The 57,671-nt window shown below is 42.5% G+C and carries 58 protein-coding genes (1 of these 58 running past the window's edge); 53 read left to right on the top strand and 5 right to left on the bottom strand.

What is annotated here, in order from left to right:
• From AAEZ00_RS04125 to flgA, 3 genes are all read right to left on the bottom strand, one after another.
• On the bottom strand, nt 1–470 hold the 5' portion of the coding sequence (locus AAEZ00_RS04125; RefSeq protein ID WP_351075303.1) for a flagella synthesis protein FlgN. It extends 16 nt beyond the left edge of the window; the window shows 470 of its 486 coding nt (coding positions 1–470); its start codon is at nt 468–470; its stop codon lies beyond the left edge, outside the window.
• A 101-nt stretch (nt 471–571) separates the two neighbouring features.
• Entirely contained in the window at nt 572–901 is a 330-nt protein-coding gene (gene flgM / locus AAEZ00_RS04120) for a flagellar biosynthesis anti-sigma factor FlgM (protein ID WP_124011949.1), read from the bottom strand.
• Between the two features lie 74 nt (nt 902–975).
• Nucleotides 976–1,683 carry a flagellar basal body P-ring formation chaperone FlgA gene (gene flgA / locus AAEZ00_RS04115; RefSeq protein ID WP_124011948.1) on the bottom strand — a complete coding sequence of 236 codons (708 nt, stop codon included), beginning with the start codon at nt 1,681–1,683 and terminating at the stop codon, nt 976–978.
• Between the two features lie 598 nt (nt 1,684–2,281).
• Between flgA and AAEZ00_RS04110 the strand changes: the two genes are divergently transcribed.
• The 50 genes from AAEZ00_RS04110 (at nt 2,282) to AAEZ00_RS03865 (ending at nt 52,113) form a co-directional block, all read left to right on the top strand.
• Entirely contained in the window at nt 2,282–3,202 is a 921-nt protein-coding gene (locus tag AAEZ00_RS04110; protein WP_101032358.1) for a chemotaxis protein CheV, read from the top strand.
• Between the two features lie 60 nt (nt 3,203–3,262).
• Nucleotides 3,263–4,096, top strand: coding sequence for a CheR family methyltransferase (locus tag AAEZ00_RS04105; protein WP_124011947.1), 834 nt, complete (start codon nt 3,263–3,265; stop codon nt 4,094–4,096).
• Nucleotides 4,097–4,232: 136 nt separating this feature from the next.
• Nucleotides 4,233–4,631, top strand: a complete 399-nt coding sequence (flgB, locus tag AAEZ00_RS04100) for a flagellar basal body rod protein FlgB (RefSeq protein WP_101032356.1) — start codon at nt 4,233–4,235, stop codon at nt 4,629–4,631.
• Between the two features lie 2 nt (nt 4,632–4,633).
• Nucleotides 4,634–5,050 carry a flagellar basal body rod protein FlgC gene (flgC, locus tag AAEZ00_RS04095; RefSeq protein WP_101032355.1) on the top strand — a complete coding sequence of 139 codons (417 nt, stop codon included), beginning with the start codon at nt 4,634–4,636 and terminating at the stop codon, nt 5,048–5,050.
• Between the two features lie 23 nt (nt 5,051–5,073).
• Nucleotides 5,074–5,859 (top strand): flagellar hook assembly protein FlgD, encoded by a 786-nt coding sequence (gene flgD / locus AAEZ00_RS04090; RefSeq protein WP_351075297.1) that lies wholly within the window; start codon nt 5,074–5,076, stop codon nt 5,857–5,859.
• Between the two features lie 60 nt (nt 5,860–5,919).
• Complete coding sequence (gene flgE, locus AAEZ00_RS04085) at nt 5,920–7,293, top strand: flagellar hook protein FlgE (RefSeq protein WP_351088371.1); 1,374 nt, start codon at nt 5,920–5,922, stop codon at nt 7,291–7,293.
• Nucleotides 7,294–7,558: 265 nt separating this feature from the next.
• Entirely contained in the window at nt 7,559–8,299 is a 741-nt protein-coding gene (gene flgF / locus AAEZ00_RS04080) for a flagellar basal-body rod protein FlgF (protein WP_351088370.1), read from the top strand.
• A gap of 15 nt (nt 8,300–8,314) precedes the next feature.
• Complete coding sequence (gene flgG, locus AAEZ00_RS04075; protein ID WP_101032351.1) at nt 8,315–9,103, top strand: flagellar basal-body rod protein FlgG; 789 nt, start codon at nt 8,315–8,317, stop codon at nt 9,101–9,103.
• 9 nt (nt 9,104–9,112) lie between these two features.
• Complete coding sequence (gene flgH, locus AAEZ00_RS04070; RefSeq protein WP_124011942.1) at nt 9,113–9,787, top strand: flagellar basal body L-ring protein FlgH; 675 nt, start codon at nt 9,113–9,115, stop codon at nt 9,785–9,787.
• 10 nt (nt 9,788–9,797) lie between these two features.
• A complete protein-coding gene (locus AAEZ00_RS04065) occupies nt 9,798–10,904 on the top strand; it encodes a flagellar basal body P-ring protein FlgI (protein ID WP_351075292.1) in 1,107 nt (368 codons plus the stop codon).
• 17 nt (nt 10,905–10,921) lie between these two features.
• Nucleotides 10,922–12,106: a flagellar assembly peptidoglycan hydrolase FlgJ gene (gene flgJ / locus AAEZ00_RS04060; RefSeq protein WP_351088369.1), complete on the top strand. Its 1,185-nt coding sequence runs from the start codon at nt 10,922–10,924 to the stop codon at nt 12,104–12,106.
• The gene (gene flgK, locus AAEZ00_RS04055; RefSeq protein WP_351088368.1) at nt 12,106–14,019 is read left to right on the top strand and encodes a flagellar hook-associated protein FlgK; all 1,914 of its coding nucleotides are present in this window, start codon (nt 12,106–12,108) and stop codon (nt 14,017–14,019) included. The genes flgJ and flgK overlap by 1 nt, the downstream gene beginning before the upstream one ends.
• A gap of 10 nt (nt 14,020–14,029) precedes the next feature.
• Complete coding sequence (gene flgL / locus AAEZ00_RS04050) at nt 14,030–15,232, top strand: flagellar hook-associated protein FlgL (RefSeq protein WP_351088367.1); 1,203 nt, start codon at nt 14,030–14,032, stop codon at nt 15,230–15,232.
• A 79-nt stretch (nt 15,233–15,311) separates the two neighbouring features.
• The gene (locus AAEZ00_RS04045) at nt 15,312–16,139 is read left to right on the top strand and encodes a flagellin N-terminal helical domain-containing protein (protein WP_351088366.1); all 828 of its coding nucleotides are present in this window, start codon (nt 15,312–15,314) and stop codon (nt 16,137–16,139) included.
• 222 nt (nt 16,140–16,361) lie between these two features.
• Nucleotides 16,362–17,186, top strand: coding sequence for a flagellin N-terminal helical domain-containing protein (locus tag AAEZ00_RS04040; RefSeq protein WP_351088365.1), 825 nt, complete (start codon nt 16,362–16,364; stop codon nt 17,184–17,186).
• A 127-nt stretch (nt 17,187–17,313) separates the two neighbouring features.
• Complete coding sequence (locus AAEZ00_RS04035; RefSeq protein WP_351088364.1) at nt 17,314–17,724, top strand: flagellar protein FlaG; 411 nt, start codon at nt 17,314–17,316, stop codon at nt 17,722–17,724.
• A 68-nt stretch (nt 17,725–17,792) separates the two neighbouring features.
• Complete coding sequence (gene fliD, locus AAEZ00_RS04030; protein WP_351088363.1) at nt 17,793–19,157, top strand: flagellar filament capping protein FliD; 1,365 nt, start codon at nt 17,793–17,795, stop codon at nt 19,155–19,157.
• Nucleotides 19,158–19,171: 14 nt separating this feature from the next.
• Nucleotides 19,172–19,498: a flagella biosynthesis chaperone for FliD, FliT gene (locus AAEZ00_RS04025; protein ID WP_351088362.1), complete on the top strand. Its 327-nt coding sequence runs from the start codon at nt 19,172–19,174 to the stop codon at nt 19,496–19,498.
• A gap of 6 nt (nt 19,499–19,504) precedes the next feature.
• Nucleotides 19,505–19,909, top strand: coding sequence for a flagellar export chaperone FliS (fliS, locus tag AAEZ00_RS04020; protein WP_351088361.1), 405 nt, complete (start codon nt 19,505–19,507; stop codon nt 19,907–19,909).
• Nucleotides 19,910–20,391: 482 nt separating this feature from the next.
• The gene (locus AAEZ00_RS04015; RefSeq protein ID WP_351088360.1) at nt 20,392–21,822 is read left to right on the top strand and encodes a sigma-54 dependent transcriptional regulator; all 1,431 of its coding nucleotides are present in this window, start codon (nt 20,392–20,394) and stop codon (nt 21,820–21,822) included.
• A 297-nt stretch (nt 21,823–22,119) separates the two neighbouring features.
• Nucleotides 22,120–23,337: a sensor histidine kinase gene (locus AAEZ00_RS04010; RefSeq protein WP_351088359.1), complete on the top strand. Its 1,218-nt coding sequence runs from the start codon at nt 22,120–22,122 to the stop codon at nt 23,335–23,337.
• The gene (locus AAEZ00_RS04005; RefSeq protein ID WP_351088358.1) at nt 23,330–24,679 is read left to right on the top strand and encodes a sigma-54-dependent transcriptional regulator; all 1,350 of its coding nucleotides are present in this window, start codon (nt 23,330–23,332) and stop codon (nt 24,677–24,679) included. The genes AAEZ00_RS04010 and AAEZ00_RS04005 overlap by 8 nt, the downstream gene beginning before the upstream one ends.
• Before the next feature lie 274 nt (nt 24,680–24,953).
• Nucleotides 24,954–25,295 carry a flagellar hook-basal body complex protein FliE gene (fliE, locus tag AAEZ00_RS04000; RefSeq protein ID WP_101032337.1) on the top strand — a complete coding sequence of 114 codons (342 nt, stop codon included), beginning with the start codon at nt 24,954–24,956 and terminating at the stop codon, nt 25,293–25,295.
• A 62-nt stretch (nt 25,296–25,357) separates the two neighbouring features.
• Nucleotides 25,358–27,034 carry a flagellar basal-body MS-ring/collar protein FliF gene (fliF, locus tag AAEZ00_RS03995; RefSeq protein WP_351075381.1) on the top strand — a complete coding sequence of 559 codons (1,677 nt, stop codon included), beginning with the start codon at nt 25,358–25,360 and terminating at the stop codon, nt 27,032–27,034.
• A complete protein-coding gene (gene fliG, locus AAEZ00_RS03990) occupies nt 27,027–28,082 on the top strand; it encodes a flagellar motor switch protein FliG (RefSeq protein WP_101032335.1) in 1,056 nt (351 codons plus the stop codon). The genes fliF and fliG overlap by 8 nt, the downstream gene beginning before the upstream one ends.
• Nucleotides 28,083–28,300: 218 nt before the next feature.
• Nucleotides 28,301–29,434 (top strand): flagellar assembly protein FliH, encoded by a 1,134-nt coding sequence (fliH, locus tag AAEZ00_RS03985; protein ID WP_351088357.1) that lies wholly within the window; start codon nt 28,301–28,303, stop codon nt 29,432–29,434.
• Nucleotides 29,406–30,746 carry a flagellar protein export ATPase FliI gene (gene fliI / locus AAEZ00_RS03980; protein WP_101032333.1) on the top strand — a complete coding sequence of 447 codons (1,341 nt, stop codon included), beginning with the start codon at nt 29,406–29,408 and terminating at the stop codon, nt 30,744–30,746. The genes fliH and fliI overlap by 29 nt, the downstream gene beginning before the upstream one ends.
• 5 nt (nt 30,747–30,751) lie before the next feature.
• Complete coding sequence (gene fliJ / locus AAEZ00_RS03975) at nt 30,752–31,198, top strand: flagellar export protein FliJ (protein ID WP_101032332.1); 447 nt, start codon at nt 30,752–30,754, stop codon at nt 31,196–31,198.
• Between the two features lie 556 nt (nt 31,199–31,754).
• Complete coding sequence (locus tag AAEZ00_RS03970; RefSeq protein ID WP_351079054.1) at nt 31,755–33,341, top strand: flagellar hook-length control protein FliK; 1,587 nt, start codon at nt 31,755–31,757, stop codon at nt 33,339–33,341.
• A gap of 102 nt (nt 33,342–33,443) precedes the next feature.
• A complete protein-coding gene (fliL, locus tag AAEZ00_RS03965) occupies nt 33,444–33,959 on the top strand; it encodes a flagellar basal body-associated protein FliL (RefSeq protein WP_351079052.1) in 516 nt (171 codons plus the stop codon).
• 52 nt (nt 33,960–34,011) lie between these two features.
• Nucleotides 34,012–35,040, top strand: coding sequence for a flagellar motor switch protein FliM (gene fliM / locus AAEZ00_RS03960; protein WP_101032329.1), 1,029 nt, complete (start codon nt 34,012–34,014; stop codon nt 35,038–35,040).
• A 10-nt stretch (nt 35,041–35,050) separates the two neighbouring features.
• A complete protein-coding gene (fliN, locus tag AAEZ00_RS03955; protein ID WP_101032328.1) occupies nt 35,051–35,434 on the top strand; it encodes a flagellar motor switch protein FliN in 384 nt (127 codons plus the stop codon).
• A gap of 118 nt (nt 35,435–35,552) precedes the next feature.
• A complete protein-coding gene (gene fliO, locus AAEZ00_RS03950) occupies nt 35,553–35,933 on the top strand; it encodes a flagellar biosynthetic protein FliO (RefSeq protein WP_411741710.1) in 381 nt (126 codons plus the stop codon).
• Entirely contained in the window at nt 35,933–36,694 is a 762-nt protein-coding gene (fliP, locus tag AAEZ00_RS03945) for a flagellar type III secretion system pore protein FliP (protein ID WP_164839508.1), read from the top strand. The genes fliO and fliP overlap by 1 nt, the downstream gene beginning before the upstream one ends.
• A gap of 12 nt (nt 36,695–36,706) precedes the next feature.
• Nucleotides 36,707–36,976 (top strand): flagellar biosynthesis protein FliQ, encoded by a 270-nt coding sequence (fliQ, locus tag AAEZ00_RS03940; protein ID WP_101032327.1) that lies wholly within the window; start codon nt 36,707–36,709, stop codon nt 36,974–36,976.
• A 3-nt stretch (nt 36,977–36,979) separates the two neighbouring features.
• Nucleotides 36,980–37,783, top strand: a complete 804-nt coding sequence (fliR, locus tag AAEZ00_RS03935; protein ID WP_101032326.1) for a flagellar biosynthetic protein FliR — start codon at nt 36,980–36,982, stop codon at nt 37,781–37,783.
• A 9-nt stretch (nt 37,784–37,792) separates the two neighbouring features.
• Nucleotides 37,793–38,926 carry a flagellar biosynthesis protein FlhB gene (flhB, locus tag AAEZ00_RS03930; RefSeq protein WP_101032325.1) on the top strand — a complete coding sequence of 378 codons (1,134 nt, stop codon included), beginning with the start codon at nt 37,793–37,795 and terminating at the stop codon, nt 38,924–38,926.
• A 134-nt stretch (nt 38,927–39,060) separates the two neighbouring features.
• On the top strand, nt 39,061–41,160 hold the full coding sequence (flhA, locus tag AAEZ00_RS03925) for a flagellar biosynthesis protein FlhA (protein WP_101032324.1): 2,100 nt from the start codon (nt 39,061–39,063) through the stop codon (nt 41,158–41,160).
• Nucleotides 41,161–41,189: 29 nt separating this feature from the next.
• Nucleotides 41,190–42,575 carry a flagellar biosynthesis GTPase FlhF gene (gene flhF, locus AAEZ00_RS03920; protein WP_101032323.1) on the top strand — a complete coding sequence of 462 codons (1,386 nt, stop codon included), beginning with the start codon at nt 41,190–41,192 and terminating at the stop codon, nt 42,573–42,575.
• A 4-nt stretch (nt 42,576–42,579) separates the two neighbouring features.
• Entirely contained in the window at nt 42,580–43,461 is an 882-nt protein-coding gene (locus AAEZ00_RS03915; protein ID WP_351079046.1) for a MinD/ParA family protein, read from the top strand.
• Nucleotides 43,454–44,173 (top strand): RNA polymerase sigma factor FliA, encoded by a 720-nt coding sequence (locus tag AAEZ00_RS03910; protein ID WP_101032322.1) that lies wholly within the window; start codon nt 43,454–43,456, stop codon nt 44,171–44,173. Before AAEZ00_RS03915 ends, AAEZ00_RS03910 begins: the two co-directional genes overlap by 8 nt.
• A 44-nt stretch (nt 44,174–44,217) precedes the next feature.
• Nucleotides 44,218–44,601 carry a chemotaxis response regulator CheY gene (gene cheY / locus AAEZ00_RS03905; protein ID WP_101032321.1) on the top strand — a complete coding sequence of 128 codons (384 nt, stop codon included), beginning with the start codon at nt 44,218–44,220 and terminating at the stop codon, nt 44,599–44,601.
• A 13-nt stretch (nt 44,602–44,614) separates the two neighbouring features.
• Nucleotides 44,615–45,352, top strand: coding sequence for a protein phosphatase CheZ (locus tag AAEZ00_RS03900; protein ID WP_351079042.1), 738 nt, complete (start codon nt 44,615–44,617; stop codon nt 45,350–45,352).
• 15 nt (nt 45,353–45,367) lie between these two features.
• Nucleotides 45,368–47,542, top strand: a complete 2,175-nt coding sequence (locus AAEZ00_RS03895) for a chemotaxis protein CheA (RefSeq protein WP_351079039.1) — start codon at nt 45,368–45,370, stop codon at nt 47,540–47,542.
• Between the two features lie 30 nt (nt 47,543–47,572).
• Nucleotides 47,573–48,778 (top strand): protein-glutamate methylesterase/protein-glutamine glutaminase, encoded by a 1,206-nt coding sequence (locus tag AAEZ00_RS03890; RefSeq protein ID WP_101032318.1) that lies wholly within the window; start codon nt 47,573–47,575, stop codon nt 48,776–48,778.
• Nucleotides 48,771–49,235 carry a membrane anchored protein in chemotaxis locus gene (locus tag AAEZ00_RS03885; protein WP_351079035.1) on the top strand — a complete coding sequence of 155 codons (465 nt, stop codon included), beginning with the start codon at nt 48,771–48,773 and terminating at the stop codon, nt 49,233–49,235. Before AAEZ00_RS03890 ends, AAEZ00_RS03885 begins: the two co-directional genes overlap by 8 nt.
• Nucleotides 49,236–49,280: 45 nt before the next feature.
• Nucleotides 49,281–50,075, top strand: a complete 795-nt coding sequence (locus AAEZ00_RS03880) for a ParA family protein (protein ID WP_351088356.1) — start codon at nt 49,281–49,283, stop codon at nt 50,073–50,075.
• Nucleotides 50,059–51,141 carry a chemotaxis protein CheW gene (locus tag AAEZ00_RS03875; protein ID WP_351088355.1) on the top strand — a complete coding sequence of 361 codons (1,083 nt, stop codon included), beginning with the start codon at nt 50,059–50,061 and terminating at the stop codon, nt 51,139–51,141. Before AAEZ00_RS03880 ends, AAEZ00_RS03875 begins: the two co-directional genes overlap by 17 nt.
• Nucleotides 51,142–51,143: 2 nt before the next feature.
• On the top strand, nt 51,144–51,638 hold the full coding sequence (locus tag AAEZ00_RS03870; RefSeq protein WP_351079029.1) for a chemotaxis protein CheW: 495 nt from the start codon (nt 51,144–51,146) through the stop codon (nt 51,636–51,638).
• A 76-nt stretch (nt 51,639–51,714) separates the two neighbouring features.
• Nucleotides 51,715–52,113 carry a DUF2802 domain-containing protein gene (locus AAEZ00_RS03865; RefSeq protein ID WP_351079026.1) on the top strand — a complete coding sequence of 133 codons (399 nt, stop codon included), beginning with the start codon at nt 51,715–51,717 and terminating at the stop codon, nt 52,111–52,113.
• An 89-nt stretch (nt 52,114–52,202) separates the two neighbouring features.
• On the opposite strand, the gene AAEZ00_RS03860 is transcribed toward AAEZ00_RS03865, so the two are convergent.
• Both AAEZ00_RS03860 and AAEZ00_RS03855 read right to left on the bottom strand, forming a co-directional pair.
• Complete coding sequence (locus tag AAEZ00_RS03860) at nt 52,203–53,579, bottom strand: RsmB/NOP family class I SAM-dependent RNA methyltransferase (RefSeq protein WP_351088354.1); 1,377 nt, start codon at nt 53,577–53,579, stop codon at nt 52,203–52,205.
• Nucleotides 53,580–53,903: 324 nt separating this feature from the next.
• Nucleotides 53,904–54,575 (bottom strand): DUF2461 domain-containing protein, encoded by a 672-nt coding sequence (locus AAEZ00_RS03855; RefSeq protein ID WP_502959315.1) that lies wholly within the window; start codon nt 54,573–54,575, stop codon nt 53,904–53,906.
• 454 nt (nt 54,576–55,029) lie between these two features.
• Here AAEZ00_RS03855 and AAEZ00_RS03850 point away from each other — a divergent pair, with 454 nt between their 5' ends.
• From AAEZ00_RS03850 to AAEZ00_RS03840, 3 genes are read left to right on the top strand one after another with little or no spacing between them, the layout of a single operon-like run.
• Nucleotides 55,030–55,461 (top strand): ATP-dependent zinc protease family protein, encoded by a 432-nt coding sequence (locus tag AAEZ00_RS03850; RefSeq protein WP_351079021.1) that lies wholly within the window; start codon nt 55,030–55,032, stop codon nt 55,459–55,461.
• 3 nt (nt 55,462–55,464) lie between these two features.
• Nucleotides 55,465–56,370, top strand: a complete 906-nt coding sequence (rimK, locus tag AAEZ00_RS03845) for a 30S ribosomal protein S6--L-glutamate ligase (RefSeq protein ID WP_101032310.1) — start codon at nt 55,465–55,467, stop codon at nt 56,368–56,370.
• Entirely contained in the window at nt 56,370–57,389 is a 1,020-nt protein-coding gene (locus tag AAEZ00_RS03840) for a succinylglutamate desuccinylase/aspartoacylase family protein (protein WP_351079017.1), read from the top strand. Before rimK ends, AAEZ00_RS03840 begins: the two co-directional genes overlap by 1 nt.
• The last annotated feature ends 282 nt before the right edge of the window (nt 57,390–57,671 follow it).

Raw genomic sequence — 57,671 nt, 5'->3', positions numbered from 1 at the left:
TTACCAAGTGTTGAAATGGTGGAGGTTTTGCCTTTGTCATTGTAGGTTAAACTTGATGCATTACGGCTGGCTTGCAATGCTTGGGCAAATCGATTTAGGCTGGCGATATTGTGTTCAATTAAGCTGGCATTCTGGCTATTAATGTCTTTGCATTCTGCGAGAATAGATTTGGCCTGGGCGACTTTTTGTACCAGTTCAGGAGCTGTGGTAAGCAGGGCGTGCTGGGGGTGTTGAGCCAGTTTTTCGTCAGTCGCTTTCATATTGATTAAGCACTGGGTTTTGTCTTTGGAAAGCGTCAGTAGTTTGTCGGCATCTTGGTTTGTTAATGCGGCTTTTTCTTCAACAATAAGCAGTTTCAGCTGTGCTAAGGTCTGATTTTGGGTCTCTAACAGTGCACGTAGCTCATCGTTTGGTTGTTCGCTTGGTTGTTTATTCAACTCTTTATTTAGTACTTCATTTAGCTCTGTCATAAATTACTCATTGGTTTTGTTAACTGACACTTATCTATGATGCAAGTTAGCACCTATTATCTGTGTGTCGTTAAAACAAATTAAAGAGTAACGTTTAACGGCTACTCTTTGTCAAACGATAGACTGCTTAGCTCTGCTTCAAAGCTGGCAATATTCGCAGCAAGCTTTTCTGGGTCGACTTTATAGCGTCCTTCAGAGATAGCGAGCTTAATTTCTGCGACCTTTTTTTGGTCAACTTCAGGTGTCGCTTCCATTTTTGCTTGCGCGCTCTGAAGCTGGTGAGCTTGAGCGGTGATGCTAACGGAATCGGCTTTAACCGGTGCCGCGGATTTTTGAGCCACAGCAGTATTAGATTGCTTAGCAGACTGCGTGTCACGTGCAGTGCGCATTTGGGTATTAGCCGCAGTGTTATGCTTAATGTCAATTGCCATTGGAGGCTCCAGCGTAATGTATTAGGTTCTTCAAACAGATTATCGGCACTGTTGGAAAAAACTTTAGTCCTAGTTTACATTCTTACTTCAACTTCGCCAACCCCAACCACCACCGCATCAAATTGTTTACTCGTGTTACTGTTTTTCACCCTGATGACGTCATCAAGATTGCCGTCACGCAGTGCTTCACCAAGGGTTTTTATTTGAACATTAGCGGTTCTAGCGTAGATGGAAACCGAGTCACCTTTGCACACAAAACACAGGTTATTACTCAATACAGGTGAGTCTTTTGCCACGCGACGTTTCACTCGCGAACCGATTAATGTGTGGGTATCAGAAAAAAAGTGGCCTCTTAAACTATATTGGTCAACATACATGATGTTTAAGTGATGTGGAGCAATAATTTGGTCTGGAGACAGTAGCTGGTTAGCCACCACGACAGGGTATTGTATTTCAACTCGAACAGAGAGATACATTTGCCATGGATAGTCATAGTCTGGGCTGATACAACTTAGTTTTACCATGTTATTTCGACTAATGGCTCTTTCACTGGCGAGTTCGGCATTAATCGGTGGATAGCAGCGCGGTGGACTAAGACGACCTTCAAGATTTTGTGGGGTAATTTGCACCTTAGCGTTGGCGTCGGCATCAATTTTTTTTGCGACCACCTCTTTAGCTAACGTATAAATGGCCGATAGTTTAGGTGTTACTATCTCTTCGCTAGCAAATGCTGGCAAAGAAAGCGTCATTGAGCACAAAAAACATAAAAAAAATACTTTCATAATGAAGATCCTAGCTTGTGTTGCCAGAATGCACCTATACTTTGGAGAACGAAAAATATGCGAGTAATCTCTGCATACGCAATAAGCTAAAAATGAGGTGAGGGCATGATAATAACATTTCCCTTTCGTCAAAAAAGTGTCAGTTCACTGTAAGAGTTAACTTAGTAAAAGTTAAAGCAAGTTGCATGCCCACTTTTAATTCAATAATTTGATAAGTATTTGCTAGGCTGCTGATGGTTTGCCCAGAGTGTGTCATGTTCGTCTGATGAAAACCTCAATTGGGGATAAATTGGGGGATAGTAACGGTTATCAAACGGCTCTTTGTTCGGCTATTCACCTTGTATCGATTCACAATGGGCCCGCTATTGGCGCGGCGACTAACACTATTGTTAACATGTGAGTGCACCTTTATTAGCAAAACACATGGCATGTTTGATATTGCAGACTTGAAATAAACCCGTTTTCAACGATTTATCCCCTCTCTTATCCAGGTTGAGGTTAAAATAGCTAGCAAGCGTATTATATTAAACCAAGGTTCACTATAATGTTAACCAACAATTTTATCCTTTTGAGTAACAGTTAACTACAAGGCTGTGTTATGTCGAGCATTTTAGAATCAGTAAATAAACGTACCCAGCTTGTCGGACAAAACAGATTAGAGCTGTTGCTGTTTAAGCTTAACGGTCGTCAACGCTTTGGTATTAACGTATTTAAAGTAAAAGAGGTATTACAATGTCCTCCACTGACAAGGCTACCTAAACTAAACCCCTATGTTAAAGGTGTTGCGCATATTCGTGGGGAAACAATTTCTATTATCGATTTAAGTGCTGCAACCGGTGGACGTCCACTGACATCAACTGAAAATTGCTTTGTTATCATTTCCGAATATAACCGCAGTGTTCAAGGCTTTTTGGTCAGTTCTGTTGAGCGTATCATCAATATGAATTGGGAATCTATTTTGCCGCCGCCCCAAGGTTCAGGACGTTCTTCATATTTAACGGCTGTGACTGAGATTGAAGGTGAGCTGGTTGAAATTTTGGATGTTGAAAAAATTCTTGATGAAATTTCACCTGTTAAGACCTCTATCAGTAAAGAAGTCAGTGAGACGTTAACTATCGATAAAGAACAGCATTATCATATTATGGTTATTGATGATTCTACGGTGGCACGCAAACAAATTATTCGTTCGTTAGAGTCGTTAAATCTGCAAATCGATACCGCTAAAGATGGTAAAGAAGCGTTGATCATGCTGAAAAATATTGCCGCTGAAATGGATGATGTCTCAGTTGAGATCCCGCTGATTATTTCAGATATCGAAATGCCAGAAATGGACGGTTATACTTTAACTGCTGAAATTCGTGATGATCCAAAATTAAAGAACATAAAAGTAGTTCTACACACATCATTAAGTGGTGTGTTTAACCAAGCAATGGTAGAAAAAGTAGGTGCTAACGACTTTATTGCTAAGTTTAACCCCGATGAATTAGCCTCAGCGGTTAACAAACATTTGAGTTTATAAGCCTCTAATATTGAACAATATTGGATGCTCAGCTCATCGGCCACATATTAGGAAGTTAATGTGACAGATAAATCACTTGCTGAAGCAGAGTACAATCAATTTAGGCTGTTTTTAGAGCAGCATAGCGGTATTGTGTTAGGTGAGAATAAACAATATTTAGTCCGCAGTCGTTTAGCGCCGTTGATGGGGAAGCATAATTTACCTTCTTTGTCTGAGGTGGTTAAAAAGTCGATGAAACCGATAGAACGTCAACTGCGTGCTGAAGTGATAGATGCAATGACCACCAATGAAACCTTATGGTTTCGAGACCGTTATCCGTTTGAATTACTTAATAATACTCTATTGCCTGAATACAGTAAGCTTGGCAGACCGTTAAAAATATGGTCTGCGGCATGTTCTTCTGGGCAAGAACCTTACTCTTTGTCGATGACAGTGTTGGAATATCAACAGCGTAAACCCGGTGCTTTACCGGGCGGCGCGACGATTCAGGCAACGGACTTGTCACCATCAATGTTAGAGCGCTGTAAGAATGCTGAATATGATGGTTTAGCGCTGGCTCGTGGCTTGTCTGAAGAGCGTAAACGTCAGTTTTTTGATGCTTTACCGTCGGGCAACATGACAGTGAAAGATAATGTTAAGCGTTTAGTTAACTTTAGAGCACATAATTTACTTGAAAGTTATAGCTTATTAGGTAAGTACGATATTATTTTTTGCCGTAATGTATTGATTTATTTTGGGCCAGAGGCAAAGACTAAAATTTTGCGGCAATTTGCTGCCGCACTTAATCCTAAAGGTATTTTATTCTTGGGTGCGTCAGAATCTCTAGCAGGCTTAAGTGATGAGTTTACTATGGTTCGATGTAATCCTGGTATTTATTACCAAAAGAAAATATAGATAAAATAACAAGTTAAGCTATTTATCATGCCGGCATTCGTCGGCATGTTTGTTTTTGTCTTTTATTCGTTTAAAAATTAAATTGTTGGCATAACCCTTGCTTTATTACTATCAGTTAGCTGATGGAGGCAATTTTATGGCGATTAATTTCGATAATGCATTAGGTGTTCACCAATATTCTTTGGGCATTCGAGCTCAAAGAGCAGAAGTAATTTCAAGTAATATCGCCAATGCCAATACTCCTCATTATAAAGCTCAAGATGTTAATTTTGCTTCCGCCATGAAATCGGCAAGCTCGCATCAACAAGGCTTGAGTATGAGTCAAACCACAGACAAACATTTTGATTTAACGGCGTTAAGTCAACAACATGTTCAATATCGAATGCCAAATCAGGCCGATACTGGCGATGGTAATACCGTCGATACCCAGAAAGAACAAGCAGCATTTATGCAAAATTCGCTCGAATATCAAATGTCATTAGGCTTTCTTGAGGGCAAATTTAATGGCATGCGTAAAGCATTGAGAGGTGACTAATCATGAGTTTATTTAATATTTTCAATGTGTCTGGTTCGGGTATGTCAGCGCAGTCAGTGCGTTTGAATACTACCGCCAGTAATATTGCCAATGCTGATTCGGTGTCAAGCAGTGTCGATAAAACCTATCGTGCACGTCATCCTGTTTTTGAGGCCGAAATGCTAAAAGCCAATAGCCAGCAAGACAGTTCGCCTGGCGTCAGCGTTAAAGGCATTGTCGAAAGTAACAAACCATTATTAAAAGAATACTCGCCAGACCATCCAATGGCGGATGGTGATGGTTTTATTTACAAACCTAATGTCAATGTGATGGAAGAAATGGCCGATATGATTTCTGCATCACGCTCTTATCAAATGAACGTTCAGGTGGCTGATGCAACTAAGTCTATGTTGCAACAGACGTTAAGGATGGGTAAATAGTATGATTATTCAAGGAGGTAACAATGAGCCTCGTTAACTCTTACAGTCAGTCTTTACCGCAACAGTCCAGTAGTGCTTCAAACACAAGTGCTACAACCAAAAATTCTGTGCAGGCAAATACGACCACCACGACCACAGGTAATCCTTTTCTTGACGGAATTCGCTTACCTGAAGAAAGTGCGATACCTGAAGCAAAAGATCAGATGTTAAAGCAAGATGATTTCTTTGCTTTACTCAGTCAACAGTTGTCGATGCAAGATCCCTTTAAACCGGTTGATAATGATCAAATGATTGCCCAAATGGCATCATTTTCCACAGTCGATGGTATTTCAAATCTTAATGATGAAATTCTTAACCTCAATACTGTGATGAGTTCTAGCCAAGCATTGCAAGCTTCTGGTTTAGTGGGCCGTAAAGTGCTTATTCCTTCTGATACTGGGGCTATTTCTACTGAAAACTCGGAAATTAAAGGGGTGATCAGTACGCCATCAACCATCGAATCTATTTCGGTCAGAATTGAAGATGAGTCGGGTCAGCTGATTAAGAGCTTTAATATTGATGGCAGTAAAGGCGGCAATGTTGATGTGACGTGGGATGGTTTAGATTCAGATGGCCAACCCGCAGAAGCCGGTAATTACGCCATTAAGGCTAGCGGTAAAGTGGACGGAACGTCGGAAGATTTAGCCGTATCGACTTATGCCCATGTTACCAGTGTGTCATTGGGCACTGTGGCGACAGGCGCTATTTTGAATTTGCGTGGAGTAGGTGGAATTAAGTTATCTGACGTACTCGCAGTATCTGAAACATAATACGGCCACCAACAAACAGTTGGCTGTCATCATAAATGAATTAATTGTGAGAGGTGAAACATGTCATTTAATATCGCACTGAGTGGTATTGCTGCCGCGCAAAAAGACTTAAATACCACCGCGAATAACATCGCCAACGTGAATACTATTGGCTTTAAAGAGTCTCGAACAGAGTTTGCCGACGTGTATGCTAATTCTATTTTTTCCAACGGTAAAACCGCAGTAGGCGGCGGTGCCACCACCTCACAAGTTGCGCAACAGTTTCATCAAGGTAGCTTGCAATTTACCAGTAACTCGCTAGATATGGCGATAAGTGGTGGGGGTTTCTTTGTTACCTCGTCAGAATTAGGCACTAAAGATCAATCATTTACTCGCGCGGGTGCATTTAAAGTTGATTCAGGCAATTACATGGTTGACTCAGCAGGTAACTTTTTACAAGGTTTTCCCGTGGATGCAGATGGTAATTCAACGTCGGTGAGCTTAACCACCACCAAACCCATTGAGATCCCAGATAAAGCGGGCAGCCCAGTAAAATCGTCAACAGTTGAAATACAGATGAATCTTAATGTGGGAGAGAAAGCATTAAATCCAGCTAACTTTAATCCTAAAGATTCTGACACCTTTAATAATTCCACCTCGGTGACGATTTATGATTCGCTAGGTGAGTCACATATTATGACCAGTTACTTTATTAAGCCTGAGCAGGGTTCATATACTGGCGAAAGTAATTGGGTGGCCTTTTATGCGGTTGATGGAAAGCCTGTTGACACGACTGTTGCTGGCAGTTATGAAACAGATACTGATGATGATGGTAACAAAGATGGTAATGCATTGGCAGAAGCGACTAACCCGGATGGAGTAGGAACATGGTCAGGTGCAGTGCTTACCTTTAACTCAGTAGGTGCTAATATAAGCAGTAACCCCGCTTCGATTACCACTGAGTCATTAGGCACTGCGGGTGCAAATACTTTAGGCCCTGAGGCCGATGGTACTCAAACTCTTAATATAAAGTTTGATAATCCAACCCAGTATGCTTCTCCGTTTGAAGTGACTAAATTAGCCCAAGATGGTATTACCGTTGGCCGATTGACTAACGTAGGTATTGGCGCTGATGGTTTAGTGACCGCAAGCTACAGTAATGGCTCAACGGTGCCATTATCACGGGTGGCATTAGTGCGTTTTGCCAATGAGCAAGGACTCACTCAAGTGGGTAACACGTCTTGGAAAGCCAGTATCGAATCAGGTGCAGCATTAGCGGGAGAGGCCAATAGTGGTACCTTTGGTGATATAAAATCTTCTGCGCTTGAACAGTCAAACGTTGAGTTAACCACCGAGCTGGTGGATTTAATCTCGGCTCAGCGTAACTTCCAAGCTAACTCGCGTACCCTTGAAGTGAACAATACCTTAAACCAAACCATATTACAGATCCGCTAAGTTAACCACACGCCATGATAGGTGTTGCCGTTTACGGCAACACCTTGCCTTTACCCCTTCATTATTAGTCCTCATTATTAGTCCTCGTTATTATCCCCTGGTGTTATTTGATGCTTTTTTGACACTCATGAGTTATTCGTTAATGTTAATTCCTAACTAATTCAATCTATTACATCTCCATAATCCGCCTTAAAACTCATTGGCATGATGCTTGCTTGTTCTGTGTATATAAATTGTTTTTGCAGAAAGTTTGACGGAGCAACAAATGGACAAATTTCTTTATATTGCCATGAGTGGCGCAAAGCAAGGTATGAATGCCTTAGCAGTAAGTGCTAACAATCTTGCCAACGCCAATACTGATGGATTTAAAGCTGACATGGTCCAAGCCCGTTCAATGCAGGCCTTTGGTGAAGGCTTGCCTACGCGAGTATTTGCGATGATGGAAAGCCCCGGCAGTAACTTTAACGGCGGTCCCATTAAAACCACCGGTCGCGACCTTGATATCGCAGTTAAGGGCGATGGCTGGGTTGCCGTACAAGCGGCTGACGGTTCAGAAGCTTACACCCGTGCAGGCAGTTTGAAATTTGACAGTACCGGTTTGCTGTTAAATAGCAGCAATCGTCCAGTGATGGGCAATTCCGGTCCTATTGTGTTGCCTATCCCAATTGAGAAAGTAGAAATTTCGGCCAACGGTATTATTTCAGTTAGGCCTCAAGGGGCGACGGCCGAAGTGGTCGAAGAAGTGGCGAGGATTAAATTAGTTAATCCTGGTAACGAGAACATGATGCGCGGCGAAGATGGTTTGTTCCGCCTTATTGCCGGTGGCGATGCGCCAAAGGACCCCGGGGTTGAAGTTGTCAGTGGCGCAGTTGAAGGCAGTAATGTCAATTCAGTGCAAGAAATGGTCGCCATGATCGATATTCAACGTCGATATGAAATGCAAGTCAAAATGATGAAGAACGCTGAAGAAATTGATAAGGCGTCAGCTTCTTTGATGAGAATCTAGTTAGGAGTAATTATTATGCATCCAGCGTTATGGATAAGTAAAACAGGTGTAGATGCCCAGCAAACCAACATTGCGGTTATTTCTAATAACGTGGCTAACGCCAGTACTGTCGGATTTAAGAAAAGCCGTGCGGTATTTGAAGACCTACTTTATCAAACCGTTAATCAAGCCGGTGGCATTAGCTCAGACAACAGCAAGTTACCCAATGGCTTAAATATTGGTGCTGGTACTAAGGTGGTTGCTACCCAAAAAATGTTTACCCAAGGCAACATGCTCACCACCGATAACTCATTAGATTTAATGATTGAAGGTTCAGGCTTTTTTGAAGTGCAAATGCCAGATGGTACTGCTGCTTATACGCGTAATGGTCAGTTTAGCTTGGATGATACCGGTCAGATTGTTACCCCAGGTTCAGGCTATGTGGTTCAGCCGCCGATCACTATTCCCGATGATTCCTCCAGTATTACCGTATCCGCATCGGGTGAAGTGTCTGTGCAAACGCCAGGTACTGCTGCTAGTCAGGTGATTGGCCAGTTAACCATGACCGATTTTATTAATCCGTCAGGTTTAGATCCCTTAGGACAAAACTTGTATACCGAAACGGGTGCCAGTGGCACGCCTATCCAAGGTACGGCATCCCAAGACGGTTTAGGTTCTATTCGCCAAGGGGCACTGGAAACCTCTAACGTGAATGTGACTGAGGAATTGGTCAACCTTATTCAAGGACAACGTATTTACGAGATGAACTCCAAAGTGATCTCGGCGGTTGATCAAATGCTGTCTTATATTAATCAGAATCTCTAAGGCGTTAAGATGATTAAATACATTGCGTTAGCGTCAGTGGTGTTATTAATTGGCTGTAGTTCTACGCCCAAGAAACCCATTGAAGATGACCCATTTTATGCGCCGGTATACCCAGATACGATACCGACACAAGTGGCGGCAACGGGATCTATTTATCTTGATAGCCAAGCATCAAGCTTGTATTCCGATATTCGTGCTCATCGCGTCGGTGACATTATTACGGTGACCTTAAAAGAATCAACCCAAGCATCGAAAAGCGCCAATAACGAAATCAAAAAAGACACTGATTTAAGCGTTGAACCAATATATGCCGGCGGCAAAAACATTTCCATAAGCGGCGTCCCAATTGATTTGGGTTACGGCGACAGCATGAATACCAAGCGCGAGTCTGATGCTGACCAATCAAACAGTTTAAATGGCAGTATTTCAGCCAATGTCATTCAGGTGCTCAGTAACGGCAACTTAGTGATCCGTGGCGAAAAATGGATTTCGATCAATAACGGTGATGAGTTTATTCGCATCACAGGGATGATCCGCAGCGAAGACATTAACCCAGATAATACTATCGATTCGACACGAGTGGCTAACGCTCGCATTCAGTATAGCGGCACAGGTACGTTTGCTGATGCCCAAAAAGTCGGTTGGCTGAGTTCATTCTTTATGAGTGAGTGGTGGCCTTTTTAAGGAGTAATGGATGAAAACTAAACTGATTGTTGCGACTGTATCGTTAGTAGCGTCGATATTGATGTTAACCGCCTCTGCACATGCAGAGCGGATTAAAGACATCGCCAGTATTCAAGGGGTGCGAAGTAACCAATTAGTCGGTTATGGGCTGGTGGTCGGTTTGCCTGGTACGGGGGAAAGTACCCGTTATACCGAACAAACGTTTAGCACCATGCTGAAAAACTTCGGCATCAATTTACCTGATTCGGTTCGTGCTAGCTCAAAAAACATCGCCGTCGTTGCGGTGCATGCAGAAATGCCAGCCTTTATCAAACCGGGTCAAAAACTTGACATTACCGTGTCCAGTTTAGGCCAAGCAAAAAGTTTACGTGGTGGCACCTTATTACAAACCTTCTTAAAAGGGGTGGATGATAATGTCTACGCCATTGCTCAGGGCAGCTTAATTGTCAGTGGTTTTAGCGCTGAAGGGCTTGATGGCTCATTGGTGATCCAAAATACCCCAACGGTCGGCCGCATTCCCAGTGGCGCCATTGTCGAGCGCAGTGTGGTGAGTCCCTTTGCCAGCGGTGATTACCTTACCTTCAATTTACGTCGTGCTGATTTTTCTACCGCTAAACGCACCGCAGATGCGATTAATAATTTACTCGGCCCCGATATGGCCAAGGCCATTGATGCCACCTCTATTCAAGTGAGTGCGCCACGGGATGCATCACAGCGAGTGTCATTTTTATCGGTACTAGAAAACATCGACGTTATACCGGCAGAAGAATCTGCCAAAGTGATTGTTAACTCACGTACTGGCACCATAGTGGTTGGCCAAAACGTTAAGTTATTACCAGCCGCGGTGACCCACGGCGGATTAACCGTCACCATTGCCGAAGCCACTCAAGTGTCACAACCTAACGCATTAGCGGGCGGCGATACGGTTGTTACCGCCAACAGTACGATTGATGTGTCAGAAAAAGATCGTCGCATGTTTATGTTTAACCCAGGCACCACACTTGATGAACTTGTCAGAGCCGTGAATTTAGTGGGCGCAGCCCCATCTGATGTCCTTGCCATACTCGAAGCGTTAAAAATGGCAGGCGCTTTGCATGGTGAACTCATCATCATCTAATAATTGTCGGAATGACTATGGATAAGTTGTCAGCTTCATCGAACTTTTTGGATCTAGGAGGACTAGATTCACTTCGCGTCCAGGCCCAGAAAGACGAGAAGGGGGCACTTAAAGAAGCGGCTAAGCAATTTGAAGGTATTTTTATTCAAATGCTAATGAAAAGCATGCGAGATGCCAATGCCGCGTTTAAGTCAGACAGTCCAATGAACAGTGAAACCACCGCGTTTTTTGAAAAAATGCGCGATGAGCAAATGTCGGTCGATCTATCAAATAAAGGCATGCTAGGGCTCGCAGAGATGATGATGCAGCAACTAGACCCTGAAGATAGCGCCATTACGCCAGCATCGGTATTGCGTGGCAATAGCGATTATAAAGTTAATCCGAGTATGTTTGCAGCGCCGCCAACGGTATTAGATAACGACACCCTTGATGCCATTGCGCCAAAAGATCAAATAGCAGCATCGCATTCTATTCTTAGTCATTCTGTTATTGCCCATTCTGTTATAAATAGCGCCGAATCTATGCGACCTATGTCGGCCCAGCTTTCTAGTGCGTTAGAGGCTAAACCGTTATCCAGTGTGTTAGACAGCGAGCAATTAGCGAGTGTGTTACGCGGTGAACAATTAGCCAGTCAAGCAACGCAAGCAGGCAAAGGTTTGCCGCAGGCAGATGTTACTGTGCCAAAAGATAAAGGCATTATGGTGAGTCAATTTACCAGCCCTGAGCATTTTATCTCAGTGTTATATCCCCACGCTGAAAAAGCGGCTAAATCGTTGGGAACCTCTGCAGAAGTGTTAATTGCTCAATCCGCGTTAGAAACGGGTTGGGGCCAAAAAGTGGTCCGTCGTAACGACGGCACCATGAGTCATAACTTATTTAATATCAAAGCAGACAAACGTTGGCAAGGTGAGAAAACCTCAGTCAATACATTGGAATTTGAAAAGGGCATTGCGGTGCAACAAAAAGCGGATTTCAGAATGTATGACAACCTTGAGCAGAGCTTTAATGACTTTGTGTCGTTTATTAGCCAAGGCGATCGTTATCAAGATGCGCGCAAAGTGGCCGCTGAGCCGACTCAATTTATTAAAGCGTTGCAAAAAGCCGGCTACGCCACCGACCCTCAATATGCCGATAAAGTCATCAATGTGATGAAGTCGGTAAAAGAAGGCCTTAAATCTGTATTACCTGTGGAGACTCAATAATGTCGATTGACTTACTCAATATCGCTCGCACAGGTATTCAAGCATCTCAAGCACAATTAGGCGTCACCAGTAATAACATCGCTAATGCCAATACAGAAGGTTATAACAGGCAAGTTGCCACTCAGGCGTCATCACAATCTCAACACTTGGGCAATAATTTTTATGGCACCGGCACGTATGTGTCCGATGTTAAACGTGTTTATAACGAATTTGCCGCACGTGAGTTACGGATTGGCCAAACGAGTATGAGCGCGGCTGAAACCTCTTACAGTAAGTTAAGCGAATTAGACCAAATTTATGCTCAAGTGGGCAAAATGGTGCCCGAAAATTTGAACAACTTTTTTGCCAGCATTAATAGTGTCGCCGATTTACCCAGCGACCTTGGTATTCGCAGTAGCAGCCTTAGTTCGGCGCAGCAGTTGGCCAATGGCCTAAATCAAATGCAATCACAACTTGATGGCCAGGTGAAACAAACCAATAGCCAAATTGAAGCTATTACTACTCGTATTAATGAGATTGGTAAAGAGCTAGGTAGCCTCAATGTAGAGTTGATGAAATCTCAAGATCAAGACAGCCAAGTGCTAGATAAGCAAGGTGCTCTCATTCTAGAACTGAGCGAATATGCTCAGGTCAATGTGATCCCGTTAGACACAGGTGCCAAGTCCATTATGCTTGGCGGCTCAATGATGTTGGTGTCGGGTGAAGTGTCAATGTCGATGGGCGTGAGTGCCGGCGACCCTTATCCTAATGAGCCGCGCATTAATGCCTCCATTGGCGATAAAACCCTTAATGTCGACCCGTCTAAATTGGGCGGCCAATTAGGCGCATTATTTTCTTTTCGGGACGACACCTTAATACCCGCCAGTACTGAACTTGGCCAATTAGCACTTGGGGTGGCAGACACCTTTAATGGCATGCAATCAAAAGGAATTGATTTAAATGGTGAGGTTGGCAGTAACATTTTTGCTGATATTAACGATCCGTTAATGGCATTAGGCCGAGTAGGGGCGTTTTCAACCAATACAGGTGATGCTGCAATGTCAGTCAACATTGATGATGTTGGCGCATTATCGGGTGGCAGTTACCAGCTGGACTATAGCACTGCCGATGGTTACCAACTAAAAGATACTCAAACCGGTACCAAAACAACAATGACATTAGCATCGGGGCAACTTACTGGCGGTGCAGGTTTTAGCATTAACATTGCCAGTGGCGCAATGGCCGATGGCGACAAGTTTGAAATTCGCCCAACTGCGGGTGGCGCTGCAGGCTTAAAAGTGGTGATGACCGACCCTAAAGGTATTGCTGCAGCGGGGCCGACCTTAACACCAGCCACTGCTAACTCAGGTAACACGGCAATTAGCTTAAATAGCATGGATTCATCCGCTGGTGGCTTTCAAGGTATCGGATCATCTATTACCTTCCAACTTGATACTGCCGCGAACACATATGAAGCTTTTAATGCCGCTGGTGCCTCATTAGGCACAGGCGCTATCACAAATAACAATATCAACGCTTTTGGTATGGACTTTGATATTACCAGCACCGCGGGGGCGACTTCCGAGCGCTTTACCTTTGACTTAGCATTGGCCGAAGGTGACAACAGCAATGCGGTAGCAATGGCGAGCTTATCAAACAGCAAATTAATGAATAATGGCACGGGCACATTAACCAGCGTATTTGAAAATACTAAATTGGATATTGGTAGCCAAACTAAATCTGCTGAAGTGCGCGTTAGCTCTGCCACGGCCATATATCAACAAGCTAGCAACCGTGTTCAAAGTGAGTCAGGTGTCAACCTTGATGAAGAAGCCGCAAACTTAATGCGCTTCCAACAATCTTATCAAGCCTCCGCCAGAATTATGACAACAGCCCAAACCATTTTCGATACTTTATTCAGCTCGGTTCGCTAGGAGATACATCATGAGAATTTCTACCGGACAAATGTTTCAACAAAACACCAATAGCATTTTAGAAAAACAATCTGCCACCAACACCATCATGGCGCAAATTTCCAGCGGCAAAAGGGTTAACACCGCCGGTGATGACCCTGTTGCTGCCATTGGTATAGATAATCTAAAACAAAAGAATATCTTGGTTGAGCAATATGAAAAAAATATCGATTACGCCACAAATCATTTAGCCATTAGTGAAAGCAAAATTGGTAGTGCTGAAACGTTGATCTCATCAATGCGTGAGCAATTATTAAGAGGCGCTAACGGCAGTCTTAGTTCAGTTGAGCGGCAAATGATTGCCGATGAAATGAGTTCGAGTTTGGAAGAGCTACAGTCTATTGCCAATAGCCAAGATGAATCTGGCAATTATATGTTTGCGGGTAATAAAACCAATTCTGAACCCTTTGCTTTTGATGCAAATGGTGAAATTGTCTATAGCGGTGATTCTGGCGTTAGAAAAAGTATTGTCGCATCTGGCATTGCAATGGCAACCAACATTCCGGGTGATAGCGCATTTATGAATGCCCCTAATCCTTTAGGTGATTATGGTGTCAATTATTTGTCTAGTCAGCAAGGTGATTTTACGGTTGCTAACGCCAAAATAACAGATGAATCGTCCCATATATCTGATACATATACATTTAACTTTGTAGCTAATGGTGCAGGTGTTGATCTTGAAGTATTAAGTTCGGTTAACACAGCAGTCAAAACAGTTGTTAACTTTGATCCTACTAATGCGGTTTCTTTTAACGGCATAGACGTTAAATTAAGCGGTACTCCGGCTGCAGGGGACTCATTTACACTTGAACCGCAGGAAACAGTAAGCGTGTTTGATTCATTTAGTAAGGCTCTCGCTTTATTGGACACATCAGACGGCACAAATACTGCCCAAGGAAAGTCACAGTTGGCACAACTATTGAATGATATTGATAGTGGTCAAAATCAAGTCAGTGCAGCAAGAGGGATCGCAGGCAACAATCTGAAAAGTTTGGACAGTATTTCTACCAACCATTCAGAAGAGAAAATTATTAATAGCAGCACGTTATCTATTCTAGAAGATTTAGATTATGCCGAGGCTATTACAGAGTTTGAAAAGCAACAACTTGCACTTAATGCAGTATCGAGTGTGTTTAGTAAAGTGGGTTCGCTGTCATTGTTTGATTACATCTAACAATAAGCAATCACGTTAAATTGTAAATTTAGCCAAGCTCCACAGTCTTGGCAACAAAACTAGGAATGAGGAATTATTTATGGCTATTACAGTAAATACCAATGTGACATCAATGAAAGCGCAAAAGAATTTAAATTCATCGAGCCAAGCGCTTAATACTTCGATGGAGCGCTTATCGAGTGGCCTAAGAATTAACAGTGCTAAAGATGATGCTGCCGGTCTGGCCATTTCTAACCGTTTAAACTCTCAGGTTAATGGCTTGGAAGTGGGTATGCGTAATGCAAACGATGCTATTTCAATTGCTCAGATCGCTGAAGGTGCAATGCAAGAACAAACCAATATGTTGCAACGTATGCGTGATCTTACTATTCAATCTGAAAACGGTGCAAATAGTACTGATGATTTAACAGCACTAAAAGCAGAAATGGATCAACTGGTTACTGAAATAGATAATATCGGCACAAGTACCGCTTTTGGTAATACTAAGTTAATGACCGGTGATTTTTCGACTAACGGTGGCAAAAACTTCCAAGTAGGACACCAAAATGGCGAGAATGTGACGGTTAAAGTTCTTAAGACGGATAAGACCAGTTTGTCAATTGGTGGTATTGATAATGCTACATCGGCAAACCGTAAGTCAACATTGGCATCTATCGATAAAGCAATCAAAACGATTGATACTCAGCGTGGTGATTTAGGTGCTATTCAAAACCGTTTAGCGTACAATATCAGCAACAGTGCCAATACCCAAGCAAACGTTGCAGATGCTAAGTCTCGGATTGTAGATGTGGATTTTGCCAAAGAAACCGCTACAATGACCAAGAACCAAGTATTACAGCAAACGGGTTCCGCGATGTTAGCTCAAGCTAATCAGTTACCGCAGGTCGCATTGTCGTTATTAGGATAGTTATTATTCATTAAAAACACGGCTTCTAGAAATAGAAGCCGTTTTTGTTTTTATATAAGTAATTAATAAATATTGTATTTATTTTTTTTTCATAAAAGACATAAAAAAAACTAAAGATAAAAATATTGTTGCCGTTAAATATATTGTAACGAGCAAGACCTGTCTGACTTGAGATTAAGCATACAGGCATCTCCCAAGTCAGAACAATATGAGGAAGCAATCATGGCTATCACAGTAAATACCAACGTAACATCAATGAAAGCTCAGAAAAACTTGAATTCGTCAAGTGGTGCACTTGCAACTTCTATGGAGCGTCTATCTAGCGGCTTGCGTATTAATAGTGCTAAAGATGATGCTGCCGGTCTGGCCATTTCTAACCGATTGAATTCTCAGGTAAATGGTTTGGAAGTCGGTATGCGTAATGCAAACGATGCTATTTCAATTGCTCAGATCGCTGAAGGTGCAATGCAAGAACAAACCAATATGTTGCAACGTATGCGTGATTTGACGGTACAGTCAGAAAACGGTGCCAATAGTACTGATGATTTAGCTGCACTAAAATCAGAAATGGACCAACTTGCGACTGAAATAGATAACATCGGTACAACAACAGCGTTTGGTACTACTAAGTTAATGACCGGTGATTTTTCGACTAACGGTGGCAAAAACTTCCAAGTTGGAGCTCAAAATGGCGAAAATGTGACCGTTAAAGTTCTTAAGACGGATAAGACCAGTTTGTCAATTGGTGGTATTGATAATGCTACATCGGCAGACCGTAAGTCATCATTGGCATCTATTGATAAAGCTATCAAAACGATTGATACTCAGCGTGGTGATTTAGGTGCTATTCAAAACCGCTTAGCGTACAACATTAGTAACAGTGCGAACACTCAATCTAATGTTGCAGACGCCAAAAGTCGTATCGTCGATGTGGATTTTGCAAAAGAAACAGCAACAATGACCAAAAACCAAGTGCTGCAACAAACTGGGGCTGCGATGTTATCTCAGGCTAACCAGTTACCTCAAGTTGCTTTGTCGTTACTATAAAAATAGTTTTGGCTTAAACTTAAGGGGAGATTCGGTTACGGATCTCCCTTTGTAGTAAAAGGCATTTTATTTCGAGAGGATAGTTAGTTTTGTTATTACTAGCTCATTAGGTTAATTGAGGTGCATCATGGACATTCAAATCAGTACCAACAGTAGTACTCATTTTATCAACAAGGTTGAATCAACAAATGTTGAATTGAGTAAAGTTCCGGTGGCAAACAAACAATCTGAAACAAGTCAGTTAGAACTTGATAGCGTTTCTTCAATTCAAGCAGTTCAAAATGTAGAAGAAACACAGCAGGCTAAACAAAAAAAAGATGAAAACTTGACAGGAGTTGCTAACGAGCTTACTGATATGATGTCGATGATGCAAAAGGGACTCAAGTTTTCAGTTGATGAAGAGTCAGGCATGCAGGTTATTAAAGTTCAAGATGTCAGTTCTGGTGATATAATTAGACAAATCCCTAGTGAAGAAGCGCTACAACTGGCAGAAAAATTAAGTGAAGTGTCAGGGATATTAATGAAAATTGAAGTTTAATTTAAGAATGCACTCAAGTGGTTTACTTTTTGCTTTGTTTATTGATAGAGGTTTAAAGGAGCAAGGTTATGGCATTAACAGCTACAGGTATTGGTTCAGGTCTTGATATTACAAATATCGTCAGTGTGCTTGTTGATGCTGAGAAAGCACCCAAAGAGGCATTATTTACTGAAACAGAAACTAAAATAGAGGCTAAGGTCTCTGCTATGGGCACCTTGAAAAGTAGTTTATCTACCTTTCAAGATGCAGCAGAAAAGCTTCAGAGTGGTGAGTTTTTAAATATTCGCACCGTCTCAACTGGAGATAGTGACTTTTTTACCGCTACCGCAGATCAATATTCACAACCCGGTAGTTATGCCATTAAGGTTGAACAATTAGCTCAATCGCAAAAGTTGGCAGGTGCAAATGTTAGTGATCCTACATCTGTTGTTGGTCAAGGTAGCTTAGATTTTTCTGTTAATGGTGCAAGTTTCTCTGTAGCAATTGAATCTACCGATAATCTTTCTGCTATAGCCTCTAAAATTAATAATTCATCAGACAATTCAGGCGTTACAGCAACCATTATTAAAAGTGATACTGGTAGCCGATTGATTTTTACCTCGACAGATACCGGAACCTATAACACGATTACCATGTCTGCCACAGATACAATTGGTACTGGTTTGTCTGATATGTTTAATGGCGTGAATTTAGAGACATTACAAGACGCTAAAGACTCGATAATATATGTAGATGGGCAAAAACTAACGTCTCAAAGTAATACGGTTGATGATGCCATTACCGGCGTAACATTATCTCTGACTAAAGCCGATGTAGGCTCAACGTCAACATTGACTGTTGCTCAAGACACTGATGCTGTGAAGAGTAATATTGAGAGTTTTGTTAGTGCTTTTAATGCCCTAAAAACCTCGATGGATAATTTATCCTCTTTTGATGTTGATGAGGGGACTTCATCTGCTTTACAAGGTGATTCAATAATTCGGTCTTTAGAGTCACAACTTAGAAAAATGGTAAGCGAGCGGGTTAGTGTTGATGGCGTCGAATCGGCTTTATATGAACTTGGTATTACCACCGATAGAGATGGGAAACTTTCTATAGACGACACTGAGCTAAGTGATGCGCTGGAGAATAATATGTCACTTGTAGAAGGTGTGTTTTCAACCAGTGGCACTGGGTTAGCGAATCAATTTGATGATTTAGTTGAGAGTTACACCAAATCAGGCGGGATAATCGATAGCCGTAACGATACCTATACATCACAAACAAGCCGCATAACAGACCAAAGAGAAGCTTTTTCGTTAAAAATGGATAAGTTGGAAGCCCGTTTACTGAAACAATTTAACGCAATGGATTTGATTGTTTCGCAGTTAAATTCACAAAGCTCTAGCTTGACAAGTAGTTTAGCTTCATTACCTGGCGTTGTTAGTGAATAAAAGGAATACATAAATTGAACGCTAAACTTGGACTGGTTAACGATACTATTGAAGATACCTTAAACAAAATTGAGCTAATCCCTGCTGAAGATGAACAATCTGATAAGTTGGTATCATTATTGCTTAAATCAATAGGAGCGCGTCAATTATATATCGATTCAGTGATTAATGATGCTATAGATGAGACATTTGCGGTTTGTTTGTCTGAACAGTTGACGTTAACGCAAAACTTTATCAATAGAGCTTCAAAAATCATGTCTCATAGGCAAAGTTTGTTGAACTTAAAGCGCACTCATCAACGACAAATTAAGGTTTATCAAAATATTGATGTAAATAGGTAGGTTATTATGAGAAGTTCTTTAAAGTCATATCGTAAGGTGTCATTGGACAGTGAAATATCTGTTGCTTCACCGCATCGTATTATTCAAATGATGTTTGCTGGTGGTCTTGAGAGGCTTGCTCAAAGTCGCTATGCCATTGAAAACCGAGATATGAATAATAAAGGTTTGTTTATTGGTAAAGCGATAGGTATTGTCAACGGCCTAAATAATAGTTTAAATATGGATGAGGGCGATGAAATAGCTGGAAACCTTAGTCAATTATACGACTTCATTATTATGAAAGTTACCGAAGCCAATTTGAAAAATGATACTCAAGCTATCGATGATGCTGTTGCTGTTTTAAGAACGCTTAAAGAAGGCTGGGATGCGATTCCGCAAGATATGCATCATTTAACCTCTGAAGCGAGTTAATCGCTTAGTACAACAGAATGTGAAAAGACGCTTAGCGTCTTTTTTGTTGTCTGTTTTAATTTTCAATTCATCACATGCAATTCTAATCTCTAATTCATTGGCGTCATCTATTCGTCGCGAGGGAATCTTGTATGCGAGTCTGTATTTAACCTTTTAGCCAATCGGAACTGTCTCCATTAGATTTTTTGAATAAAAAATCATCACTCTTAGCTGAAAATGCTATCTGTTGTAGATAAAATGTCACTGATGCTTGCTTATGCTGAGCTGATAATACAATATTTATGACCGAGTTCGTTTTTCTTAACTGTATTTAACAGATTAACGATCCTGTTTTAGGAAAAATGCTAGAATAGCCCCAGTGTTGTAATTTTTGCCAGTATTGTTGTCAGTATTGAAGGCAACAATGTACTTTGGTTTTTGTTGCTGTGTGCGGCATAATCATCCCGAATAAATACCTATAACAAGAGCTTTTGGCCTTCTGAATGATGCAAATAGAACAAAGTATTTTAATTGTCGGTACCCCATCAGAGCGCGTGACTCGTTTGTGCTGCATTTTCGAATTTTTAGGCGAGCAGTGCGAAATTGTCTCTAATGAATCTTTTACAACCTTAATCGAGCAATCTCGCTATCGCGCCGTTGTTATTTTGACGGATGACATTGTCTCAGACAGGATCAAAAATATTGCCGCCATTGTGCCTTGGCAACCTATGTTGTTACTGGGTGATACCGATGCAAGTTTATCAAATCTGCTCGGGACTATCGAAGAACCGATAAATTATCCACAATTGACTGAGCTGCTGCATTTCTGTCAAGTGTTTGGCCAAGCAAAAAGACAACACACCTTAACCAGTGGTAATCAAACCAAGTTATTTCGCAGCCTGGTAGGCCGCAGTGAAGGCATTGCTAAAGTGCGCCATTTGATTAACCAAGTGTCAAGTTCTGATGCAACCGTCATCGTGCTGGGTCAATCGGGTACAGGTAAAGAAGTGGTGGCGCGTAATATCCATTATTTATCTGAACGACGTGATGGGCCGTTTATTCCGGTTAATTGTGGTGCTATCCCTGCTGAGTTACTTGAAAGCGAATTATTCGGCCATGAAAAGGGCTCTTTTACAGGTGCGATATCAGCCCGTAAAGGCCGTTTTGAATTAGCTGAAGGCGGCACACTGTTTTTAGATGAAATTGGTGATATGCCACTGCAAATGCAAGTGAAATTATTACGGGTATTACAAGAGCGAGTTTTTGAACGTGTTGGTGGTAGCAAAACGATTGCCGCTGATGTTCGTATTATTGCGGCGACTCATCGTGACCTTGAAACCATGATTATAGACAACTCATTTCGTGAAGATTTATATTATCGACTCAATGTGTTCCCAATTGAGATGCCTGCACTAAGCGAGCGTCGTGATGATGTGCCCTTATTACTTCATGAGTTAGTCAGTCGAGTATTTAATGAGGGGCGTGGTAAGGTTCGTTTCACCCAACGAGCCATTGAATCGCTAAAAGAACATAATTGGTCTGGTAATGTGCGTGAATTATCGAACTTGATTGAGCGGTTAACGATTTTGTTTCCTGGCGGATTGGTCGATGTTAACGATTTACCGCATAAGTATCGTTATATTGATGTACCTGAATACTGTGTAGAAGTCAGTGAAGAGCAGTTAGAGCGGGATGCGTTAGCGTCGATATTCAGCGATGAAGAACCTGTTGAAATACCTGAAACGCGGTTTCCGAGTGAATTGCCGCCTGAAGGGGTTAATTTAAAAGACTTACTGGCGGAATTAGAAATTGACATGATCCGTCAAGCACTTGAGCAGCAAGACAGTGTTGTAGCAAGAGCGGCTGAAATGTTGGGTATTCGTCGTACCACATTAGTTGAAAAAATGCGTAAATATGGTTTAGGTAAAGACTAACTAAACGCTATTTCTAGAAACGCTATTATTAAACGCTATTACTAGAAACGATAGCTGAGAACCATAACTAAAAACCATAGCTAAAAACAATTACCAACACTATACCATTGACCTAAATCATAAAAACACACCATTGAGTGTGTTTTTATGTTTTTATTGTTAGGTTTTATTGTTAGGTTAATGTCAGTTCAGATTTTTTCAGTATTGGCACACTATTTGTCAGTAATCAGCAAATAAATTGTTTGGCACAGTAAATGCATTAAGCTAGTTAAATGTTATTCTTTTGACGGAGCGACCATGTATTCAGCACGAGCGTTAACACATACAGATAATCCAGATTTTGGATTGTCTGCGTCAGCTTCGTCTAGCATCACAACTGATGCAGAGATTCAATCGTCTGCCATTGGCGCTTATTCAGTGCTACAACGAAAAACTAATGTGCTTCGTGAAGGCGTTGCCCATTCTAGCGCGGCTGTTGCTACTCCTGTTATCAGCCCTTATTCTAGTAAGGCCGCTAATATGTCTAATCAAATGGCGCATATTCTTCAAGCCATGCCATCTGGCGTGGTGATCATTGATGGCGACGGCGTGGTAACGCTTGCTAATCCTGTTGCAACCGAACTTCTTGGGCGACCGCTCCAAGGTGCACGTTGGTTTGATATTATCCATCGCGCGTTTGCCCCACAAGATGATGATGGACATGAAGTCTCCCTTAAAAATGGTCGCCGGGTAAAATTAGCCATTACCCCATTAGCGCCAGAGCCGGGGCAGTTGATTGTATTAACCGATCTAACCGAAACCCGCTTATTGCAGAAAAACTTATCTCATTTACAACGTTTATCGGCGTTAGGCAAAATGGTGGCGACATTAGCACATCAGGTGCGCACCCCATTATCTGCGGCTTTGCTGTATGCCTCTAATCTTGGCAGTTCCAAATTATCAGACTCAGCACGAAGTAAGTTTCAATCTAAATTGGTTGATCGACTTAATGAACTAGAACGTCAAGTAAATGACATGTTGCTTATGGCAAGAGGACGTCAAGACGGAATGGCTGAATCTGTTTCTATGGACGAAATCATTAGCCAAGTGATGGCCAGTTGTGAACCGATTGCAGATAAAAAACACTGCCAGTTGGTTGTTGAAGACACTTCACATTCGTTGATGCTTGCCAATGCTAATGCACTCAGTTCAGCAGTGAACAATTTGGTGATGAATAGCATTGAAGCGGGCGCAACAAAAATAAAAGTCAGTGCCAGTGAAACCCCTGATGGACTATTACTCGATGTTATCGATAATGGCAAAGGGCTCGAACCGTCAATGCAACAACAAATACTTGAACCTTTTTTTACCACTAAAAGTCAAGGTACAGGATTGGGCTTAGCGGTTGTTCAGTCGGTAGTGCATAACCATGGCGGACAAATACAGTTGTCGTGTAAACCTGGAATGGGTTGTCATATTCGATTGAGCTTTCCGCACATTAGCAAAGCAAGTGATCAGGAGGTGATGCGTGGCTGAAGCCAATATTTTATTAGTTGAAGATGATGCTGATTTACGTGAGGCATTACTCGATACGCTAATGCTCGCCCATTACGACTGTGTTGATGTTGGCAGTGCTGAAGAGGCTATTTTGGCCTTAAAAGTAACCCATTTTGATATGGTGATTAGCGATGTGCAAATGGACGGTATTGGTGGCATGGGGTTGCTGGGTTATTTGCAGCAGCACCAACCTAAACTGCCGGTATTATTAATGACCGCTTATGCCACTATTAACAGTGCGGTTAGTGCAATGAAATTAGGCGCGGTGGATTACCTTGCCAAACCATTTGCGCCTGAAGTGTTGTTGAATCAGGTATCACGCTATTTACCCTTAAAGCAAAACCACGATAAGCCTGTGGTTGCCGATGAGAAAAGTTTAGCCTTGTTGTCGCTGGCTCAGCGTGTGGCAGTATCTGATGCATCGGTAATGATCATGGGGCCGAGTGGCTCAGGTAAAGAAGTGCTGGCGCGCTATATTCACCAACATAGCCAACGCCATGACCAGCCGTTTATTGCGATTAATTGCGCTGCAATACCCGAGAATATGTTAGAAGCGACCTTGTTTGGTTATGAAAAGGGCGCGTTTACTGGCGCTTATCAGGCATGCCCAGGTAAGTTTGAACAAGCCCAAGGCGGCACCATATTACTCGATGAAATATCTGAGATGGAGCTGGGGTTACAAGCTAAGTTATTGCGGGTGTTACAAGAGCGCGAGGTTGAGCGTTTAGGTGGCCGTAAAACCATTAAACTGAATGTTCGCGTACTGGCAACCTCAAACCGCGATCTTAAAGCGCTGGCCACCTCGGGTGAGTTTAGAGAAGATTTATATTACCGAATTAATGTATTCCCGTTAACGTGGCCTGCGCTGCATCAACGACCTGCCGATATTTTACCGCTGGCGCGGCATTTAATTATTAAACATGCTAAAGCATTTAATATGACCTCAGTACCACAGCTTGATGACGGTGCGACTCGGCGTTTATTAACCCATCGCTGGCCGGGTAACGTGCGCGAGTTAGACAATGTTATTCAACGGGCACTGATATTGCGGGTTAATGATGATATTGGCGTTAATGATATTATTTTAGACTCTGGCGATGTGGCGTTAGTGGCACCAGAATATGTTGACACTGATAAGTCTGCCGAATTAGAAGGCTTAGGTGGCGAATTAAAAGCCCAAGAGCATGTGATTATTTTAGAAACCCTAAATCAATGTCAGGGTAGTCGGAAAATGGTCGCTGAAAAACTCGGGATCAGTGCTCGTACGTTACGATATAAAATGGCAAAAATGCGCGATATGGGGATCCAATTACCTGCTTAGTGCCAATGCATGTGCGAATTGATTATTTGTTCAAGCTTATTTAATTGATTGATTTTAAAGTTTTATTTTATAATTAAGACAAAAAGTGACCTATTTTATATGGTAAATAGGTTACTTTCGCCTGCCTATTGTTGCCTTTTGCCTGCCTATTTTCTAATTGTTTTATAATTGTTTTCTACCTATCGCCTACTAATTGTAATATTGGCATCTAAATTGCTATAAATCATTATCAGTTATTGTTGTCGTCAAAAAGCCGACGAAAGGGAGTTACATCGTGCAGATTAGCGCAAATCCATTAATGCAAGAAATGCAGTCACTTCGTGGCGAAATAGCCCCTTCTATTGGTTCATCAATTCGTCCTAATTTAACCCAGCAAGTCAATAACACTACCGGTGCTGATTTCAGCCAGTTGCTGTCTCAGGCGGTGGGTAGCGTCAATGAACTACAACAAGCCTCGTCAAGTTTAGCCTCGCGTTTAGATATGGGTGACACCACGGTTAGCTTGTCTGATACGGTTATTGCGCGTGAAAAAGCTGGCGTTGCCTTTGAAGCAACGGTGCAGGTACGTAATAAACTTGTCGATGCTTATAAAGAAATCATGAATATGCCTGTTTAGTCGCAGAACAAATAAAATAACAACATCAGATATAGCAGGTAAGTATTGTGAGCACAGACTTAATGGTAGGTTCAAATTCAACCGCTGATACCGGCGTACGGCAAGAGAACCCGTCTGGGCTTCTTGGCGGCATTGGTGGCGCCGATATGATGCGCCAAGTGATCATGATCTTGGCATTAGCGATATGTCTTGCTATGGCTGTTTTTGTGATGATGTGGGCCCAAGAGCCTGAGTATCGTCCACTGGGTAAAATGGAAACAACTGAGATGATCCAAGTCTTGGATGTACTTGATAAAAATCAAATCGATTATCAAATAAATGTCGATGTGGTGAAAGTGCCTGAAGACAAATATCAAGATGTTAAGTTATTACTCAGCCGAGCAGGTGTTCAAAGTAACACCCAAGCTAATGATTACTTAAGCCAAGATAGCGGATTTGGTGTCAGCCAACGCATGGAGCAAGCTCGCTTAAAACTCAGCCAAGAATTAAACTTGGCTCGGGCTATCGAAGAATTAAAAAGTATTAGTCGTGCCAAAGTTATTCTAGCGCTACCAAAACAAAACGTTTTTGCTCGTAATGCCTCTAAACCAAGTGCAACCGTGGTGGTGAGCGTTCGTCGTGGTGGATTAGGCCAAGAAGAGATCGATGCGATTGTTGATATTGTTGGCTCGGCGGTGCAAGGACTGGTGCCTTCTCGCGTGACGGTGACGGACTCAAATGGTCGTTTACTGAATTCTGGTAGTCAAGATGGTACCTCTGCTCGAGCCCGTCGTGAACAAGATCTCGTGCAACAACAAGAAGCAGAATACCGTAAAAAAATTGAATCAATATTGATGCCTATTTTAGGGCCTGAGAACTTTACTTCTCAAGTCGATGTCAATATGAACTTTACCGCAGTAGAGCAAACTGCAAAGCGCTATTCTCCTGACTTACCCGCTGTTCGCAGCGAAATGACCATTGAGCGAAACTCATCGGGTCAAAGCTCTGGCGGTATTCCTGGTGCGTTAAGCAATCAACCGCCGACGGAGTCCGATATTCCGCAAGTGGCGGGTGAGGCGACAAGCTCAACTGTGTCAGGTAATTTTTCAAAAGAAGCCACGCGTAATTATGAATTAGACACCACGATTAGCCACACTCGTCAGCAAATTGGTGTGGTTCGCCGCGTCAGTGTGTCAGTTGCGATTAACTTTAAACCTGGGCAAACGGATGAAAATGGTCAGGTCACTCGCGTGCCGAGAACCGAACAAGAATTAACCAATATTCGTCGTCTTTTAGAAGGCGCGGTAGGCTTTAGCACCCAACGCGGTGATGTGCTTGAAGTGGTAACGGTTCCCTTTATGGATCAGTTAATTGAAGCGTTACCAGAACCGGATATGTGGGAGCAGCCTTGGTTTTGGCGTGCAATTAAGCTGGCTTTAGGTGCGATTGTTATTTTAGTGCTCATTCTGGCCGTGGTTCGACCTATGCTGAAGAAGCTAACCAATCCTAATGGGATTAAGATGCCCGATGATGTTCATCCTGGACATGAGTTAGCTGAAATTGAAGATCAGTATGCAGCCGATACCTTAGGTATGCTTAATACTAAAGAAGCGGAATACAGTTATGCCGATGATGGGTCAATTCATATACCTAATCTGCATAAAGATGATGATATGATTAAAGCAATTAGAGCAATCGTGGCCAATGAGCCAGAGCTTTCCACGCAAGTAATTAAGAACTGGTTACAAGACAATGGCTAATGAAAAAAAAGAAAGCGTAGAAAAAGCAGAAAAAGCTACGGGATTTGACCTGGATTCGGTTACTGGTGTTGAGAAAACTGCCATTTTACTGCTCAGTTTGAATGAAGCGGATGCGGCGTCAATTTTAAAACACTTAGAACCTAAGCAGGTGCAAAAAGTGGGTATGGCGATGGCGGCGATGGATGAGTTTGGTCAAGATAAAGTCATTGGGGTTCACAAGTTATTCTTAGATGATATTCAAAAATTCTCGTCAATTGGCTTTAACAGCGAAGAGTTCGTTCGTAAAGCGTTAACCGCGGCGTTAGGTGAAGATAAAGCGGGCAACTTGATTGAACAAATTATCATGGGCAGCGGGGCTAAAGGGCTTGATTCGTTAAAATGGATGGATGCCCGCCAAGTGGCGACGATTATCCAAAACGAACACCCGCAAATTCAAACCATTGTGTTGTCCTATTTAGACCCAGATCAAGCCGCTGAGATTTTTAGCCAGTTCCCAGAAAATACCCGTTTAGATTTGATGATGCGTATTGCTAACCTTGAAGAGGTTCAGCCAGCGGCTTTGCAAGAGTTGAATGACATTATGGAAAAACAATTCGCGGGTCAAGGTGGAACGCAAGCAGCCAAAATGGGCGGCCTAAAAGCGGCTGCCAATATTATGAACTATCTCGATACGGGTGTTGAGAGCCAGATAATGGAAACCATGCGTGAGTCTGACGAAGAAATGGCGCAACAAATACAAGACATGATGTTTGTATTTGAGAACTTAATTGACGTTGATGACCGTGGCGTTCAGGCCTTGTTACGTGAAGTGCAGCAAGATATTCTGATGAAAGCACTTAAAGGTGCTGATGAAGGTTTGAAAGAGAAAATTCTGGGTAATATGTCTAAACGTGCAGCAGAATTACTTCGTGACGACTTAGAAGCCATGGGGCCAATTCGTATTAGTGAAGTAGAAGTGGCACAAAAAGAGATTCTGGCTATTGCTCGGCGCCTCAGTGACAGCGGTGAAATCATGTTAGGCGGAACTGGTGGCGACGAGTTCTTATAACTCAGTATCTATATCCAAGCCATTACCGAGAGCGCTGCTTCGCTGCTAGGACGCTTCGCTGCTAGGACGCTTCGCTGCTAGGACGCTTCGCTGCTAGGACGCTTCGCTACTAAGATTTTATAGAATCTAGCAGCGAAGCGCCCTCGAAGGACGCAGTCCGCCCTAGGTCCTTGAACCTTGCTTTTGAACAATGTTTTCAACAATATAAGTGATGAATTATGCCAGAATCAAAATCGCCTAAAAATACGCTCAATACGGATGATGAGCAAGCATTTAGGCATTGGCAATTACCTGATATGACTAAAGATAGTAGTTTAGAACCGTCAAACATGTTTGGTAAGTTTTCTGAGGCGCACACGCCTACTCCAGTTGCTGGTGCTGAGAAGTCTATGGCACCACCGACCATGGCGCAAATTGAAGACATTCGCGCAGCCGCGGAGCAAGAAGGGCTTGAGCAAGGCAAACAAGAAGGCCATCAACAAGGATTAGAGCAAGGGCGCTTAGAGGGACTGGAGCAAGGTCACCAACAAGGGTTCGCTCAAGGCGAGCAGCAAGGATTGGAGGCCGGGCAAGCAAAAATTAATCAACTTGTTGAGCAACTTAATCAAATTATTAACCAATTTGAGCGGCCACTCTCTATATTAGATAACGAAATTGAAGCTGAACTGTTGGCAATGACAATAAGCTTAGCCAAGTCGGTGATTGGCCATGAACTTAAAACGCATCCAGAACATATATTATTGGCATTACGTCAAGGTGTTGATGCGCTGCCACTGAAAGAACAACGGGTTAAATTGCGCTTGAATCAAGCCGATGCTGAAATCGTTAACCAATGTTACAGTGCGGAACAACTGGACAAAAATCAGTGGCAAATTGATATCGATCCGTCATTATCAAATGGTGACTGTATCATTGAAAGTGTGCGTTCATCTGTCGATTTACGCGTTGAGCAACGTATTAACCAAGTGTTTAGTGAATTAGACGCCCAGTCGAATCAGTTAGCTAAGAATGTGCAACAGCAAAAAGCAACTCATCCACAATATCAAACCACTTCAGTCGATAATTTGAGTGAACATCAACAACCCCCTGAGCTTACCGACACCATCGACAGTACAAACCGTGCTGATAATGACCAGAATAGCCAAAGTCATACTGTTGATACGGATGCTGAACCGGTGACTCAACACATTGATGCGCCGGATCCCATTGTGGATCCACAGACAAGTGCAACGCTCGACACAAGTGCACAAGCTGATACTGTCCCAACAGATAAAGCGGATGATACTTCGCAACAGACGAAAGACCTATCCCAAGGAAATACCGATGAGCACTCGTCAACATCGACTACTTAACAAATTTGCTGTGCATCATAAACACGTATTACCGCTGCGACCAGTGGCAAGCGGGCAGTTAGTTAGGGTTGTTGGTTTAACGCTCGAGGCGACCGGATGTCGTGCACCTATTGGTAGTTTATGCTCTATCGAAACCATGGTGGGTGATTTGGTGGCAGAGGTTATCGGGTTTGATGACACATTACTGTACTTAATGCCTATTGAAGAACTCAGAGGGGTGTTGCCCGGCGCGCGCGTTAAGCCGTTAGGTGAACAATCTGGATTAAATGTTGGCTTATCATTATTAGGCAGAGTGTTAGACGGTAGTGGCTTGCCATTAGACGGTTTAGGACCGCTTAATACTGATCAATATGCTTCACGTCATGGTCCTTACATTAACCCATTATCTCGACGAGCGATTACCGAACCTTTAGATGTCGGCGTTCGTGCAATCAATTCGATGTTAACGGTCGGTAAAGGCCAGCGTATGGGCTTGTTTGCCGGTTCTGGTGTGGGTAAAAGTGTGCTGCTTGGCATGATGACGCGGGGGTCTAAAGCCGACATTATTGTGGTGGGTTTAGTGGGCGAACGTGGTCGTGAAGTTAAAGAGTTTATTGAAGAAATTTTGGGTAAAGAAGGTCGTGCGCGCGCAGTTGTTGTGGCCGCACCGGCAGATACGTCTCCCTTAATGCGCTTACGGGCTTGTGAAACGTCCACTCGTATTGCTGAGTATTTTAGAGATTTAGGTTACGATGTTTTGTTGCTAATGGACAGTTTGACGCGTTATGCACAAGCACAACGCGAAGTGGCTCTTGCGGTAGGAGAGCCGCCAGCAACCAAAGGATATCCCCCTTCAGTATTCGCTAAGTTACCGCGTCTGGTTGAACGGGCGGGTAATGGCGGTGCTGGGCAAGGTTCTATTACGGCTTTTTACACGGTATTGACTGAAGGTGATGATCAACAAGATCCCATTGCTGATGCTTCTCGCGCTATTTTAGATGGCCACATTGTGTTATCTCGTCAACTTGCCGATTCGGGTCATTATCCTGCCATCGATGTGGAAGCATCGATTAGCCGCGTAGCACCTATGGTGATCAGTGATGAACACCTAGAAGCCATGCGCAGAGTTAAACAGATGTATTCTCTGTATCAACAGAATCGAGACCTTATTTCAATTGGCGCCTACTCTCAGGGCAGCGATCCTAGGATTGATAATGCGATCCGCTTACAACCTGCAATGAATGCCTTTTTGCGTCAGGGATTTAAAGAACCAGTGACGTTTGAAGAGAGTCGAGTCATGTTGACTCAAATAGCCGCGCAGTGTCAGGGATAACGTAAATGACTCGAACTGATCCACTATTGACGGTATTGAAGTTGGCCACTTCTGCCGAAGATCAAGCTGCTTTACAGCTTAAGTCGGCTCAATTTGAAAAGCAAAAACGCCAAGGTCAGCTGGATGCATTAAACAACTATCGCTTAGATTATATGAAACAGATGGAAGGACACACAGGAACCACATTACGCGCAAACCAATACCATCAATTCCATCAATTTATTCGTCAAGTAGATAATGCAATAACACAACAGGTTGGCGCGGTTCAAGATGCCGAAAAACAAGTTGGCTATCGTCAAGTTCATTGGCAAGAAACACAACAAAAACGTAAAGCGGTCGACATGTTATTAAAGCAAAAAGCCAAGAAGGCTATGGCAATAGAAGCTAAACTTGAACAAAAAAACTCAGATGAATTTGCGATGCAACAGTATTTTCGCCGAAAACTTAAATAACCCTTTGTCTTGTTAATGACCTTGCTAACAATCTTGTTAATGACCATTTATCGACTTGCTAATGACCTTGCTAACAATCTTGTTAATGACCTTGCTAACAATCTTGTTAATGACCATTTATCGACTTGCTAATGACCTTGCTAATGACCTTGCTAATGACCTTGCTAATGACCATTTATCGACTTGCAATAGACTCACTATTGACGCTCCTATTAACTCGTGAAGACGCCTTAGTCGCAACAAATGGCAAGTTTGACAAGTCGCGATCTGCACACATCAAAATATCATGATGCGCTTGCTGGTTCGCTGATGTTTTGCTTGGTTATCTATTATGCAAAGTTCATCGAACCACCATGTGTTGGCACTTAAATTGCTTAATATTATTAATTGAAATACAAATCGTCAGTGAAGCGACGGTGGCGAGCTTATTACGAGGCTTTTGCAATCACCTTATACATATAATTGAACAGACAAATATGTGACGTATAGAGGGTGATGACCTAGCTGTTTTTAGACGATATATCACCTAACCTTGTTTAATTGAGTGGAGCAGATTATGCAGCAGATGAACAATATCTTACTTGGCAATAGCAGTAAACCTGCCGATGCGAGCACGAAGATAAACGTGCAAGATGTTGAAAATAAAACATTTTTATCTGCTTTTAATCAAGCGAGCGAATCCGGTCTTATTTTACGGCGTAACGCTAATACGGCGCAGGTGTCGTTTGATGCTGAAGCCGGGAAAGCAAATGCTGGCATCGCAAGTGAGCTGTCTACAGACGAAAATGCTGATGTTGAAATGATTTTTGCTCAACTTAATATGGCGGATTCAATCAATAAACGTCATTCCTCTGGCGGAAAAGAATTGCCACATGTCGAACAATCTGAGGTTTATTTTGACACAACATTTTCGGCAGAAGCGCCAAACAGTGCTGCTGTTGAAAAGACCAATAATGATGTCGGTGTTAGTGAGTTATTTACTGATACTATTGATTTACCGGCAGATTCTATCACTACCAAAGACGCGCTTTCTCAGCTTAGCGCTGAAGAACTAGACAACTTAATGGCATTTGCTGATTTATCGGTAAAAGACTTACAAGCGTTAGACCCTCAAGCCTTAAACGTATTAATTAGTGATTTTAATCTACAAGCACCGGTTATTGATGAGTCTATTTTAGCCATGGTGGAGGCTGATATGGACAGCAGTGATGAATCTCCAGACAGCAAGCTTGATAGTGAACAACAAAACCAAATTGATAAATCAGTCGCCACCAGCGTGGCGATCCAAGGTAAAGCGAGTGCTACCGATGTTAACTCTGCACTTAATTCTGCAGCCGTTAAATCAGATATGACGGGTCCTTTAAGCTCTGGGCTTAGTCGTTCTGCCGCTTCAGTTGAAGCGACTTCAGCGATGAACGTCGATCCCGAGACTATTTTAGGTGATAACGATCGCATTAATAGCAATGTTCAAGTAGATACTGATAATGCCAAAGTACTGGCAAAAGCTGATTTTTCAGTGGTATTAGACTCCTTAGCGATAAAGCGCGCCTCCGGTGAGCCTTCAACCCACTTAACCCCAGCTAATTTTGGCTTAGATGCTGTGGCTGATGTCAGTGAAACTGACAATAAGACCTTACAAAATCACAATAGCTTTACCTCGGTCAATAAAAGTGATGTGCCGCAATTCCAGTTATCGATAAGACCGCAAGGAGAAGCTGGCGCTCAGATGCAAGAGATGATCCAGCGTTTTTCTCCGGTGATGAAACAGCAGTTAATCACTATGGTAAGTAATGGTGTTCAACAAGCTGAAATTCGGCTTGATCCAGCCGAACTTGGACATTTAACGATTAAAATTCAAATCCAAGGCGATCAAACTCAAGTGCAGTTTCATGTTGCCCAGTCGCAAACCCGAGATATCGTTGAGCAAGCTATGCCACGATTACGTGAGATGCTTGCGCAAGAAGGATTACAATTGACCGACAGTCATGTGTCCCAAGGCGATGGCGGTAGCGAACAGCAGCATGAACAATCAGGCGATCATAGTGGGGAAGGCCGCCAATTGGATGAAATTTCAACACAAGAGGTCAGCTTGCTGACAAATCCATCAAGGAGTTTACATTCAGCTATAGATTATTATGCTTAAGCAGGTAACCTATGGCAACAATATGACTTCGTAACAATAGCGAGTTATTTAGCTAAATTATAATGTTAATTACAATGTTAATCACAATGTTGATTTGGGACCATGATGGCTGAACAAGAATTAGAATTAAACGAAGTCCCAGAAGGCGGTAACAAATCCAATAAGCTGATCATCTTTGGTGGTATTGGTTTAGTGTTGGTTTTGCTCATTGGGGGCGGTTTGTGGTTTTTTATGGGTTCAAGCGAGCCTGATTCTCCCGCAAATACCGCTAGTGAAACAGAAGCACCAACAGTAAGTGCAGGAGCTGAATATGTTGGCATGCCAAGACCTTTTCTGTTTAATTTACCGGGTGTTGATCGCGCGAGACTGGTTGAAATTAAAGTCCAATTAATGGTGCGTGGCGAAGATGATAGCGTGCTTATAAAAAAACATATCCCATTGATTGAGGATGCATTATTAACCACTTTTAGTGCCGCTGATGTGCAAAAACTGAGTACCCAAGCCGGTAAAGATGAGTTACGTCAGCTAGCGTTACTTAATGTTCAAAATACATTGCAACCAGTAACGGGGGGGACAGTCGTTGAAAAGGTCCTGTTTACTGGCTTTGTAATGCAATAACCAATAACCAATAACCAATAACCAAAAAAACATTAACTGCTAAGGCGATGATGTGAGTGATTTATTAAGCCAAGATGAAATTGATGCGCTATTACATGGTGTTGATGATGTCGATGATGATGAGATAGAAGAAAATAGTGCTGATGCGCAGTCTTATGATTTCTCATCTCAAGACCGAATTGTGCGTGGCCGTATGCCTACGCTTGAAATCGTTAATGAACGATTTGCACGACATTTACGCATCAGTATGTTTAACATGATGCGCCGTGCAGCCGAAGTGTCGATCAATGGCGTACAAATGCTTAAGTTTGGCGAGTATGTGCATACTCTATTTGTGCCAACCAGTTTAAATATGGTGCGTTTTAGTCCACTTAAAGGCACCGCGTTAATCACCATGGAAGCAAGATTAGTCTTTATTCTTGTCGATAACTTCTTTGGTGGCGATGGTCGTTTTCATGCCAAAATTGAAGGCCGTGAATTTACCCCAACAGAACGTCGAATTGTACAGTTATTGCTCAAAATTATTTTTGAAGATTACAAAGAAGCATGGTCGCCGGTAATGGATGTGGAGTTTGAATACCTCGACTCTGAAGTGAACCCTGCCATGGCGAACATTGTCAGTCCGACCGAAGTGGTGGTGATTAACTCATTTCACATCGAAGTTGACGGTGGCGGCGGTGATTTTCACATCACAATGCCGTATTCAATGATTGAGCCAATCCGTGAATTACTCGATGCCGGTGTTCAAAGTGATAAACAAGATACGGATATGCGCTGGTCGCAAGCATTACGTGATGAAATTATGGACGTGAAAGTGGGCATTGATGTCAACGTTGTTGAACATGAAGTGACATTACGCGATGTTATGGGCTTTAAAGCGGGCGATATAATCCCGATTGAATTACCTGAACACATTATGATGAAAATTGAGGATTTGCCGACTTATCGTTGTAAAATGGGCAAATCGCGCGATAATTTAGCGGTAAAAATCAGTGAAAAAATCCCACGGCCAGAAACGGTTAAAACAGAGCTGCAATTAGTGACTCGCAAAGGCAAGTCGCGTGATATTTCAGAGTTATAAGGTGAAGTGAATGAGCACAGAAGATACAGGCGATGACTGGGCTGCCGCAATGGCTGAGCAGGCTATAGAAGAAGCGGAACAAGTTGAGCTTGATGAGTTAGTCGATGATTCCAAACCTATTTCTAAAGAAGAAGCGGCAAAGTTAGATGGCATATTAGATATTCCGGTGACCATTTCTATGGAAGTGGGACGCAGTTTTATCAGCATCCGTAATCTACTTCAGCTGAATCAAGGTTCGGTGGTCGAACTTGACCGTGTAGCGGGTGAGCCACTGGACGTCATGGTCAATGGAACCTTGATTGCCCATGGTGAAGTGGTGGTCGTTAATGATAAGTTTGGTATCCGTTTGACGGATGTTATTAGCCAGACAGAACGAATCAAAAAACTTAAATAACTTGATTAACTAAATAAAACAATAATATAGCAAAGGTTGGGATAGTGTTGATCTTTGCTGATTTGGTTGCACATTACAAGGAATAGCAGTGGCTAATGTGATACTAATGCTCAGCGTCATGAGTGAGGCATTGAGCGCCCCTGAAGTGTCTAGCACTCTAACGAATAACCCGTTAGCTCATCCCTCTGAAGTGTCTAATGCCGCAACATTAGCCAATATGGTTGGTGGGTTAATTGCCGTATTAGCGCTTATCTTTTTGTTAGCTTACATTGTCAAACGGCTTAAATTAGTGCCTTCAAATGGCGGTGTGATTAAAACAATTGCCGTTACCCCCATAGGCCAGCGTGAGAAAGTCGTACTGGTGGAGGTCAACGGCCAGCAATATCTTCTTGGTGTGACCTCGCAACAGATTAATCTTATTGATAAGTTAGCCACCTCCGTCGATGTTCCTATTTCTTCGTTTGCCAGTCGCCTAAAACAAGCCAAGGAACAGCAATAATGAATAAGTACACAAGCGTGTTGGTGTTGGCGGTGATGGCGCTAGTGGCATTGGTTTTATCGCCCTCAGCAATGGCACAAGATGGGGTGTTACCTGCATTAACGGTCACCACAGCTGCAGATGGAACAACTGAATATTCGGTAACCATGCAGATTTTATTGCTAATGACAGCAATGAGTTTTATCCCTGCGATGGTGATAATGCTCACCTCCTTTACCCGTATAATTGTGGTGTTATCGATATTAAGACAAGCTTTAGGGTTACAGCAAACACCGTCGAATCAAGTGCTGATTGGGATTAGTTTGTTTATGACTTTCTTTATTATGGCGCCGGTATTCGATAAAATTTATGCTGAAGCTGTAGAGCCTTATATTAATGAAACGTTAACATTAACTCAGGCTTATGATGTTGGCAAAGAGCCGATTAAATCATTTATGCTGTCGCAAGTTAGGACCACCGATTTACAAACCTTCATCGAAATATCCGGATATAAAGATATTCAATCTCCAGAACAAACGCCTATTAGTGTGGTGATCCCTGCATTTATCACCAGCGAGCTTAAAACGGCATTTCAAATAGGTTTTATGTTGTTTGTGCCCTTTTTAGTCCTCGATTTGGTTGTCGCCAGTATTTTGATGGCTATGGGTATGATGATGTTGTCACCGATGATCGTGTCATTACCGTTTAAAATTATGTTGTTTGTACTCGTTGATGGTTGGGGTCTTGTCATGGGGACTTTAGCGAACAGCTTTGGAATATAAGGCGCTAAAGTTATGTCTCCAGAATCGCTAGTTGATGTTTTTCGAGAAGCATTGTCCGTTATCGTACTGATCGTGGCAGCGATTATTTTGCCCGGCTTATTTGTCGGTTTAATTGTGGCGGTGTTTCAGGCCGCGACCTCCATTAACGAGCAAACCTTAAGCTTTTTACCGCGTTTAATGATGACGTTATTCGCGTTGATGTACTTAGGCCATTGGCTGGTGCAAACCATGATGGATTTCTTTTTCGAGATGGTGAATCTCATTCCACAAGTGATAGGGTAAGTTATGAATATTTTGTTTGATGAAATCAGTCAAACAATTGCTGCTTATCTTTTGCCGTTTTTTCGTATTTCATCCATGCTCATGGTGATGGTGGTCTTTGGCGCAAATACCACGCCGGCTAGGGTTCGACTCTTGTTATCCGTGGCCATTACCGTGGCTGTTGCACCTATTTTACCCCCAGTTGTAAATGTCGAATTACTGGCATTAAGTTCCGTTTTTGTGATTGTTCAGCAAATATTAATTGGGGTGACAATGGGTTTTGTGACCTTAATGGCCATGCAAACCTTTGTGTTAACAGGGCAAATTATTGGTATGCAGACCAGTTTAGGTTTTGCTTCAATGGTTGATCCTGGTTCTGGTGCGCAAACACCCGTAGTGGGTAACTTATTTTTGTTATTGGCAACGCTTATCTTTTTGGCAGTTGACGGCCATTTATTGATGTTTCGGATGCTGGTGGCGAGTTTTGAAACCATTCCTATATCAAATCAAGGTATATCAATCGCCAATTATCGCGCCCTTGCCGATTGGGGCGGTTTCATGTTTGGCGCTGCGCTGACAATGTCAATCTCAGCTATTACTGCCTTGTTATTAATTAACTTATCCTTTGGTGTAATGACTCGCGCATCGCCGCAGTTGAATATTTTCTCTATTGGTTTCCCGGTTACCATGGTCTGTGGTTTGCTGATTTTGTGGTTAACATTGGGACCGATTATGGCGCATTTTGATGAAGTTTGGTCGGCTGCGCAGCTACTTATGTGTGATGTGCTGCAGCTTGAATGTCAACGTGATAGTTCAGTGGTATTTTAGGGGGCACAGATGGCAGAAAATGACAGTAGTCAAGAACGCGATGAAGAGCCCACCGAGAAGCGACTTGAACAAGCCCGTGAAAAAGGCCAAGTCGCCCGTTCTAAAGAATTAGGTACCGCAGCAGTATTATTGGCCGCATCGGTTGGATTTTCGATGACAGGGCCGGCTATTGCCAAAGGTCTCCATACCATAATGAAACAACTATTTACCATGGAACGCGACCAAATTTTTGATACCAACTCCATGTTTCGTGTATGGGGCGTCGTGGGGAACGAGCTTGCTGGGCCGTTAATTAGCTTTATTGCTTTACTGGCATTTGTGGCTTTTTTGGGCAATATTGTTTTAGGTGGGATCTCTTTTTCAGTCAAAGCCTTTATGCCTAAAGGCAGTAAGTTAAACCCCATGAACGGTTTTAAGCGTATGTTTGGTACCCAAGCATTGGTTGAACTGACTAAAGGTATTGCTAAATTTGTGGTGGTGGCATTATCCGCTTACTTCCTACTAAAATTTTATTTCATTGATATTTTGACCCTGTCTAGCGATCACCTACCTGGCAATATCTATCATTCTTTAGAGTTGCTCATTTGGATGTTTATCGTACTTTGCAGTTCGATGTTATTGATTGTTATTATAGATGTGCCATTTCAAATTTGGAATCACAAGAAACAATTAAAAATGACCAAGCAAGAAATTAAAGATGAGTATAAAGATTCTGAAGGTAAGCCTGAAGTTAAAGGCAAAATTAGACAAATGCAGCAGGAGATGGCGCAACGGCGTATGATGACCGAAGTGCCTAACGCTGATGTGATTGTGGTTAACCCAGAGCATTATGCTGTGGCGGTAAAATACGATGTAAGTCGCTCGTCTGCGCCATTTTTAATTGCCAAAGGTGTCGATGACGTTGCCTTTAGAATACGTGAAATTGCTCGCGAACATAATGTTGCTATTGTATCGGCCCCGCCATTAGCTCGTGCTATTTACCACACCACTAAGATTGATCAACAAGTGCCAGAAGGCTTATTTACCGCGGTCGCACAAGTACTTGCCTATGTATTTCAGCTTAGGCAATATCAAAAAGGTAAAGGTCGTCGTCCTAAAGCTATCCCACTTAGTCAGCCCATTCCTGATGATTTGAAGCATTAATCGCCACTCAATTCGCTTATATCGTTAAATGACTCCCTCTGTCGTAGTTTTGGCTTAGTTTTTGCTTCGTCAGTCTATTAGCGTCAAATAACAGTACATTATTTCGCAATAGACTACATGAAGGGTTGACCTCAATGGATGCAAAAGCCGCTTTCGGGCAATTTAAACAAATAAGACCGTCGACATTTAAGGGCATTGGTACGCCTTTAATCGTGCTCGCGGCGCTTGGAATGGTGGTGTTGCCCATTCCTGCTTTTTTGCTCGACATCCTATTTTCATTCAATATTGCTTTAGCTTTAGTCGTACTACTCGTTGCCATTTATACGGATAGACCTCTTGATTTTGCTGCATTTCCTACCGTATTACTGGTGGCTACGTTATTAAGGCTTGCCCTTAACGTTGCCTCTACCCGGATTGTATTGCTCGAAGGCCATAATGGTGGTGATGCCGCTGGTAAAGTGATCGAAGCGTTCGGCTCAGTGGTGATTGGGGGTAACTATGCTGTCGGTTTAGTGGTATTCCTTATTTTGATCATCATTAACTTTGCGGTAGTGACCAAAGGTGCGGGGCGTATTTCTGAGGTAAGCGCTCGCTTTACCTTAGATGCCATGCCAGGTAAGCAAATGGCCATTGATGCCGATTTAAATGCCGGTACGCTGACCCAAGAACAAGCCGGTATTCGCCGTGAAGAAGTGACCCGAGAAGCTGACTTTTATGGTGCGATGGACGGGGCGTCAAAATTTGTAAAAGGTGATGCTATCGCCGGTATTATGATCTTAGTCATCAATATCTTAGGTGGCTTTATTATTGGTATTGTGCAGCACGATCTCGATTTTTCTAGCGCCGTAGAAATTTATACGTTATTAACCATTGGTGATGGTTTAGTCGCGCAGATCCCCGGTTTATTATTATCCATTGCCGCGGCTTTATTGGTGACTCGTCAAAACGAGTCAGGCGATATGGGCCAAATGATGTTCAGTCAGATGTTTGACAGTCATAAATCATTAGCCATTGCTGCTGGGTTATTATTTGTCATGGGTGTTGTGCCTGGTATGCCTCATTTCGCGTTTTTGACTTTCGCAGCCATTACCGCAGCTGCCGCTTACTTTGTTTACAAGCGTAATGTTGACAATAAACAAGCTGCACTTACCTTAGCCACAAAAGGGCCGGTTGAGACTAAGAATAAAGAACCTAAAGAGTTAAGCTGGGACGATGTACGCCATGTTGATACCATAGGGCTTGAGGTTGGTTATCGCCTAATTCCATTAGTCGACAAGTCTCAAGGCGGTGAATTATTAGGCAGGATCAAAGGCGTACGTAAGAAATTGTCACAAGAGTTAGGTTTTTTAGTGCCAGCGGTGCATATTCGTGACAATTTGGATTTATCCCCTAATGCGTATCGCATTTCGTTAATGGGCGTGGTGGTCGGTGAGGCAGAAGTGAGACATGATTGCGAGTTAGCGATTAATCCAGGCCAAGTTTACGGTAAGCTTGATGGCATTGAAACTCGCGACCCCGCTTTTGGTTTAGAGGCGGTATGGATAACCCCAGAGCAACGTGAACAGGCACAAACATTAGGCTATACCGTCGTCGATACCGCAACGGTTGTGGCTACACATATCAGCCAATTACTCAGTAATAATGCGGCCAAGCTATTAGGATATGAAGAAGTGCAGCAGTTAATAGACATGTTGGGCAAAAATTCACCTAAATTAGTCGATGGTTTTGTTCCCGATATTATGCCGCTGGGATCTGTGGTTAAAGTGATGCAAAACCTACTTAACGAAGGGGTATCGGTACGTGATTTACGCACCATAGTGCAAACCTTGTTAGAATACGGCACTAAGAGTAATGACACCGAAGTTTTAACCGCAGCAGTGCGGATTGCGCTAAAACGTATGATAGTGCAAGAAATCTCTGGACCAGAACTTGAAATACCTGTCATTACATTGGCGCCAGAGTTGGAACAGATGTTGCATAAGTCTATGCAGGCGACCGGCGGTGAAGGTCCTAATATTGAACCGGGTCTTGCAGAGCGTATGCAACAGTCATTATTAGACGCTGCACAGAAGCAAGAAATGGTAGGGCAACCAGCCATTTTATTGACATCTGGCATGCTCAGGTCAACGCTGTCACGATTTGTTAAATACACTATTCCCAATTTACGCGTGATTTCTTACCAAGAAATACCGGACGAGAAACAAATTAGAATTGTTTCTGCTGTAGGCCAATAGTGATAACGTCAGTTTATAGAGGTGCATAAGTGAAAATTAAACGATTTTTTGCCAAAGATATGCGCGCGGCATTGGCTCAAGTAAAAGAAATGTTGGGTTCTGACGCTGTCATTATGTCGAATAAAAAAGTCACTGGCGGAATCGAGATTGTCGCTGCTGTAGATTATGACGAACCTAAAGCCGCTATCGCTTCACAAGCGCCGACCACGGGTTTTATGGATGTGAGCGAAGACAAGGTGTCTTTAGGCGCTAAACCTGCCATAAAAGCCCAATCGAAGGTCAATCCTCCTGCGGCCGCAGATTCGTTACAGGCATTACTTGAAAAACAACACAATCGCATGACACAACAAATGTCCGTGCAACAAGACGAGCCAGAGTTACCTGAATGGGCCCGCCAATTACAAGGTGCAAAGTCGGCTAAACCCGCGTCGAACTTGCCACCGCAATCCGTCTCTGACAAACCAACAAAAAATAATAAAAACCACTCAGGCGATATGGATGATCTGCGTGAAGAAATGGCTTCATTACGTAGCTTATTAACTCATCAAGTTTCATCGTTAATGAAAGACCAAAAAAAGCGGACCGATCCTGTGGGAGCAATGCTTGAAAGTAAATTGATTGCCGCAGAGTTTTCTCCGGCAGTAGCTGCTAAACTAGCGGGATTAAGCCAACATTACACCCCAGCAGATTTAGTGCGCGCATTACCGCAAAGTTTAGCCAACTTACTCGACAACCAAGGCGATGATATTGTCAAACGGGGTGGTGTTGTGGCATTTGTGGGTCCTACGGGTGTTGGTAAAACGACTTCTTTAGCTAAAATTGCCGCCCGATTTGCCGCCCATCATGGACCAGAGCAGGTCGCATTGATTACCACAGATCATTACCGTATTGGCGCCTATGAGCAATTAGCCACTTATGGCAAAATAATGGGCTGTCCGGTTAAACAAGCACATGATTTAACTGAATTAGAACAAATTCTTTATCAGTTTAGAAATCGTAAGTTAGTGTTAATTGATACGGCAGGTATGGGGCAGCGAGATATGCGTTTATATCAGCAACTAGATAATTTAACAGCCAATAGTAGAATTCCAATTAGGAGCTACTTAGTCTTGTCGGCGACCGGTCAACGTCGCGTATTGCAAGATGCGGTTGAACATTTTAAACGGATCCCATTAGCGGGTGCGATTTTAACCAAGTTAGATGAATCAATATCAATTGCAGGTGCTTTGAGCGTATTGATTCAAAATGAGTTACCATTGAGCTATGTTACTGACGGTCAACGTGTTCCTGAGGACATGAAAGTGGCTGATACCCTAGAGTTGGCTAAGCAGGCTCTGGCGGCATTAAATGAAACAGAACAACAATCGTCACAAGACACAGCGTGGTCTAATGACAACGCCTATGCATTTGAGTAAAGTTATGACACGGGATCAAGCAAGTGGTTTACGTATGATGAATCAACCAAATAACGATAAAGTTAAAGTAATTGCCGTATCCGGTGGTAAAGGCGGAGTGGGCAAAACCAGTGTGTCAATTAATACCGCCGTTGCATTAGCTGAAAAAGGCAAACGCGTATTAGTACTTGATGCCGATTTAGGGTTAGCCAACGTCGATGTCATGCTGGGGATCCGCGCTGAGAAAAATTTATCTCATGTTTTGTCCGGTGATGCCGAATTAGATGACATCATTGTGCGCGGACCCAAAGGGATCGGTATTGTTCCTGCTACGTCAGGTTCTCAAGCGATGGTTGAATTGACGCAAGCACAACATGCCGGACTTATCCGTGCATTTAGTGAAATGCGTACTCAGTTCGATATTTTAATTGTTGATACTGCTGCCGGTATATCAGATATGGTGCTGAGTTTTTCTCGTGCATCACAGGATGTATTAATTGTCGTTTGCGACGAGCCGACATCGATTACCGATGCTTATGCGCTGATTAAAATTTTAAGTCGCGAGCATGGTGTGTTCCACTTCAAAATTGTGGCAAATATGGTGCGTAGTTTGCGAGAAGGTATGGAATTATTTGCAAAACTGAGTAAAGTGACCGATAGATTTTTAGATGTTGCTTTAGAGCTGGTTGCAACAATACCCTTTGATGAGAATTTACGTAAAGCGGTTCGTAAGCAAAAGTTAGTTGTTGAAGCGTATCCTAAATCTCCTTCAGCTATTGCTTACCATGGATTAGCCAATAAAATTATGACTTGGCCGGTGCCACAACAGCCCGGCGGCCATTTAGAATTCTTTGTTGAACGTCTTGTACAACGTAAGCCGATACAAGAAGGAAGAACGGGTGAATAAAGCCGCAGCGTATACTCAGTTCGATAACAAAACATCTATTGTTGAACAGTATGCACCGCTGGTTAAAAGAATTGCTCATCATATGCTGGCAAGATTACCAGCATCGGTGCAACTCGATGACCTATTACAAGCTGGGATGATGGGGTTGCTTGAGGCCTCATCAAAATTTGATGATAGTAAAGGGGCCAAATTTGAAACCTTTGCTGGTATCCGAATTCGTGGTGCAATGATAGATGAAATTCGCCGAGGTGACTGGGTTCCACGCTCAGTTCATCGTAATAATCGTCGTGTAGCACAAGTGATTGATGAATTAGGGCAGAAGCTTGGACGTGATGCTCATGATACTGAAATTGCAGAAAAACTTGATATGTCGCTTGATGAATACCATCACATCTTAAATGATGTTTCTGTTGGTAAAATCATCGGTATAGAAGATCTTGGTGTTGCGCAAGATGTGTTAATCACAGACAACGAATCGCCAGATGAAACCTTTGACTCGCTTGCTGAAATTCAATTTCAATCTGCATTGGTTGAAGCAATTAAGACATTGCCAGAAAGAGATGCGTTAGTGCTGTCGTTATATTATGACGAAGCATTAAATTTAAAAGAAATTGGTGCAATCCTTGAAGTTAGCGAATCGCGAGTAAGCCAGATATTAAGTCAGGCAATGCTCAGGTTAAAAGCCAAACTCAAGCATTGGACACAAGAATAATAACTTATATAGAGCGAACGAGAGTCAGCTCACCGGAGGAAACCTTGGACAAGAATATGAAGATTCTTATTGTTGACGATTTTTCAACAATGAGGCGTATCATTAAGAACTTGTTGCGAGACTTGGGATACAATAATACTCAAGAAGCAGATGATGGCTCAACAGCCCTACCAATGTTACAAAAAGGCGATTTTGATTTTGTAGTAACAGACTGGAACATGCCTGGAATGCAAGGTATTGATTTACTTAGAGCCATTCGTGCTGATGATTCGTTAAAGCATTTACCTGTATTGATGGTAACCGCTGAAGCTAAGCGTGAACAAATTATTGCTGCAGCGCAAGCTGGTGTAAATGGTTATGTAGTAAAGCCTTTCACCGCCGCTACGTTAAAAGAAAAGCTAGATAAAATCTTTGAACGACTCGCATAACCAAGGATTAGTCATGCAGGCATCAATATCGGGCTTGGTCACTCTTGAACAAGCCCAAGAACTTGTTGAATTACTTACCTCGGGTAATCAAGCAGAAGCTGATGATTACATCAGAGAGCTTGCCACGCCATTGCAGCGTGAGCTTTTTGAAGAAGTCGGTAAGTTAACTCGACAACTCCACAGTGCACTAAAAGATTTCAAAGTTGATAACCGTTTATCTGAATTAGCGAATACCGAAATACCGGATGCTAAAGAAAGGTTGAACTATGTTATCGATATGACAGAACAAGCTGCAAATAAAACCATGGATGCAGTTGAAGAATGTCTTCCTTTGGCCGATACCATCATTAGCAATATACAATCAGTGACGCCCATGTGGGATAAATTGATGCGTCGTGATATAGAATTGGGTGAATTTAAGTCACTTTGTCATGATGTTCAACAGTTTATGTCGCATAGCGAGCATGACTCTAATCGCCTTCGCGAGCTGTTAAATCAAATTTTAATGGCGCAAGACTTTCAAGATTTGACCGGTCAAATGATCCGTCGAGTGATTGATTTAGTTCGTGAAGTAGAAACTAATTTGGTTTCAATGCTAACGGTGTTTGGTGATAATGCTAGCGAATTATTGCCTACTATAAACGATAATAAAATAGAAGCAGAAGGTCCCATTATGCATGCTGAACGGCGTGAAGATGTGGTTACTGGTCAAGATGAAGTAGATGATCTGCTATCAAGTCTGGGTTTCTAATTAGGAGTCAATTTAATGTCTTTTGATGTTGATGAAGAGATACTCCAGGACTTTTTAATTGAAGCTGGTGAGATTTTAGAGCTTCTACAGGAGCAGCTCGTTACTCTTGAAAATAATCCTGATGACAGTGATTTACTTAATGCTATTTTCCGTGGATTTCACACCGTTAAAGGTGGGGCTGGTTTTTTAAGTCTGGGTCCAATGGTTGATGTTTGTCATGAAGCTGAAAATACCTTCGACCTTTTACGCACCCGCAAACGCGGCGTAAATTCAGAGTTAATGGATATTATTTTGCAAGCGGTTGATGCGATTAATACCATGTTTGCTCAAACTCAGCAGGGACAGCAGCAAGACTCCGCTGATCCTGCGTTACTCGCTAAACTCAAATTATTAAGTTCAGGTGCACCATTACCTTCAGAAATGACGGCAGGAGAGCCAGAACCCATTGAAAATATTGTTGAGTTTAACCAGCCTGAATCCATCGAAGAAATGAGTATGCCCTCAGCGCAAACATCCGGCTCAGGCAGTATTGATGAAATTGATGAGTCTGAATTTGAAGCTTTACTTGATGCTTTACATGGTACAGGCAAAAGTCCTGCTTCATCTAAAGCTTCTGATAGTAAAAAAGCCAATATCGATTCAACGTCTGCGGTAACCAATAGTAGTGACGACATTACTGATGATGAATTTGAAGCATTGTTAGATGAATTACATGGCTCAGGATCGTTTAAAGCTAAATCAGAAGCGGTAGTTTCAGCTAAACCAGCTACCCCGCCTGTTGCTGAACCTCTTGTTGATTCTGATGAATTCACTGACGATGAATTTGAACGTCTTTTAGATGAATTACACGGTAAAGGTACTGCGCCGGTAGTTAAACCACAATCAACTACCGCTGTAGAGTCCAATAAAGTGGTCGCTCCCCCAGTGGTAAAACCGACGGCAACACCAGTTGTTAAGCCCGTAGCATCATCTGCCCCGGCAGTTGCTCCTAAGGCGCCTTCTGTTCCGCAAGGTGAGACAACCGTTCGTGTTGATACCGCTCGGTTAGACGACATCATGAATATGGTTGGTGAGTTGGTCTTAGTTCGTAACCGACTGGTTAGCTTAGGCATTAATCGTGAAGATGAGGAAATGTCTAAGGCTCTTGCTAACCTTGATTTAGTCACTGCTGATTTGCAAGGCGCAGTGATGAAAACCCGCATGCAGCCTATCAAGAAAGTGTTTGGCCGATTCCCTCGTGTTGTTCGAGATATGGCCCGCACCTTAAATAAAGAAATTAATTTAGTCATGATTGGTGAAGATACCGATCTTGATAAAAATTTAGTTGAGGCGTTAGCCGATCCTTTGGTCCACTTGGTGCGAAACTCAGTCGATCACGGTATCGAAATGCCGATTACTCGTGAAGCAAGTGGTAAATCTCGAACGGGCACGATTACCTTATCGGCTAGCCAAGAAGGTGACCACATCCTGCTTAAAATTGAGGATGATGGCGCGGGGATGGACCCTGAGAAGCTAAAACAGATTGCGATAAGTCGTGGTGTGTTAGATGAAGATGCCGCCGCGAGAATGACCGATAACGAAGCTTATAACCTGATTTTTGCTCCAGGCTTTTCAACCAAAGTTGAAGTTTCAGATATTTCAGGCCGTGGAGTGGGTATGGATGTGGTGAAAACCCGCATCAACCAACTTAACGGTACGGTTTATATTGATTCGATGAAAGGTAAGGGCACCATACTTGAAATTAAAGTGCCATTAACCTTGGCGATTATGCCGACATTGATGATTGAAGTGTCCAATCAAGTCTTTGCACTGCCGTTAACGAGTGTGAATGAAATCTTTAATTTAGATATAACAAAAACCAATATTGTTGATGGTCAATTGACGGTTATTTTCCGTAATAAGGCCGTGCCATTATTTTATCTAGAAAAATGGTTACACAGCAAAAAATCAACCTTTAAACATGGTGATAAGAAGCATGGTCATGTTGTGATTGTTCAGCTTGGTACTATGCAGATTGGCTTCGTTGTTGATGCATTGATTGGACAAGAAGAAGTTGTTATTAAGCCACTTGGCAGTATGTTACAAGGCACGCCTGGAATGGCGGGTGCGACAATTACATCCGATGGTGGCATTGCACTTATTTTAGATGTGCCAGGGCTGCTAAAACACTACGCTAAAAGTAAAAAGTAATAATAAAAGTTCCATTATTTAAGGAATTAAATGGCCATAAAAGTACTAGTTGTAGATGATTCTAGCTTTTTTCGACGTCGAGTCAGTGAGATTGTCAATCAAGATCCTGATCTCGAAGTTGTTGCCGTTGCTGTTAATGGTAAAGAAGCTGTTGAGATGGCTGCAAAATTAAAGCCTCAAGTCATTACGATGGACATTGAGATGCCTGTGATGGATGGGATAACGGCTGTTCGTGAAATCATGGCGAATAATCCTACCCCTATTTTGATGTTTTCATCGTTAACTCATGATGGCGCTAAAGCGACACTGGATGCGTTAGACGCTGGTGCATTGGATTTTCTGCCAAAACGCTTTGAGGATATTGCGACAAATAAAGACGATGCGATACTGTTGTTACAACAACGAATTAAAGCATTAGGTCGACGCAGGATGTATCGTTCTAGCTCGTTATCGACTACATCATTACCGCAACCTCGTAGAGCAACGACGACTGCCGCAGATACCCATACCTCTCATCGACCATTAAGTAGTCGTTTGCCCCCACATGCCGCACCAGTTGCAGCCCGTTCCAGTCTATCGAGTGCACCGAGTGCACCCGCTGATCGCCAAACCGCCAATCCAACAACGTCTTCAGTATCGTCTATTCGAGCCAGCGGTAAGCAATATAGAGCATTATTGATTGGGACATCAACCGGTGGGCCGGTCGCATTACAGAAGGTGTTAACGGCATTTCCAGCCAATTATCCTCATCCTATTGTGTTGATCCAGCACATGCCTGCGGCGTTTACCCCAGCCTTTGCGGCACGCTTAAATACCTTGTGCAAAATTGATGTGAAAGAAGCCGCAAATGGCGATGTTATGCGTCCTGGCTGTGCTTATTTAGCACCCGGAGGCATGCAACTGATGATTGAGCGAAATGGTTCTACTGGCAGGTTGAAAATCGTCTCTGGAACCCATGAAATGAATTATAAACCGTCCGTTGATATTACTTTTGCTTCAGCATCTAAAGCTTTTGGCGGTGATGTTTTGGCTGTTGTGTTAACGGGTATGGGGGCTGACGGTAGAGAAGGGGCCAGAATGTTAAAGTCTATGGGTGCCACTATTTGGGCACAAGATGAAGCAAGTTGTGTGGTATACGGTATGCCTCAAGCTGTGTTCTCAACCGGTATCGCGACTCACTCTATTTCATTAGACAATATGGCTGAAGCCATTTTAAAAGAGTCTAGTCGTGGCTAAGCCTGAGTACTCGTTAAAGACTAAGCAAATGCTAGGGTTGTTTTTATCCTTCATAATGATCTTCGTATTAGCAGGTTTATATGTTGATGCCCATCAAAAAGTGGCTTCATTACAACAAGATGTCGCCCGTTTAACCGCATCTCAAGTGTTGTTGATGGTACCAGAAGATCAAGCAGCGAATATTGCTGATTGGCTAACTATGCATCCTGAACAAACTCAAGCAATTATAGCGTCGGCTGGCAAGGAACACGCGCAAAGTGCGCTGTTTGGTCCGGGTGCTTTAGATGGTGGTCAGCTGATTGAAGTTGATAAGGTTAAGTACGATATTGATACTCCTGCTAAATGGAAGGATCAAGAGGTCGTTATGTCAGAAAATGATCAAGGGGTTAAGGTTATCCGTTTACCTAACGGTGGGATCCGTGTAACAACCCGCGATGATAAACAAGACAAACACTAGTCAGTATTCCATAACAGCATCATTATAATGACCTGAGAGGCTTTTTTGAAAATATGGACGGTAGCTAACCAAAAAGGTGGCGTAGGTAAAACCACCACTGTAGCCAGTTTAGCCGGAGCACTGGTTAAGCGTGGCCAACGAGTGCTGATGATTGACACTGATCCTCACGCTTCATTGGGCTATTACTTAGGTATTGATTCAGACGAAGTGCCTTGTTCGCTTTATGATGTTTTTTTGAATCATCAGAAACTGACTAAAGAGTTTATTTTACAAAATGTGATTCCTACTCAAATACAGGGCCTCGATATTATTCCGGCTAATATGGCGTTAGCAACACTCGATAGGTCATTAGGCCATCAAGAAGGCATGGGGTTAGTGCTGCGCAACTTATTGGCATTGCTTAAAGATACATATGATGTGGCTATTATCGATTGTCCGCCAGTGTTAGGGGTGTTAATGGTGAATGCATTAGCCGCGAGTCATCACATTATTATTCCTGTCCAGACTGAGTTTTTGGCTATAAAAGGACTCGAGCGTATGGTGAAAACCATGGAAATTATGGGACGCTCTAAGAAAACCCGTTATAGCTTTACCGTATTACCGACTATGTATGACAAGCGCACTAAAGCTTCTCCTATAGCATTACAATTTTTGCAGGATAAATATGGTCCAACACTTTGGCCTAATGACGTGATACCGGTTGATACTAAATTTAGAGACGCAAGCTTGGCTCATTTACCCGGTTCGCATTATTCAGCCAGTAGCCGAGGTGTAAAAGCATATAATCGCCTGCTGGATTTTTTATTTTCTCAGGAGTTTACCCATGTCAAAATCGGTTGATGAAACTGTTTTTGATTATTTCAGTCTTTTATTACAGGAACAGCCTAAATCGGTTCCTGCACAAAGCCTTGAGGTAAAACCACGTATTGCTGTGGATCCCGTTAATGACATTGGCCATAACGTGTCAAATATTACCGAGGAAAATCCGACAGGGACAGTCACACCAGCCGCACCTATATCTGCTCATTATTCACAACAAATATTGTCTAAGGCTTCATCTGTTATTGCTAACCAACGGCAATATGCAGAGCCGACTATCAGTGTCGATAAGCTCGCGCTTGAAAAATTATTATCTGCAGTATCTAAACCTAGAGCAGAAACCGATTTATCGCAACAGATTAAAGCCAGTACTGAGCGTGTTCGTCAGGCCATTACTCATATTGAGCCTAAAACGGTTGTGAATAATACAGAAACACAACTAACGAATAAAGAAATCAAGTCGTTAGTCGATATAAACAATAACGAAAGTTCACATGCTGATATAAAAGACGTTATCATTAAGCAAGATCAGTGGGTAGAGCATTCTGCGGCGCAAGATCATACAGGGCCACAAACTCAGGTCGGGGATCAACCGGCTAGTATTACCCATGATTTACAAGAAGTACTTGATGATGAATTTCAAGTGTTATTCTTTAAGATAGCAGGATTAACGCTGGCGGTTCCACTTGTTAGCTTAGGTGGGATTATTAAAATTGATAAGATAAATCATCTTATTGGTCGGCCATCTTGGTTTATGGGGGTGCAAACCCATCGTGACAGCAACATAAATGTGGTTGATACGTGTGCTTGGGTTATGCCTGACAAATATTCGCAAGAATTAGCACAAACAGTCGATTATCAATTTCTTGTGATGCTTGAAGATAGTCAATGGGGGTTAACGTGCGAGTCGCTAGTTAACGCTGTTAAAATAGATAAATCACACGTCAATTGGCGTGAAAAACCGGGTAAGCGTCCGTGGCTTGCTGGGGTAGTAAAACAACAAATGTGTGGCATTTTACATGTTCAAGCATTAATTAAAATGCTTGATGCAGGTTTAGGTTGTCAGGATTCGATTGACCGAGGTTAACAATGAGCGATTCTAGAAGTGTAGCAGCGGTTGCTGCAAGTAAAGACGATGCAGTATTACAATGGGTAACATTTAAGCTAGATAATGAAACCTACGGTATTAACGTAATGCAAGTTCAAGAAGTATTACGCTATACCGAAATTGCTCCTGTACCAGGCGCACCTTATTATGTATTGGGGATTATCAACCTACGCGGTAACGTGGTAACGGTTATTGATACTCGTTCACGTTTTGGTTTGCAGTCTTCTGAAATCGACGACTCAACTCGTATTGTGATTATTGAGGCTGAAAAACAAGTCATTGGTATTTTGGTTGATAGCGTTGCAGAAGTGGTTTATTTACGTCGTTCAGACATTGATAATGCACCTAATGTGGGCACCGAAGAAAGTGCTAAATTTATTCAAGGCGTGAGTAATCGCGAGAATGAGCTATTGATTTTAGTTGATTTGGATAAGTTATTGTCTGATGAAGAGTGGGTAGAGTTAACACAAATCTAGTCGCGGTCTTATTAAGAAAGCTAACCGAGTCACTGTTGGCTCTTTGCTTTTGAGTAACAGCAGCATAGGTATATTAATGGGTGATGAATTTCTAATTGCAGCTTTAGTGTACGTGATTGCATGTCTTGGTCTACTTCTTTATTTATTTAAGCAGTCGAGTAAATTAAAAACTAAAGTCGCCGCACTTACCGTATTAGTTAAAGAAAGTGATCGTCAGCGTGAAGCGGTTAAAAGGGAATTACATGAGTTACGCAGTGGCACTATTGGTGTGGGTAGGCGTGTGGTCGAGTTAGAACAAAAACTCGCTAAGCAGTTTGATATGATCGAAGAAGCGAGCCAACAAGATCCTCAAACCAAATTATATTCACGAGCTGTCAAAATGGTCGGACTAGGTGCGGGAATTGAAGAGTTAATGCAAGAGTGCGAATTACCTAAAGCAGAAGCTGAATTAATACTTCGTCTACACAGAAAATAGCCCAACAGTGTTCGTCTGTGCCGCAATAATATAAAAGCCATCGATATGATGGCTTTTTAGTGGATCATTCTTTTTAGTGGCTAAGCGTATTACGTTCGACGCATCTTGGCGACAAACATACCATCACTGTCAGCTTGCTGAGGCCAAATGGTTAACATATCACATAGCTGTCCAGTAAAAGGATGTGTGACTGGTTCAAGTTCAAATTCTGATGTTGCAGATAGGAAGTTTTTTACAATTTGTTCATTTTCGCTCGGTGATAAGGAGCACGTTGCATAAACCAACTTGCCACCTGTTTTTACTGCCGCAGCGCTGCGACGTAAAATCGCTAACTGTAGTATTGGTTTGTCTGTGATAGCGCTAACATCATCAAGCCATCGCATATCTGGATTTCGACGCCAAGTCCCCGTGCAGCTACATGGGGCATCGACTAACACACCGTCAAAAGCATTGGCGTCGACCGGTAATATGTCACCCTTCCAAGGTGCGACATTAATATGTTCAAAGCCTGCTCGTTTGGCACGTTTACGCAACTCTTCCAACGGTTTATGGCGAATATCTGATGCGGTAATACTGCCCGTAAAGGCTGAGCTTTGCTGCGACATTAATGAATATAACTGCAGGGTTTTACCGCCAGCACCACTGCAAGCATCCCACCACAGTTCATGGTTGTTTGGCTGACAAATTTGGCCAATGACTTGGGAGGCTAAATCCTGAATCTCAATATAACCTTGCTTATAAGCATCCATTTCATTTAGGTTAATACTTTTGTGGCCCAAACTTATGGCATCAGAAAAGTAACCGCTCGCTTTTGCTTCAACACCCGTTTGGCGAAGAGACTCAATCACCTTTTCTGTTGAGAATTTTTGCGCTCGAGCCCAGATTGGCGGTCGGCTGCTCATGGCGTTTACAACCGCATATTGTTCAGTCGCATCTATAGGACAATATTGCCAAAACCATTGTGGTAATAATTGGCTTATTTGACAGGTTTCGATGCCACTTAATGCAATAAAGGCAGTTAATTTACCATTTAATGATGCATTATTTTCCAGCAGAGTCTGGTCGGCGCGGGCTTGAGGCCAATCAGCAAAGTCATTCCAAGCTTGAGTTATGTCATTCCACTCATGCTGTTCTAACATCGCACAAGTACTTAGTTGCTGAAACCAAGTAGTGTACTTTTGACTTGAATCTAATTGGCTTAACCAGCCCCACCACCGAAAGAGACCAAATAAAGTTTCACGGATCACGCGTCTATCTTTGGAACCATGCTTTTTATGATCACGAAAATATTGGCCGATAATTCTATCTGCAGGCATCTTGGTACTCATGACCTGATTAAAAAGTTTCTCAATGGTTGTTGAGTAGCTTAGGGCACGTTTTTGGGCTGATGTTGTCGCCGCGATTTCTTGCGCATGTGTCTCGCCTGATGTTGTTGCGTTAGACATGGCGGGAATATTATGGCTCATGAATTGACCTGATGTTACCGGACAGCAAATAACAACTTGCTGTACTAAATTATTTTTTGCTAGTTTAACACGGCTCATCTAAATGATGACTTAAAACTCTAATGATGAAATAAAACAGCTAAAATGTGAGCCACTATTTATCACGCAACCCGACTTTAGTGAGGTGATGCCATGAGTGTCGTATTGATAAGCGTTGTTCATTAGCCGTGTTAATTAGGCGTGTTAATCGGAGCCGGTGATCTTTGGTGGTTAACATTCATTTTCCAAGATCAACACGCCCTAGTGACGACACCATCATGATAGCGTCGTAATGTTTTTTTGGGATCAAAAGTCGAGATCTAATGCAAAACATAAATAGGCCATCAATGCCATTGTATGCTGATATTGTTGCGTACAATAATCGACAAAATCACTCCGACAAACTTGTTCTACACTTACCGATTTAATGGCAATAAAATCTTTGCGTTTTAGCTCTTCGATCATGGCGTGGTCTTTAGCAAATCCTCGCGGCGGGCGTATTAAACTGTCGCCTAATAATTCAAATCCGGCTCGAGATAATTGTGCTAATGCTTTTTGATAGCCGTTGGGGTTTTCATCAATACAATGACGAATAGCATTGAGTACTTTTGATTCTGGATGCCAAATTCCAGCGGCAATAAAGCATTCATCATTGGCGATATGAACATAAAAACCAGGGGCATGGACATCTTTTGCCTGAAAGTGTCTAAACTGAATGCCTACATTGGTTTTATAAGGGGTTTTATTTTTACTAAAACGACTATCGCGTTGCGGACGCATTAAACTGCCGCCGACTTTTTTGGCTACTGCGGTAAATTGTGGCGATATGGTCAAAATGGGTCCTTGCATAGCTTCAATAAATTGTAATGCAGGGGTTCTGACTTGATCTTCATATTGCTGTTGATTGGTTTTAAACCATTCTCTATCGTTATTAGTGCTGAGTTGGTTTAAAAAGTTGAAACTGAGTTGAGTAAACATGGCATAACCTTTTAACAATAGCGATGCTGATAATGATGTGATAATTTGCCTACATGTTAATCAATGTTTATGTAGAGTTAAATAGCCATTGCATTTTTAACTCATTAATATTGTGAGTGTTATTCGAACAAATTTATTTTTTAATGGCATTTATCATGTTTCAAGTTAGAGTTAATGTGTTTTTTTAGTGGTTTGGAAGTAGGCAAGATATTACTGTAACTTACTGACATAAGGATTTTTTTTGGTTATTTGGTTAATGTTAGTTTGGTATAAATAAAGCCTTGGTGTTAAAATTGGCTAAAGTAGGGTTATTTTGCAGATAACTTAGCGGATTAGCGTGGTGTTAAAAATTAAAACGTGCAATAAACAGGCAGGTTGTAGACGCGCTACGTATCGATTCTATTGAAAGATTATACATTCGGAATGAATATTCCTCTACAAGCAAGGATAGACCATGACTGAACATTCCCTCGGTATTGTGGGTTGGCGTGAATGGGGTACTTTTCCTGATATTGGCAACGAAAGAGTCAAAATCAAAGTGGATACTGGCGCAAAAACATCTTGTTTACATGCGTTCAAAATAAAACCGTTTCAAAAAAACAACCAAAAATGGGTTCGAGTCTGGCTTCATCCAGATCAAGATTCAGATCGTGAAATTATCTGTGAATTTAATGTATTTGATCGCCGAGATGTCAGTGACTCCGGTGGTCATGTAACAAAACGCTACGTGATAAAAACACCGATCATTATCGGAGAACAACTTTTTGATATCGAACTGACCTTAACCAATAGAGATCACATGAAATTTAGAATGTTATTGGGACGCCGAGCATTACAAGGGCGTTTTTTGGTTAATTCAGCAGAGTCATTTCTAGCAGGAGAATAACAAATGCATATTGCTATTATGTCCAGAAACAAAAATTTATACTCAACCCGTCGGTTAAAAGAAGCTGCAGAAGCTCGTGGTCATGTCATAAACATTGTTGACCCATTAAAGTGTTATATGAATATCAACATGAACGCACCCAGTATTCATGTCCGTGGTGAAGAGTTGCCAAAATTTGATGTGGTTATTCCGCGCATCGGCGCATCGGTCACCTTTTATGGCACAGCGGTATTGCGCCAGTTTGAGATGATGGGAACGCATCCACTAAACGAGTCAGTTGCCATTACTCGTTCACGGGATAAATTACGCTCATTACAACTATTGTCACGTAAGAACATTGGTTTACCCGTGACAGGCTTTGCCAGCAAACCTGCCGACATTCCTGATTTATTGGATATGGTCGGTGGTGCCCCTTGTGTGATCAAGCTACTTGAAGGTACTCAAGGCATTGGGGTTGTTTTGGCTGAAACCCGTAAAGCGGCCGAATCGGTTATTGAAGCATTCATGGGCTTAAAAGCCAACATCATGGTGCAAGAATATATTGCCGAAGCGGGTGGCGCAGATATTCGTTGTTTCGTGATTGGTGACAAAGTGATTGCCGCGATGAAACGCCAAGCATTAGCGGGTGAGTTTAGGTCTAATTTACACCGTGGTGGTTCTGCTAGCATTGTCAAATTAACCCCTGAAGAACGTTCAACGGCATTGCGTGCGGCTAAAACAATGGGACTCAATGTAGCGGGTGTCGACATTTTACGTTCTAAACATGGTCCATTAGTGATGGAAGTTAACTCATCACCGGGTCTTGAAGGTATTGAGAAAGCCACCGGGATTGATGTTGCGGAAAAAATAATTCAGTTTATTGAGAAAAACGTTAAATCGACTAGCCCGAAAACGAAAGGAGCTGGTTAATGCCAAGAAAGCACGAACCATTTGTTATTGGTGATGTTAGCGTACCGGCAGGCACTCAAAAAAGTGTCAAATTGCCCGCAGCAAAACTGTATAACGATACCCCGATGGATCTGCACGTTGAAGTTATTCACGGCACTAAAGCGGGACCTGTTTTATTGGTTTGCGCAGCGATCCATGGTGATGAGTTAAATGGTATTGAAATATGTCGACGTTTGCTCGGTCGTGTTAATGCTAAAACCTTAACCGGAACCTTGTTAATTGTGCCCATAGTTAACGTATTTGGTTTTATTCAACAATCTCGTTATCTACCGGATCGCCGCGATTTAAATCGCTGTTTTCCGGGCTCTGCTAAAGGTGCGTTGGCGAGTCGTTTAGCGTATTTGTTTGCTCATTCTTTGGTTGAAAGAGCGACCCATATTATTGATTTGCATACTGGTGCTATCTATCGAGAGAATTTGCCACAGATCCGCTGTGACACAGACGATGAAGTGATGCTCGATATGGCAAATGCTTTTGGGGCGCCAGTCATTATGTCCTCAAAAGCGCGTGAAGGCTCAATGCGTGCTTATGCTAATAGCTTGAACATTCCTTGTATTTTATATGAGGCGGGTGAAGCGCTACGTTTCAGTGATATGTCGATTAAGTCTGGTCTCAATGGTGTTATCAATGTGATCCGATATTTAAACATGACCAAAGGTAAAATTAAAACCAAAACCAAAATCACCAGTGTCAATGCAAGCCGCAGTTATTGGGTGCGCAGTGAATCTGATGGATTGGTGAATATCAAACTGAAGTTAGGTGAACGTGTGGCTAAAGGCCAGGTACTAGCCACTATCGTTAATCCATTTGGAGGATCGCCATCGCAACTGCTGGCGCCAACAGACGGCATTATTGTGGGCAACAGTAATATTCCAGTTACGAATGAAGGCGAAGCCTTGTTTCATATCGCGCAATTTAGCAGCGATGAAATAGAAATCATCAACGATAATCTTGACGATTTTATGCAAGAATATGCCTAATAAACAGCAGGGTGGACTGCGTCTTGCTAGGGTCGCTTCGCTGCTAGGGCGGACTGCGTCCTGCTAGTATCGCTTCGCTGCTAGGGCGGACTGCGTCCTGCTATGTATCGCTTCGCTGCTAGGGCGGACTGCGTCCTGCTAGTGTCGCTTCGCTGCTAGGGCGGACTGCGTCCTGCTAGTATCGCTTCGCTGCTAGGGCGGACTGCGTCCTGCTAGTATCGCTTCGCTGCTAGGGCGGACTACGTCCTGCTAGTATCGCTTCGCTGCTAGGGCGGACTACGT

The organism is Shewanella sp. S1-49-MNA-CIBAN-0167 (assembly GCF_040310145.1).
Taxonomy (GTDB): Bacteria; Pseudomonadota; Gammaproteobacteria; order Enterobacterales; family Shewanellaceae; genus Shewanella; species Shewanella psychromarinicola.
This window is presented reverse-complemented; position numbering and strand designations above follow the sequence as displayed.

What these genes read in the sequence shown, in the direction of transcription:
- flgM (WP_124011949.1), bottom strand. Translation starts at nt 901, where the DNA reads ATGGCAATTGACATTAAGCATAACACTGCGGCTAATACCCAAATGCGC.
- flgA (WP_124011948.1), bottom strand. Translation starts at nt 1,683, where the DNA reads ATGAAAGTATTTTTTTTATGTTTTTTGTGCTCAATGACGCTTTCTTTG.
- AAEZ00_RS04110 (WP_101032358.1), top strand. Translation starts at nt 2,282, where the DNA reads ATGTCGAGCATTTTAGAATCAGTAAATAAACGTACCCAGCTTGTCGGA.
- flgB (WP_101032356.1), top strand. Translation starts at nt 4,233, where the DNA reads ATGGCGATTAATTTCGATAATGCATTAGGTGTTCACCAATATTCTTTG.
- flgC (WP_101032355.1), top strand. Translation starts at nt 4,634, where the DNA reads ATGAGTTTATTTAATATTTTCAATGTGTCTGGTTCGGGTATGTCAGCG.
- flgD (WP_351075297.1), top strand. Translation starts at nt 5,074, where the DNA reads ATGAGCCTCGTTAACTCTTACAGTCAGTCTTTACCGCAACAGTCCAGT.
- flgE (WP_351088371.1), top strand. Translation starts at nt 5,920, where the DNA reads ATGTCATTTAATATCGCACTGAGTGGTATTGCTGCCGCGCAAAAAGAC.
- flgF (WP_351088370.1), top strand. Translation starts at nt 7,559, where the DNA reads ATGGACAAATTTCTTTATATTGCCATGAGTGGCGCAAAGCAAGGTATG.
- flgG (WP_101032351.1), top strand. Translation starts at nt 8,315, where the DNA reads ATGCATCCAGCGTTATGGATAAGTAAAACAGGTGTAGATGCCCAGCAA.
- flgH (WP_124011942.1), top strand. Translation starts at nt 9,113, where the DNA reads ATGATTAAATACATTGCGTTAGCGTCAGTGGTGTTATTAATTGGCTGT.
- AAEZ00_RS04065 (WP_351075292.1), top strand. Translation starts at nt 9,798, where the DNA reads ATGAAAACTAAACTGATTGTTGCGACTGTATCGTTAGTAGCGTCGATA.
- flgJ (WP_351088369.1), top strand. Translation starts at nt 10,922, where the DNA reads ATGGATAAGTTGTCAGCTTCATCGAACTTTTTGGATCTAGGAGGACTA.
- flgK (WP_351088368.1), top strand. Translation starts at nt 12,106, where the DNA reads ATGTCGATTGACTTACTCAATATCGCTCGCACAGGTATTCAAGCATCT.
- flgL (WP_351088367.1), top strand. Translation starts at nt 14,030, where the DNA reads ATGAGAATTTCTACCGGACAAATGTTTCAACAAAACACCAATAGCATT.
- AAEZ00_RS04045 (WP_351088366.1), top strand. Translation starts at nt 15,312, where the DNA reads ATGGCTATTACAGTAAATACCAATGTGACATCAATGAAAGCGCAAAAG.
- AAEZ00_RS04040 (WP_351088365.1), top strand. Translation starts at nt 16,362, where the DNA reads ATGGCTATCACAGTAAATACCAACGTAACATCAATGAAAGCTCAGAAA.
- AAEZ00_RS04035 (WP_351088364.1), top strand. Translation starts at nt 17,314, where the DNA reads ATGGACATTCAAATCAGTACCAACAGTAGTACTCATTTTATCAACAAG.
- fliD (WP_351088363.1), top strand. Translation starts at nt 17,793, where the DNA reads ATGGCATTAACAGCTACAGGTATTGGTTCAGGTCTTGATATTACAAAT.
- fliS (WP_351088361.1), top strand. Translation starts at nt 19,505, where the DNA reads ATGAGAAGTTCTTTAAAGTCATATCGTAAGGTGTCATTGGACAGTGAA.
- AAEZ00_RS04015 (WP_351088360.1), top strand. Translation starts at nt 20,392, where the DNA reads ATGATGCAAATAGAACAAAGTATTTTAATTGTCGGTACCCCATCAGAG.
- AAEZ00_RS04010 (WP_351088359.1), top strand. Translation starts at nt 22,120, where the DNA reads ATGTATTCAGCACGAGCGTTAACACATACAGATAATCCAGATTTTGGA.
- fliF (WP_351075381.1), top strand. Translation starts at nt 25,358, where the DNA reads ATGGTAGGTTCAAATTCAACCGCTGATACCGGCGTACGGCAAGAGAAC.
- fliG (WP_101032335.1), top strand. Translation starts at nt 27,027, where the DNA reads ATGGCTAATGAAAAAAAAGAAAGCGTAGAAAAAGCAGAAAAAGCTACG.
- fliH (WP_351088357.1), top strand. Translation starts at nt 28,301, where the DNA reads ATGCCAGAATCAAAATCGCCTAAAAATACGCTCAATACGGATGATGAG.
- fliI (WP_101032333.1), top strand. Translation starts at nt 29,406, where the DNA reads ATGAGCACTCGTCAACATCGACTACTTAACAAATTTGCTGTGCATCAT.
- fliJ (WP_101032332.1), top strand. Translation starts at nt 30,752, where the DNA reads ATGACTCGAACTGATCCACTATTGACGGTATTGAAGTTGGCCACTTCT.
- AAEZ00_RS03970 (WP_351079054.1), top strand. Translation starts at nt 31,755, where the DNA reads ATGCAGCAGATGAACAATATCTTACTTGGCAATAGCAGTAAACCTGCC.
- fliL (WP_351079052.1), top strand. Translation starts at nt 33,444, where the DNA reads ATGATGGCTGAACAAGAATTAGAATTAAACGAAGTCCCAGAAGGCGGT.
- fliN (WP_101032328.1), top strand. Translation starts at nt 35,051, where the DNA reads ATGAGCACAGAAGATACAGGCGATGACTGGGCTGCCGCAATGGCTGAG.
- fliO (WP_411741710.1), top strand. Translation starts at nt 35,553, where the DNA reads ATGAGTGAGGCATTGAGCGCCCCTGAAGTGTCTAGCACTCTAACGAAT.
- fliP (WP_164839508.1), top strand. Translation starts at nt 35,933, where the DNA reads ATGAATAAGTACACAAGCGTGTTGGTGTTGGCGGTGATGGCGCTAGTG.
- fliQ (WP_101032327.1), top strand. Translation starts at nt 36,707, where the DNA reads ATGTCTCCAGAATCGCTAGTTGATGTTTTTCGAGAAGCATTGTCCGTT.
- fliR (WP_101032326.1), top strand. Translation starts at nt 36,980, where the DNA reads ATGAATATTTTGTTTGATGAAATCAGTCAAACAATTGCTGCTTATCTT.
- flhB (WP_101032325.1), top strand. Translation starts at nt 37,793, where the DNA reads ATGGCAGAAAATGACAGTAGTCAAGAACGCGATGAAGAGCCCACCGAG.
- flhA (WP_101032324.1), top strand. Translation starts at nt 39,061, where the DNA reads ATGGATGCAAAAGCCGCTTTCGGGCAATTTAAACAAATAAGACCGTCG.
- AAEZ00_RS03915 (WP_351079046.1), top strand. Translation starts at nt 42,580, where the DNA reads ATGACACGGGATCAAGCAAGTGGTTTACGTATGATGAATCAACCAAAT.
- AAEZ00_RS03900 (WP_351079042.1), top strand. Translation starts at nt 44,615, where the DNA reads ATGCAGGCATCAATATCGGGCTTGGTCACTCTTGAACAAGCCCAAGAA.
- AAEZ00_RS03895 (WP_351079039.1), top strand. Translation starts at nt 45,368, where the DNA reads ATGTCTTTTGATGTTGATGAAGAGATACTCCAGGACTTTTTAATTGAA.
- AAEZ00_RS03890 (WP_101032318.1), top strand. Translation starts at nt 47,573, where the DNA reads ATGGCCATAAAAGTACTAGTTGTAGATGATTCTAGCTTTTTTCGACGT.
- AAEZ00_RS03875 (WP_351088355.1), top strand. Translation starts at nt 50,059, where the DNA reads ATGTCAAAATCGGTTGATGAAACTGTTTTTGATTATTTCAGTCTTTTA.
- AAEZ00_RS03870 (WP_351079029.1), top strand. Translation starts at nt 51,144, where the DNA reads ATGAGCGATTCTAGAAGTGTAGCAGCGGTTGCTGCAAGTAAAGACGAT.
- AAEZ00_RS03865 (WP_351079026.1), top strand. Translation starts at nt 51,715, where the DNA reads ATGGGTGATGAATTTCTAATTGCAGCTTTAGTGTACGTGATTGCATGT.
- AAEZ00_RS03860 (WP_351088354.1), bottom strand. Translation starts at nt 53,579, where the DNA reads ATGAGCCATAATATTCCCGCCATGTCTAACGCAACAACATCAGGCGAG.
- AAEZ00_RS03855 (WP_502959315.1), bottom strand. Translation starts at nt 54,575, where the DNA reads ATGTTTACTCAACTCAGTTTCAACTTTTTAAACCAACTCAGCACTAAT.
- AAEZ00_RS03850 (WP_351079021.1), top strand. Translation starts at nt 55,030, where the DNA reads ATGACTGAACATTCCCTCGGTATTGTGGGTTGGCGTGAATGGGGTACT.
- rimK (WP_101032310.1), top strand. Translation starts at nt 55,465, where the DNA reads ATGCATATTGCTATTATGTCCAGAAACAAAAATTTATACTCAACCCGT.
- AAEZ00_RS03840 (WP_351079017.1), top strand. Translation starts at nt 56,370, where the DNA reads ATGCCAAGAAAGCACGAACCATTTGTTATTGGTGATGTTAGCGTACCG.